Source organism: Rossellomorea sp. RS05 (genome assembly GCF_039822645.1).
Lineage (GTDB): Bacteria > Bacillota > Bacilli > Bacillales > Bacillaceae_B > Rossellomorea > Rossellomorea marisflavi_B.
In genome coordinates this window covers 1-50,445 of the sequence record NZ_JBDKWY010000015.1, presented here as the reverse complement: position 1 = coordinate 50,445, position 50,445 = coordinate 1, and the positions used below count along the sequence as shown (strand labels likewise).

General features: G+C 49.7%; 47 protein-coding genes, 2 tRNA genes, 1 rRNA gene, 1 pseudogene and 2 riboswitches. Of the genes and pseudogenes, 44 read left to right on the top strand and 7 right to left on the bottom strand.

Going from position 1 to position 50,445, the window contains the following annotated elements; genetic code table 11:
• A complete protein-coding gene (locus tag ABJ225_RS21745; RefSeq protein WP_243567400.1) occupies nucleotides 1–720 on the bottom strand; it encodes an autoinducer binding domain-containing protein in 720 nt (239 codons plus the stop codon).
• Here ABJ225_RS21745 and rrf point away from each other — a divergent pair.
• The 7 genes from rrf to tsaD all read left to right on the top strand — a co-directional run bounded on the left by rrf (nucleotide 710) and on the right by tsaD (nucleotide 4,008).
• Nucleotides 710–826: ribosomal RNA gene (gene rrf / locus ABJ225_RS21740) — 5S ribosomal RNA — on the top strand. The two genes, ABJ225_RS21745 and rrf, sit on opposite strands and share 11 nt — an antisense overlap.
• A 53-nt stretch (nucleotides 827–879) precedes the next feature.
• Nucleotides 880–953, top strand: a tRNA-Met gene (locus tag ABJ225_RS21735).
• Nucleotides 954–1,073: 120 nt separating this feature from the next.
• Nucleotides 1,074–1,150: transfer RNA gene (locus ABJ225_RS21730), tRNA-Asp, on the top strand.
• Nucleotides 1,151–1,391: 241 nt separating this feature from the next.
• Nucleotides 1,392–1,847 (top strand): tRNA (adenosine(37)-N6)-threonylcarbamoyltransferase complex ATPase subunit type 1 TsaE, encoded by a 456-nt coding sequence (gene tsaE / locus ABJ225_RS21725; RefSeq protein ID WP_056541944.1) that lies wholly within the window; start codon nucleotides 1,392–1,394, stop codon nucleotides 1,845–1,847.
• On the top strand, nucleotides 1,844–2,545 hold the full coding sequence (tsaB, locus tag ABJ225_RS21720) for a tRNA (adenosine(37)-N6)-threonylcarbamoyltransferase complex dimerization subunit type 1 TsaB (RefSeq protein ID WP_347321582.1): 702 nt from the start codon (nucleotides 1,844–1,846) through the stop codon (nucleotides 2,543–2,545). The genes tsaE and tsaB overlap by 4 nt, the downstream gene beginning before the upstream one ends.
• A 27-nt stretch (nucleotides 2,546–2,572) precedes the next feature.
• Complete coding sequence (gene rimI, locus ABJ225_RS21715; protein WP_238283461.1) at nucleotides 2,573–2,995, top strand: ribosomal protein S18-alanine N-acetyltransferase; 423 nt, start codon at nucleotides 2,573–2,575, stop codon at nucleotides 2,993–2,995.
• Nucleotides 2,992–4,008, top strand: coding sequence for a tRNA (adenosine(37)-N6)-threonylcarbamoyltransferase complex transferase subunit TsaD (gene tsaD, locus ABJ225_RS21710; protein WP_347321581.1), 1,017 nt, complete (start codon nucleotides 2,992–2,994; stop codon nucleotides 4,006–4,008). Before rimI ends, tsaD begins: the two co-directional genes overlap by 4 nt.
• A 355-nt stretch (nucleotides 4,009–4,363) precedes the next feature.
• Here tsaD and ABJ225_RS21705 read toward each other — a convergent pair whose 3' ends face one another.
• A complete protein-coding gene (locus ABJ225_RS21705; RefSeq protein WP_347321580.1) occupies nucleotides 4,364–6,295 on the bottom strand; it encodes an ABC-F family ATP-binding cassette domain-containing protein in 1,932 nt (643 codons plus the stop codon).
• A 208-nt stretch (nucleotides 6,296–6,503) separates the two neighbouring features.
• Here ABJ225_RS21705 and ABJ225_RS21700 point away from each other — a divergent pair, with 208 nt between their 5' ends.
• From ABJ225_RS21700 to tatC, 3 genes are read left to right on the top strand one after another with little or no spacing between them, the layout of a single operon-like run.
• Nucleotides 6,504–7,181, top strand: a complete 678-nt coding sequence (locus ABJ225_RS21700; RefSeq protein ID WP_056541929.1) for a redox-sensing transcriptional repressor Rex — start codon at nucleotides 6,504–6,506, stop codon at nucleotides 7,179–7,181.
• Nucleotides 7,182–7,235: 54 nt separating this feature from the next.
• Nucleotides 7,236–7,406, top strand: coding sequence for a twin-arginine translocase TatA/TatE family subunit (locus ABJ225_RS21695; protein WP_048007689.1), 171 nt, complete (start codon nucleotides 7,236–7,238; stop codon nucleotides 7,404–7,406).
• Nucleotides 7,407–7,431: 25 nt separating this feature from the next.
• A complete protein-coding gene (tatC, locus tag ABJ225_RS21690; RefSeq protein WP_056541926.1) occupies nucleotides 7,432–8,214 on the top strand; it encodes a twin-arginine translocase subunit TatC in 783 nt (260 codons plus the stop codon).
• Nucleotides 8,215–8,282: 68 nt separating this feature from the next.
• Here tatC and ABJ225_RS21685 read toward each other — a convergent pair whose 3' ends face one another.
• Nucleotides 8,283–8,489, bottom strand: a complete 207-nt coding sequence (locus tag ABJ225_RS21685) for a YdiK family protein (protein ID WP_048007687.1) — start codon at nucleotides 8,487–8,489, stop codon at nucleotides 8,283–8,285.
• Nucleotides 8,489–9,232: a CPBP family intramembrane glutamic endopeptidase gene (locus ABJ225_RS21680; RefSeq protein ID WP_347321579.1), complete on the bottom strand. Its 744-nt coding sequence runs from the start codon at nucleotides 9,230–9,232 to the stop codon at nucleotides 8,489–8,491. Before ABJ225_RS21680 ends, ABJ225_RS21685 begins: the two co-directional genes overlap by 1 nt.
• A 283-nt stretch (nucleotides 9,233–9,515) precedes the next feature.
• Here ABJ225_RS21680 and groES point away from each other — a divergent pair, with 283 nt between their 5' ends.
• Together groES and groL are read left to right on the top strand one after the other, a co-directional pair.
• Nucleotides 9,516–9,803, top strand: coding sequence for a co-chaperone GroES (gene groES, locus ABJ225_RS21675; RefSeq protein ID WP_048007685.1), 288 nt, complete (start codon nucleotides 9,516–9,518; stop codon nucleotides 9,801–9,803).
• A gap of 61 nt (nucleotides 9,804–9,864) precedes the next feature.
• The gene (gene groL / locus ABJ225_RS21670; RefSeq protein ID WP_290031632.1) at nucleotides 9,865–11,499 is read left to right on the top strand and encodes a chaperonin GroEL; all 1,635 of its coding nucleotides are present in this window, start codon (nucleotides 9,865–9,867) and stop codon (nucleotides 11,497–11,499) included.
• 323 nt (nucleotides 11,500–11,822) lie between these two features.
• Here groL and ABJ225_RS21665 read toward each other — a convergent pair whose 3' ends face one another.
• The gene (locus tag ABJ225_RS21665; protein WP_347321578.1) at nucleotides 11,823–12,200 is read right to left on the bottom strand and encodes a PH domain-containing protein; all 378 of its coding nucleotides are present in this window, start codon (nucleotides 12,198–12,200) and stop codon (nucleotides 11,823–11,825) included.
• Nucleotides 12,201–12,672: 472 nt separating this feature from the next.
• On the opposite strand from ABJ225_RS21665, the gene ABJ225_RS21660 reads away from it, so the two are divergent.
• The 16 genes from ABJ225_RS21660 (at nucleotide 12,673) to ABJ225_RS21585 (ending at nucleotide 26,828) form a co-directional block, all read left to right on the top strand.
• Complete coding sequence (locus tag ABJ225_RS21660; RefSeq protein WP_309518151.1) at nucleotides 12,673–13,635, top strand: ROK family glucokinase; 963 nt, start codon at nucleotides 12,673–12,675, stop codon at nucleotides 13,633–13,635.
• Between the two features lie 228 nt (nucleotides 13,636–13,863).
• On the top strand, nucleotides 13,864–15,354 hold the full coding sequence (locus ABJ225_RS21655) for a BglG family transcription antiterminator (RefSeq protein WP_347321577.1): 1,491 nt from the start codon (nucleotides 13,864–13,866) through the stop codon (nucleotides 15,352–15,354).
• Nucleotides 15,344–15,790, top strand: coding sequence for a PTS sugar transporter subunit IIA (locus ABJ225_RS21650; RefSeq protein ID WP_347321576.1), 447 nt, complete (start codon nucleotides 15,344–15,346; stop codon nucleotides 15,788–15,790). The genes ABJ225_RS21655 and ABJ225_RS21650 overlap by 11 nt, the downstream gene beginning before the upstream one ends.
• On the top strand, nucleotides 15,787–16,104 hold the full coding sequence (locus ABJ225_RS21645) for a PTS fructose transporter subunit IIB (protein ID WP_218247844.1): 318 nt from the start codon (nucleotides 15,787–15,789) through the stop codon (nucleotides 16,102–16,104). The genes ABJ225_RS21650 and ABJ225_RS21645 overlap by 4 nt, the downstream gene beginning before the upstream one ends.
• Before the next feature lie 16 nt (nucleotides 16,105–16,120).
• Nucleotides 16,121–16,573, top strand: coding sequence for a PTS sugar transporter subunit IIA (locus ABJ225_RS21640; protein WP_218247843.1), 453 nt, complete (start codon nucleotides 16,121–16,123; stop codon nucleotides 16,571–16,573).
• Nucleotides 16,574–16,671: 98 nt separating this feature from the next.
• Nucleotides 16,672–17,763, top strand: a complete 1,092-nt coding sequence (locus ABJ225_RS21635) for a PTS fructose transporter subunit IIC (protein ID WP_347321575.1) — start codon at nucleotides 16,672–16,674, stop codon at nucleotides 17,761–17,763.
• 26 nt (nucleotides 17,764–17,789) lie between these two features.
• On the top strand, nucleotides 17,790–18,479 hold the full coding sequence (alsE, locus tag ABJ225_RS21630) for a D-allulose 6-phosphate 3-epimerase (RefSeq protein WP_347321574.1): 690 nt from the start codon (nucleotides 17,790–17,792) through the stop codon (nucleotides 18,477–18,479).
• Between the two features lie 67 nt (nucleotides 18,480–18,546).
• The gene (tkt, locus tag ABJ225_RS21625) at nucleotides 18,547–20,556 is read left to right on the top strand and encodes a transketolase (protein ID WP_347321573.1); all 2,010 of its coding nucleotides are present in this window, start codon (nucleotides 18,547–18,549) and stop codon (nucleotides 20,554–20,556) included.
• A gap of 150 nt (nucleotides 20,557–20,706) precedes the next feature.
• Nucleotides 20,707–21,039, top strand: coding sequence for a hypothetical protein (locus tag ABJ225_RS21620; protein ID WP_347321572.1), 333 nt, complete (start codon nucleotides 20,707–20,709; stop codon nucleotides 21,037–21,039).
• An 87-nt stretch (nucleotides 21,040–21,126) separates the two neighbouring features.
• Nucleotides 21,127–22,065, top strand: a complete 939-nt coding sequence (locus ABJ225_RS21615) for an ABC transporter permease subunit (RefSeq protein ID WP_347321571.1) — start codon at nucleotides 21,127–21,129, stop codon at nucleotides 22,063–22,065.
• The gene (locus tag ABJ225_RS21610; RefSeq protein ID WP_347321570.1) at nucleotides 21,987–22,910 is read left to right on the top strand and encodes an ABC transporter permease; all 924 of its coding nucleotides are present in this window, start codon (nucleotides 21,987–21,989) and stop codon (nucleotides 22,908–22,910) included. The genes ABJ225_RS21615 and ABJ225_RS21610 overlap by 79 nt, the downstream gene beginning before the upstream one ends.
• Before the next feature lie 31 nt (nucleotides 22,911–22,941).
• Complete coding sequence (gene rpiA / locus ABJ225_RS21605) at nucleotides 22,942–23,607, top strand: ribose 5-phosphate isomerase A (RefSeq protein WP_347321569.1); 666 nt, start codon at nucleotides 22,942–22,944, stop codon at nucleotides 23,605–23,607.
• 133 nt (nucleotides 23,608–23,740) lie between these two features.
• Nucleotides 23,741–24,181, top strand: coding sequence for a cell wall hydrolase (locus ABJ225_RS21600; protein WP_347321568.1), 441 nt, complete (start codon nucleotides 23,741–23,743; stop codon nucleotides 24,179–24,181).
• A gap of 154 nt (nucleotides 24,182–24,335) precedes the next feature.
• Nucleotides 24,336–25,208, top strand: a complete 873-nt coding sequence (locus ABJ225_RS21595) for a YitT family protein (RefSeq protein ID WP_347321567.1) — start codon at nucleotides 24,336–24,338, stop codon at nucleotides 25,206–25,208.
• A 106-nt stretch (nucleotides 25,209–25,314) separates the two neighbouring features.
• Nucleotides 25,315–26,286 (top strand): Gfo/Idh/MocA family protein, encoded by a 972-nt coding sequence (locus tag ABJ225_RS21590; RefSeq protein WP_347321566.1) that lies wholly within the window; start codon nucleotides 25,315–25,317, stop codon nucleotides 26,284–26,286.
• Nucleotides 26,283–26,828, top strand: coding sequence for a GNAT family N-acetyltransferase (locus tag ABJ225_RS21585; protein ID WP_347321565.1), 546 nt, complete (start codon nucleotides 26,283–26,285; stop codon nucleotides 26,826–26,828). The genes ABJ225_RS21590 and ABJ225_RS21585 overlap by 4 nt, the downstream gene beginning before the upstream one ends.
• A 118-nt stretch (nucleotides 26,829–26,946) precedes the next feature.
• Here the strand turns inward: ABJ225_RS21585 and ABJ225_RS21580 are convergent, their stop codons facing one another.
• Complete coding sequence (locus ABJ225_RS21580) at nucleotides 26,947–27,921, bottom strand: Gfo/Idh/MocA family protein (RefSeq protein WP_218247852.1); 975 nt, start codon at nucleotides 27,919–27,921, stop codon at nucleotides 26,947–26,949.
• A 159-nt stretch (nucleotides 27,922–28,080) separates the two neighbouring features.
• On the opposite strand from ABJ225_RS21580, the gene ABJ225_RS21575 reads away from it, so the two are divergent.
• The 9 genes and pseudogenes from ABJ225_RS21575 (at nucleotide 28,081) to nadE (ending at nucleotide 37,557) form a co-directional block, all read left to right on the top strand.
• Nucleotides 28,081–28,842: a class I SAM-dependent methyltransferase gene (locus tag ABJ225_RS21575; protein WP_347321564.1), complete on the top strand. Its 762-nt coding sequence runs from the start codon at nucleotides 28,081–28,083 to the stop codon at nucleotides 28,840–28,842.
• 170 nt (nucleotides 28,843–29,012) lie between these two features.
• Entirely contained in the window at nucleotides 29,013–31,352 is a 2,340-nt protein-coding gene (locus ABJ225_RS21570) for a bifunctional diguanylate cyclase/phosphodiesterase (RefSeq protein ID WP_347321563.1), read from the top strand.
• Nucleotides 31,353–31,366: 14 nt separating this feature from the next.
• Nucleotides 31,367–31,741 (top strand): annotated as a pseudogene (locus tag ABJ225_RS22435) (PAS domain-containing protein); the annotation flags it as partial.
• 99 nt (nucleotides 31,742–31,840) lie between these two features.
• Nucleotides 31,841–32,275, top strand: coding sequence for a methyl-accepting chemotaxis protein (locus ABJ225_RS22430; protein ID WP_258523272.1), 435 nt, complete (start codon nucleotides 31,841–31,843; stop codon nucleotides 32,273–32,275).
• A gap of 125 nt (nucleotides 32,276–32,400) precedes the next feature.
• The gene (locus ABJ225_RS21560; RefSeq protein ID WP_156450728.1) at nucleotides 32,401–32,550 is read left to right on the top strand and encodes a hypothetical protein; all 150 of its coding nucleotides are present in this window, start codon (nucleotides 32,401–32,403) and stop codon (nucleotides 32,548–32,550) included.
• 54 nt (nucleotides 32,551–32,604) lie between these two features.
• Nucleotides 32,605–33,798, top strand: a complete 1,194-nt coding sequence (locus tag ABJ225_RS21555; protein WP_218247829.1) for an alanyl-tRNA editing protein — start codon at nucleotides 32,605–32,607, stop codon at nucleotides 33,796–33,798.
• 501 nt (nucleotides 33,799–34,299) lie between these two features.
• Nucleotides 34,300–34,950 (top strand): Yip1 family protein, encoded by a 651-nt coding sequence (locus ABJ225_RS21550; protein ID WP_218247827.1) that lies wholly within the window; start codon nucleotides 34,300–34,302, stop codon nucleotides 34,948–34,950.
• Nucleotides 34,951–35,185: 235 nt separating this feature from the next.
• Complete coding sequence (locus ABJ225_RS21545) at nucleotides 35,186–36,658, top strand: nicotinate phosphoribosyltransferase (RefSeq protein WP_056541853.1); 1,473 nt, start codon at nucleotides 35,186–35,188, stop codon at nucleotides 36,656–36,658.
• A 71-nt stretch (nucleotides 36,659–36,729) separates the two neighbouring features.
• Nucleotides 36,730–37,557, top strand: a complete 828-nt coding sequence (gene nadE, locus ABJ225_RS21540) for an ammonia-dependent NAD(+) synthetase (protein WP_148986215.1) — start codon at nucleotides 36,730–36,732, stop codon at nucleotides 37,555–37,557.
• A 39-nt stretch (nucleotides 37,558–37,596) separates the two neighbouring features.
• On the opposite strand, the gene ABJ225_RS21535 is transcribed toward nadE, so the two are convergent.
• A complete protein-coding gene (locus ABJ225_RS21535; protein WP_347321562.1) occupies nucleotides 37,597–38,559 on the bottom strand; it encodes a quinone oxidoreductase family protein in 963 nt (320 codons plus the stop codon).
• Between the two features lie 343 nt (nucleotides 38,560–38,902).
• Here ABJ225_RS21535 and ABJ225_RS21530 point away from each other — a divergent pair, with 343 nt between their 5' ends.
• From ABJ225_RS21530 to ptsG, 7 genes are all read left to right on the top strand, one after another.
• Nucleotides 38,903–39,859, top strand: a complete 957-nt coding sequence (locus ABJ225_RS21530) for an AAA family ATPase (protein ID WP_218247825.1) — start codon at nucleotides 38,903–38,905, stop codon at nucleotides 39,857–39,859.
• Nucleotides 39,860–39,865: 6 nt separating this feature from the next.
• Nucleotides 39,866–41,071 (top strand): DUF58 domain-containing protein, encoded by a 1,206-nt coding sequence (locus tag ABJ225_RS21525; RefSeq protein ID WP_347321561.1) that lies wholly within the window; start codon nucleotides 39,866–39,868, stop codon nucleotides 41,069–41,071.
• The gene (locus tag ABJ225_RS21520) at nucleotides 41,068–43,269 is read left to right on the top strand and encodes a transglutaminaseTgpA domain-containing protein (protein ID WP_347321560.1); all 2,202 of its coding nucleotides are present in this window, start codon (nucleotides 41,068–41,070) and stop codon (nucleotides 43,267–43,269) included. The genes ABJ225_RS21525 and ABJ225_RS21520 overlap by 4 nt, the downstream gene beginning before the upstream one ends.
• A 39-nt stretch (nucleotides 43,270–43,308) precedes the next feature.
• A riboswitch (purine riboswitch) is annotated at nucleotides 43,309–43,410 on the top strand.
• A gap of 143 nt (nucleotides 43,411–43,553) precedes the next feature.
• On the top strand, nucleotides 43,554–45,107 hold the full coding sequence (guaA, locus tag ABJ225_RS21515; RefSeq protein ID WP_347321559.1) for a glutamine-hydrolyzing GMP synthase: 1,554 nt from the start codon (nucleotides 43,554–43,556) through the stop codon (nucleotides 45,105–45,107).
• 135 nt (nucleotides 45,108–45,242) lie between these two features.
• Nucleotides 45,243–45,344, top strand: a riboswitch (purine riboswitch).
• A gap of 107 nt (nucleotides 45,345–45,451) precedes the next feature.
• Nucleotides 45,452–46,786 (top strand): NCS2 family permease, encoded by a 1,335-nt coding sequence (locus ABJ225_RS21510; protein ID WP_218247822.1) that lies wholly within the window; start codon nucleotides 45,452–45,454, stop codon nucleotides 46,784–46,786.
• Nucleotides 46,787–46,968: 182 nt separating this feature from the next.
• The gene (glcT, locus tag ABJ225_RS21505; RefSeq protein WP_347321558.1) at nucleotides 46,969–47,811 is read left to right on the top strand and encodes a glucose PTS transporter transcription antiterminator GlcT; all 843 of its coding nucleotides are present in this window, start codon (nucleotides 46,969–46,971) and stop codon (nucleotides 47,809–47,811) included.
• A gap of 176 nt (nucleotides 47,812–47,987) precedes the next feature.
• Nucleotides 47,988–50,060, top strand: a complete 2,073-nt coding sequence (gene ptsG / locus ABJ225_RS21500; RefSeq protein ID WP_056541826.1) for a glucose-specific PTS transporter subunit IIBC — start codon at nucleotides 47,988–47,990, stop codon at nucleotides 50,058–50,060.
• Nucleotides 50,061–50,445: the final 385 nt, after the last annotated feature.

The following is a 50,445-nucleotide window of genomic DNA, read 5'->3' as shown; positions in this document are numbered from 1 at the left end:
TCAGAACATATCGATGAGCCCCGCCGAGACCGCCTTGACGACCGCCTGCACCTTGTTGGTCGCGCCAAGCTTCACGAGGACGTTGTTGACGTGAAAAGTCACCGTCCGCTCCGCGATGCCGAGGATCTGACCGATCTCGCATGCCGTCTTGCCTTCGGCGGTCCAGCACAGCACTTCGCGTTCCCGCGCCGTCAGCACGACGCTTGCCGCTGGCGCGAGCTTCGGCACCATGAAGCCGCTCATCAGCGAATGTGACAGGTTCGCGAGCCAGTGGGTCTGCAGCGTGAGCATGTCGATTTCGGCAGGCGTGAGGCGATCCGCATGGCGCGCGATGCTCAGCAGGCCGAACGCGCCGCGCGCGGCCCAGCTCGACTGCGCGATGCCGACCGACAACCCGGCCTCGCGCGCATCTTCCCACAACGGGCATGGCGCGACCTCGTCGACGTCCGGCCAGACGATCATGTTGGTGGTGAGCGCACCGTCGCGGACCGTCGAATCGATCTTGATGTAGTCCTGCGCCTGATAGTGCGCCATCCAGCCGTCCGGATAGGTGTCGAAGATCGCGACGGCCGATTTCGACACGGGCAGCGGCACCCGGATTCCGTAACAGCAGTATTCGAAGCCCAGGCGCTTCGAATACGCGGCGATCCGCTGGAAGAGCTGCTGCTCGTTCTCCGCGGCGCTGAATTGATGGTAGGCGTCCTGCCAGCGCAGCTCCATTGGCGAAGAGGTCACACCCGTTCCCATGCCGAACACGGAAGTTAAGCTCTTCAGCGCCGATGGTAGTTGGGGGATCTCCCCCTGTGAGAGTAGGACGTCGCCAGGCAGTTATTTTTATGCATAACCTTTAAATAGGCTGCATATACTTATTATTATCGTCGCGGGGTGGAGCAGTTCGGTAGCTCGTCGGGCTCATAACCCGAAGGTCGCAGGTTCAAATCCTGTCCCCGCAATACCATTTTGATCTTAAATGATCTGAATGTGAATTTTCGCTAACGCGAAATATTAATGATAGCTATTTTGCTATCGCAAAGCAATGATGTTCTTTATTTTCGCTAACGCGAAAAAAAGTTGGTCCGGTAGTTCAGTTGGTTAGAATGCCTGCCTGTCACGCAGGAGGTCGCGGGTTCGAGTCCCGTCCGGACCGCCATTTTGTTTTTTAAAACGAATGCAGATTCGTTTTTTTATTTTGAATCCTTCTAAGTAGACCGCAGTTGCATAGCTGCGGTTTTTGTATTTTATCGGGACAAACAGGTAGAAATATGAGGGAACTCGGCGCGTTGGCTTTACTCGATACGCCCAAAAAGGGTACACTACATATAGAAGATATCCCTTAGGTATTGCAGATCCTAAGGTTTTTTTATACTTATACAGATGGTAAGGAGATCATTATGAGTGAGTTTGAATATATCAGCAGCAATCCTGAAGAAACGGGTGCTTTTTCCAAGAGGCTTGCGGGTCTGTTGGCTCCCGGGGATGTCCTGACCCTTGAGGGGGATCTTGGAGCCGGAAAGACGACGTTTACAAAGGGGTTGGCCCTAGGTCTTGGCATCAAGCGGACGGTCAACAGTCCTACCTTCACGATCATCAAGGAATACAAGGGGAATCTGCCCCTTTATCATATGGATGTGTATCGACTGGATGATTCGTTTGAGGACCTTGGATTTGACGAGTATTTTGAAGGTGAAGGGGTCACGGTCGTGGAATGGGCTCATCTGATAGAAGATCAGCTGCCGGGAGAGCGGTTGGCCATCGGCATTTATCGTACCGGTGATACGGAAAGAAGAATTGTGCTGGAGCCGGTGGGAGATCGGTACCGCAAGCTTTGTGAGGAGATAATGGCATGAAGATTTTAGCGATAGATACATCAAACTTCCCGTTGGGGGTCGCACTGATTGATGAGAATAAGGTGATCGGTGAATATATGACCAATGTGAAGCGGAATCATTCCCTGAAGGCGATGCCTGCCGTGGAGCAGCTCCTGAAGGACTGCGATACGGACGTCAAGGAGTTGACGAAGATCGTCGTGGCGAATGGACCCGGGTCTTATACGGGCGTCAGGATCGGGGTCACGCTTGCGAAGACGCTTGCCTGGTCCCTCGATATTCCCCTCGTGCCTGTATCAAGCCTGGCTGTACTTGCTTCATCGGGACGCTACTTCAACGGGTATCTTTCCCCGATCTTTGATGCGAGGCGTGGACAGGTCTACACGGGACTTTACCGTTTCTGGGATGGGAAGCTTGAGAATGTACTTGAGGACCGGAATGTGATGCTCACGGATTGGGTGGAGGAACTCAAGAGCTATGAGGGAGAGATCCTGTTCGTCGGGAATGATACAGGGATCCATGCAGAAACAATACAGGAAGCTCTTGGGGAAAAGGCAGTTCTGGCACCGTTTGTGAGCCATAACCCGAGACCGTCTGAGCTTGCCTATCTCGGGATGGGCATGGAAGAATCGACGGCCCATGAGGTGCTGCCAAACTATATCCGTATGGCGGAAGCCGAAGTGAAATGGCTCGAAGCCCAGAAATCTAACGAAGAATAGGACTTGTGCATAATGGAGATACGATTTATGACAGTCGATGACGTGGATGCCGTCATGGAAATTGAAGAACAATCCTTCACCGTTCCGTGGAGTCGGGAAGCGTTCATAAGTGAAATGGAAGAGAACCATCTGTCCATGTATATCGTCATTGAAGATGAAAGTGGGATTGCGGGCTACTGTGGCGTATGGATGGTCGTGGATGAAGCGCATATCACGAATGTGGCCGTCCTTCCCTCTCACCGTGGTAAGGGGTACGGAGAGCTTCTCATGCGCAAGATCATGGAGATGGCCATAGAGTCGGGTGCCAGGGTCATGACCCTCGAGGCCCGGGTGAGCAATGTGCCGGCACAGAGCCTGTATAGGAAACTCGGATTCCAAAACGGCGGGATCCGGAAACGATATTATTCTGATAATCAAGAGGATGCTTTAGTAATGTGGGTGAATTTATGATGAAAGATACGTTCGTATTAGGAATTGAAACCAGCTGTGATGAAACGGCCGTTTCCATCGTGAAAAATGGGACGGAAATCGTCAGTAATGTTGTCTCATCTCAGATTGAAAGCCATAAGCGCTTCGGTGGTGTCGTACCGGAGATTGCGTCGCGGCATCATGTGGAGCAGGTGACGTTTGTCCTCCAGGAAGCCCTCGATCAAGCAGAGATGACGATGGAAGACGTCGACTGCATCGCGGTGACGGAAGGACCGGGACTTGTAGGAGCGCTGTTGATTGGCGTCAATGCAGCCAAGGCCCTTGCATTTGCGCATAACAAACCGTTGGTCGGTGTCCATCATATTGCCGGACATATCTATGCCAACCGCCTTATTCATGAAATGACGTTCCCCCTCCTATCCCTGGTAGTATCGGGAGGGCATACGGAGCTTGTCCTCATGAAGGGGCACGGTGAATTCCAAGTGATCGGGGAGACGCGTGATGACGCAGCCGGGGAGGCATATGATAAAGTGGCCCGTACGCTAGGGCTCCCGTACCCTGGTGGTCCCCATATCGACCGTCTGGCCCACGAAGGGGAGCCGGTCATCGACCTCCCAAGGGCGTGGCTTGAGGAAGGATCCTATGATTTCAGCTTCAGCGGCTTGAAGTCGTCCGTGATCAACACTCTCCATAATGCAAAGCAGAAGGGGAATGAGATCAAGCCGGAGGATCTCGCAGCAAGCTTCCAGGCAAGCGTCATTGATGTACTCGTGACGAAGGCGAAAAGGGCTGTGGAAGAATACGGTGTGGGACAACTTCTTCTGGCAGGTGGAGTTGCGGCCAATAAAGGGCTACGCGAGACGTTGGAGACCACGTTTGAAAGCCATGCGTGTGAGCTCATCGTCCCTCCCCTGTCCCTGTGTACGGATAATGCGGCCATGATTGCCGCTGCAGGAACCATCCTGTTTGAACAAGGCAAGCGTGGCGGACTGGATATGAACGCAAATCCCGGATTGGATCTGGAACAGTTTTAATAAGATTACACCTCGAATGGAATCGTCCGTTCGAGGTTTTTTATTGGGAACGTACGTTTTATCAACAGTCTGTGGATAATTTGGGGATAAGTAGTGCGTAAGATGTGAATGGATTGTGAAAAACAGATGGGGATATGTAGAATTTGGAATGTGGATAAATCAACCGATAATTGTGGATATTGTGGAAAACGGTTGTGGATATAGAAATGACGAGGGTGGAAATGTGGATAATCATGTGGATGAATAGTGGAGGGTTTTTTCTGAAAGAAGCACTTCCTTATACTTTACCCGTTTATACCATCTCACTAACCAAAGAAGCGGTTCAAGGTCTTTTCGACCTTGAACCGCTTCTGTTTTACTCTTCCACTAATTCTTCCAGCTCCGTCCACTCTTCCAAAAGGACATCCATTTCTTCTTTGGCAATGGTCAGTTCGTCATTCAAGGTCTGAACCCGTTCGTGATCCTGGAAAATATCCGGATCGCACAGGAGGGTTTCTTTTTCTTCGATGGACCCTTCCAGTACGGTCATCTTCTCTTCGATCTCTTCAATGCGCCGTTTTCGTTGACGCTCAAGCTTTTTAGCTTCTTTATCAATCTTATGCGACTGCTTTTGCTGCGTAGCCTTGACCGGTTCTGCATTCGTCTGTTCCAGGGCGGCGAGCTCTTCCTGCTCCGCAAGTTTATGGAGATAGTAGTCGTAATCCCCGAGGTATTCGGTGGATCCGCCTGTGGATAGCTCGATCACCTTGGTGGCGATGCGGTTGATGAAGTAGCGGTCATGGGATACGAACAGGATCGTGCCCGGGTAGTCGATAAGGGCATTCTCGAGCACCTCTTTGCTATCTAGGTCGAGATGGTTCGTCGGCTCATCGAGGATGAGGACGTTGCCTTTTTCCATCATCATCTTGGAGAGGGCGAGGCGGGCCTTTTCCCCTCCGCTCAAGGTGTTGACGGGCTTGAGGACGTCTTCACCCGTGAAGAGGAAGTTCCCGAGGACGGTCCTGATTTCTTTTTCATTCCTCATCGGGTATTCATCCCACAGTTCATTGAGGACCGATTTGTTGGACGAAAGGTCCGCTTGCTGCTGATCATAATAAGAGATGGATACATTGGATCCGAATTTGAAGTCCCCACTCAGTGCCTGCAACTTGTTCACCAAGGTCTTGAGGAGGGTCGACTTACCGATCCCGTTCGGTCCGACGAGGGCGATGCTGTCCCCTTTTTTGATAGAGAAGTCGATATGGGAAGCGATGGCTTCCCCGTCATCATACCCGATGGTAAGGTCATTGATGTGAAGGACGTCATTCCCGCTCGGGCGATCGATCTGGAAGGCGAAGGAGGCAGACTTTTCGTCACCCTGTGGCCTGTCCATAAGTTCCATGCGCTCAAGTTTCTTTCGCCTGCTCTGGGCCATCTTTGTGGTGGAGGCACGGGCGATATTGCGCTGGACGAAGTCTTCGAGCTTTGCGACCTCCTGCTGCTGGCGCTCATAGAGCTTGAGATCCTTCTCGTAATCCAGCGCCTTCTGTTCGAGGTATTTGCTGTAGTTCCCCACAAACTTCTTGCTCCGGTTCCGGGAAATCTCATACACCTGGTTCACGACGCTATCCAAGAAGTAGCGGTCATGGGAAACGATGAGTACGGCACCCGGATAGCCTTGAAGATACCCTTCGAGCCAGGAAAGCGTCTCGATGTCCAGATGGTTCGTCGGCTCATCGAGGATGAGGATATCAGGCTTGGTCAGGAGGAGCTTCGCAAGGGCGAGGCGCGTCTTCTGACCGCCGGAAAGGGTGGAAATCTTCGTCCCGTGGTCGAAGGAAGCGAAATTCAATCCGTGGAGGACGGAGCGGATATCGGCTTCATACTGATAGCCACCGGACTCCTTGAAGGTGACTTGAAGTTCGTCGTATTCCTTCAGTACCCGCTGATAGCGGTCTTCATCTTCATAGACGGACGGATCCGCCATCTCTGCTTCCAACCTCCTAAGCTGCTTTTCCTGTTGGAGGAGGTGTTCGAATACCGTCAGCATCTCGCCCCAAATGGAAAGCTCCGACTCGAGGCCTGTATTCTGGGCCAGGTAGCCGATGCTCACACCCTTTGGCTTCGTGATCTCTCCGGAGTCATGGGACAGCTGGCCTGCGATGATCTTCAGGAGGGTCGATTTGCCGGCACCGTTGCGGCCGACGAGGGCGACCCGGTCCTTGGTTTGGATCTCCAATTTGATATTGGTCAATATATTATCTGCGCCAAAATTTTTGGTCAGCTGATTCACTTGTAATAGAATCATGTCGGTTCACCTCTGTTTCATTAGTGCTAGTGTACCGTATTTCCCAGGTGGACGGCAATAAAAGGGGAGGAACTATGACTATTAATCTGGATACAAATAGGATAGAATAGAGTGTATGATGGAAAATAGATAAAAGATATACCTTCTTTTTGGAAGCGCTGACAGACCAGGAAGAAGAGGGTTTATAAGATGTGGGGGAATACAAGAGATGAATCAGGAAACAACGAAAATTCCACAGGCAACGGCCAAGCGCCTTCCGCTATACTACCGCTTCATCAAGAATCTGTATGCTTCAGGTAAGCAGCGGGTATCGTCGAAGGAGTTAAGCGAAGCCGTGAAAGTGGATTCCGCGACCATCCGGAGGGATTTCTCCTATTTTGGAGCGTTAGGGAAGAAGGGCTATGGGTATAATGTGAATTATCTCCTATCATTTTTCAGGGAAACGCTTGACCAGGATGAACTGACGAAGGTCGTATTGATCGGCGTGGGGAATCTCGGAACGGCTTTTCTTCATTACAATTTCATAAAGAATAACAATACAAAGATCGAAATGGCCTTCGAGGTGGATGAAACGAAGGTGGGGACGGAAATCAGCGATGTGCCCGTCCACCATATGGATGAGCTGGAGGAGAAGCTGAAGGGGATGGATATCGAAGTCGCGATCCTGACCGTGCCGGCCTCATCTGCTCAAAATATCACAGATCGCCTTGTGTCTTCGAAGATCAAGGGGATCCTGAACTTCACACCTGCACGCCTGACGGTTCCTGATCATATCAGGGTCCATCACATCGATCTGGCTGTGGAACTTCAGTCACTTGTCTACTTCCTCAAGCATTACTCAGGGGAAGACACGGAAATGTCACAAGATGGAATCGTAACGGAATAGAAAATTCTGACCATTTGCGTTATGATAGAAGCATATAAGGGGAGGTGTCTCATTATGGTAGGTCCTGGAAGTATGGTGCTGATTGCAGTGGTGGCCCTTTTGATTTTTGGCCCGAAAAAATTACCGGAGCTTGGCAAAGCAGCCGGCAATACACTACGTGAATTCAAGAACGCAACCAAAGGCTTAGCGGATGATGAAGACGATAAGAACAAAAGTGCCAAGTAAAGCCAAGTAAAGTAGGATGTGCGCCATGAGTCAAACTCAAAAGGATATGACAGTCTTTGAACATATAGGAGAATTGCAGAAACGACTCATGTTTGTAGTCGTTTTCTTCTTGTTAGCCGTTGTGGCAAGCTTCTTCCTTGCCGAACCGCTCATCAAGTACCTGCAGCATGCGGATGAAGCAAAAGAAATGACGATGAATGCCTTCCGCGTGACGGATCCACTCAAGATCTATATGGAAATGATCATGTTCATCGCGGCGGTCATGACGTCACCGGTTATCCTCTATCAAGTATGGTCATTCATATCCCCCGGTCTCTATGAGAAGGAGCGGAAGGTGACCCTGAGCTACATACCAGTGTCCGTCCTGCTGTTCCTAGGTGGACTGGCATTTTCCTACTTCATTCTGTTCCCGTATGTTGTATCGTTCATGATGCGGCTATCAGGAGATCTCGATATCCAGCAGGTGATCGGGATCAATGAGTACTTCCAATTCCTCTTCCAGATCACCCTTCCATTCGGTCTGCTGTTCCAGCTGCCAGTGGTGATGCTGTTCCTGACGAGGCTCGGGATCATCACGCCGATGATGATGGCGAAGGCAAGGAAAGTCGCCTACTTCATCCTCCTTGTGATCGCCGCCCTCATCACGCCGCCGGACATCGTCTCCCATATGATGGTGACCCTGCCGATGTTGGTCCTTTATGAAATCAGCATCGCGATTTCACGGATCGGCTACAAGAAATACCTTGAGGCCGAGCAGCAGATGGAAATCGAACGCGTGGAAGAAGAGTTGAAACAGCGCAAAGGATAAAGAAAACCGGATCCACCCGATCTTCATGGAAACGAAGTCGGATGGATCCGGTTTTTGTTTTAAGCGGCTTATTTCTTCTGGTTCAGCTGCTGCTTGATCCTGAAGTGGAGCAGGACCATGCGGATGCCCGAACCAAAGTCCAGCGTGGCAAGGAAGATCAGCATATAGGTGAAAAATCCCCAGCCTGTATCCCGGACCGTATGGATGGCAAAATAGGTGAACAGCACCCCAAGAAGAATGTAAATCACGCCGGAGAACAGGGGTGATCGTCTCATTATAGGAAACCTCCAATAAATCCTTGTATTTTTTCAGCTTCATTCATGATCTTTTCGATTTCATCCCGGTAGACGGTCTGCATGATGACCACCATCGTATTCATGGCCACATGGGCGCAAATCGGTACGAGGATCCGTTTCGTTCGTACATATAGGAAGGCAAACGTGAAGCCCATGGCAGAGTACAGGATCACATGTACCGGCTCGAAGTGGGCAAGGGCGAAAATCACGGAGCTGATCAATGCGGCGAAGAAAAAGTTCATTCGCTGATAGAGTGCCCCAAAAATGATCTTCCTGAACACGATTTCTTCCAGGATCGGCCCGATGATGGCAACGACGATCATGGCAAGGGGAACATTGTCCACGATGCCCATGATGTTCTGTGTGTTTTCAGAACCGGCCTGGATGCCGAGGAGGGTCTCGATCTGGATGGCGATGGCTTGTGCGAAGAACGCCATGAAGATCCCGACGACGGCCCAGACGATGGAAATCCCGGCGCCTGCAGGGGCAGAGCGCTCGAGCTTAAGTTTCGATGGTGAGCTTTTTCTCAGGATGAGCAGGACGATGATCAAGGTCACGGCAAAGCTGAAGATCAGCCAGGAACCGACGGCCACCTGCTGCATGTATTCTTTCGTCTGTCCAAACACTTCTGTGCCGGCCTTATAAAACAGGAGCGGTCCAACCGCACCGGCGAGCTGCATGACAATATAGGCGATCAAAATGTATCCATAATGTTTATTCAACGTTTTATCTCCTTTTAAGCAAGCCTTAGGCCTGACAGGACAGACCCTTGTACAATTCTACTAATAAATGCGGAACTGTTCAAATCTCACGGTCATGGGAATATTGCCGGGAATCGCCACATAGGATAGTGAGGTGTGAAAAAAGGGGGAAAATGACGAAAAAATTTTTAAGCAGGACTCTTGCAAAATGAAAACGAATTATTTAATATAATAACTGTGTTAGCACTCATGTTAAGCGAGTGCTAAAAAACCAATCTACATATTTTCAAGGAGGTTGTTTCACTTGTTAAAACCACTAGGTGATCGCGTCGTAATCGAGCTAGTCGAAACAGAAGAAAAGACAGCAAGCGGTATCGTACTCCCGGATTCTGCTAAGGAAAAACCGCAAGAAGGTAAGATTGTCGCTGTAGGTACAGGTCGCGTTCTTGACAACGGTGAGCGCGTCGCTCTTGAAGTGTCTGTAGGCGATCGAATCATCTTCAGTAAATACTCTGGTACAGAAGTGAAATACCAAGGCACAGAATATCTCATCCTTCGTGACAACGATATCCTTGCCATCGTAGGCGAATAATTAATCGAATCAACACATATACGCACCAACCATGAATTGATATTAAAGGAGGACGTTTGAAATGGCTAAAGAAATTAAATTCAGCGAAGAAGCACGCCGTTCCATGCTTCGCGGGGTAGACCAATTAGCAAACGCAGTAAAAGTAACACTTGGACCAAAAGGTCGCAATGTTGTACTTGAGAAGAAATTCGGTTCTCCACTCATCACCAATGATGGTGTAACCATTGCGAAAGAAATCGAGCTTGAAGATGCATTCGAAAACATGGGTGCGAAGCTTGTAGCGGAAGTCGCAAGCAAAACAAACGAAATCGCCGGTGACGGTACGACGACTGCAACGGTCCTAGCGCAAGCGATGATCCGTGAAGGTCTTAAAAACGTAACAGCAGGAGCAAACCCTGTCGGCGTACGTAAAGGGATCGAGAAGGCTGTCCAAGGGGCTGTCGAAGAGCTGAAAGCCATCTCTAAACCAATCGAAGGCAAAGAATCCATCGCACAAGTTGCAGCGATCTCTGCAGCGGACGAAGAAGTCGGCCAATTGATTGCTGAAGCTATGGAGCGCGTAGGCAACGACGGTGTCATCACGATCGAAGAATCTAAAGGATTCACAACTGAGCTTGACGTTGTGGAGGGTATGCAGTTCGACCGTGGATATGCATCTCCATACATGGTGACAGACTCAGACAAAATGGAAGCGGTCCTTGATAATCCGTACATCCTGATCACGGACAAAAAGATCGGCAACATCCAGGAAGTCCTTCCTGTCCTTGAGCAAGTCGTACAACAAGGCAAACCACTATTGATGGTAGCGGAAGATGTTGAAGGCGAAGCCCTTGCAACACTGGTTGTGAACAAACTTCGCGGTACATTCAACGCAGTGGCTGTCAAAGCACCTGGATTCGGTGACCGTCGTAAAGCGATGCTTGAAGACCTTGCCGTATTGACTGGTGGAGAAGTGATCACAGAAGACCTTGGTCTTGACCTGAAATCTGCCAACATCACACAGCTCGGCCGTGCAGTGAAAGTCGTTGTCACAAAAGAAAACACAACGGTTGTCGAAGGTTCTGGAGATCCAGAAAAGATCGCAGCCCGCGTAAACCAAATCCGTGCTCAATTAGAAGAATCTACTTCTGAATTCGATAAAGAAAAACTACAAGAACGCCTAGCGAAGCTTGCTGGTGGAGTAGCTGTCGTGAAAGTCGGAGCTGCTACTGAAACCGAGCTCAAAGAGCGCAAACTACGCATCGAAGACGCATTGAACTCGACACGTGCGGCAGTCGAAGAAGGAATCGTATCCGGTGGTGGTACGGCTCTAGTGAACGTCTACAACAAAGTCGCTTCCATCGAAGCAGACAGCGATGTAGCTACTGGAATCAACATCGTCCTTCGCGCACTCGAAGAACCAATCCGTCAAATCGCACACAACGCCGGCCTTGAAGGCTCCATCATCGTGGAACGCCTCAAGAAAGAAGAAGTGGGCGTAGGCTTCAACGCCGCAACAGGCGAATGGGTCAACATGATCGAACAAGGAATCGTCGACCCAACCAAAGTAACACGTTCTGCCCTCCAAAACGCAGCATCTGTAGCAGCTATGTTCTTGACTACAGAAGCAGTCGTTGCTGACATCCCAGAAGAAGGCGGCGGTATGCCGGATATGTCTGGAATGGGCGGTATGGGTGGAATGGGCGGCATGATGTAATCTGCCTTTCAACACCTTAATAAATAAGGGTTTGTTGGTAAGGTGAGAGTGGTATGCTCTTATCTTGCTAGCATTTCCTCTCTTTATTAGAGGCTTCTCAAATTTATGAGAAGCCTCTTTTTCTTGGGTTACTTATAGGTATACGTTTATCTTTGTAATGTCATCGCGGTGGACTAGCTGCTCCATAATGTACAGTAATTCAACCTGAGCATCTGCTAACATGGATATATGAGTAAGTTTGAGGGAATCTAGTGAGAGGATATGAGGTTTAAAGCGTAAAAAAGAATAGCCCTAATCCTAGGGCTATTAAAGATCCAATCAACTTAAAGGCACATGTGTACTAATATTTTCTGGATATCATAGATACATTTATCTTTTTTGAACTGTTTAGAAATAGCTGGCTGTTGTGCACCAGAAATCCAAATCTTTAGTTCAGCATCCAGATCAAAGGTACCTGCTGTTTCGATGCTAAAGTGTGAAATGCTTTTATAAGGAACAGAATGATAGTCTACTTTTTTACCAGTGAGTCCTTGCTTATCAACCATAAGGAGCCTTTTGTCGGTAAAGACAATAAGATCTCTTACCAATTTAAAAGCAGATTCAACTTCTTCATTGTCTGCTAATATAGTGTTGAGCTCCTCTTTAACCTCTTCCTTATTTACATTTGAAGCATTACCCATTAATCCACTCATTAAACCCATACATGTTCCTCCTAAATAGTGAGATTAAATCATACATGAAATTAATTGAGGATAAAAAAAGTCCCTGATTCAACTATACTGGAAGCTAAAGTAAAAGGCTACCCAACTTGCTTTCCCTCATTTATCAATCTCTTGAAGGTTAAATCTCCGAAGAAAAAATAATCGTAAAGGAGAAATTCCTGATTGGTAGTGGGCGAAGTGATAAACCACGAGTAGGGGCTTTTAATTATAAATAAAGAAATTAATCTAGAGAGAAGATGTTGATTCCACAACCAAATGTTTCAAATAGTTGATACCAAACCCCAAACAAAATATACTTAACTAAGAGCTATCTTGTCTGATAATATGAAAGCATTTTCATAAACAGGCATACGCGTTTATACAACTAAAAAGAACGGAATTGACTTCAAGGATTCCCGTCATTCGACATGGGTGAATCCACTCGTTCAAATGTTCACAAAAGGAAGGGAAAATGATGAAAAAACTATTGGGAATCGATTTAGGTGGAACCACCGTTAAATTTGCTATTATGACCGAAGATGGTGAGATTCAACAGAAGTGGAGCATTGGGACGGATATCCGGAACGATGGGAAGCAGATTGTGCCACAGATCATTGAGTCGATTAATCACCATTTGGAATTATACGGGTTGAGCGCTGATACATTCTTGGGGATCGGCATGGGCTCTCCTGGGACGGTTGATCGGGAAAATGGGACGGTCATCGGAGCGTATAATTTGAATTGGAGTACCCTGATACCGGTTAGACAGATGATCGAAGCGGGTACGGGGATTCCTCTTTATATCGACAATGATGCGAACGTTGCAGCATTGGGCGAAGGTTGGAAAGGTGCCGGTGAAAACGGCAAGGATGTCGTGTTCGTGACCCTCGGTACAGGTGTCGGCGGTGGCATCATTGCAGAAGAGAATCTTCTTCACGGAAACGTGGGGGCTGCAGGGGAGATCGGTCATATGATCGTTGAGCCTGAAGGGTACCTTTGTACGTGTGGGAATCATGGCTGCTTGGAAACCGTGGCAAGTGCGACAGGTGTCGTCCGTCTCGCCAGGGATCTGTCTGAGGAATACGCTGGTGATTCCGAATTAAAGGAATTGATTGATGACGGACAGGAATTGACGGCCAAGACCATTTTTGATCAGGCAAAAGCCGGTGATCCCCTCGCAGTGATCGTAGCGGATAAATTCTTCTTCTATCTTGGACTTGCATGTGCCAACATCGGGAATCTGCTCAACCCTGAGACCATTGTCATCGGCGGCGGAGTTTCGGCAGCGGGAGACATGCTCTTGGAAGGGGTAGAGAAATACTTCCAGCAGTTCGCATTCCCGTCCATCCGGACAAGCACGAAGTTGAAACTGGCTCAGCTTGGAAATGACGCAGGTGTGATTGGTGCAGGTTCATTGGTGACTCGGCAAAAATAACATCGTCCGTTCAGGCTGAAGTCCAGTAAGATCGGACGAAGAAGCATAAAACATGGAACCTCTTCGCTCGTTGAGCGAAGAGGTTTTTTCTATATATTGGGGGAGTCTTTTTACGACTGAATTCATAGATTGAAAGTTCGTATCTAAAAAAGTGACCGTTGCAACGGTCACTTTTCAGAGAATCATTGGCCGTTGTATGCGTTACCATAAAAACAAGGAGGTAAGGAGATGAGTTCAAAAGTCAGTTATGAACAAGATCTATTACGCTATCTTTCAAAAAAGCAGGAGTATGTAACATCGAAGGATCTCCTTGAAATACTGAATGTTTCACAGAAGACCGTTTATCGGTTGATTAATAAAATCAATGCAGAATGCGATGGGGAACCACTGATTGTGTCCGAGCGGGGGAGAGGCTACCGGCTGGATTACGAGAAGTTCATAGCGTATCAGAAGCATCTGGCGAATCCGAAGCAAGGACAGCTCACTCCTCAGGAGAGACGGAAACGGATCATGGGAGAGTTATTATTATCGTCGCCCACTCCGATCAATGTGTATCACTTGTTCAGCCATTACTATGTAGGCGAATCGGTTACCTTCCATGATGAGCAGATGATGAGCGAAGAGCTGAAGAAGTATCATCTGGTCCTGGAGCGGAAGAGGCGGACATTGGCGATCCTGGGGGAAGAGGTCAATATCCGGAAGGCCCTTAAAGACACCATCGAGATCTTCAACACCATCGACCTGGATGATCTGAAGAGGAACCAGGAGCTTCAATTCAATCAGTATGACGTGTTATTCATATTGGATCAGCTGAGGAAGATTGAAGAGGACCTGGAGATCACGATTCCTTATCCGTATAATGTGAACATTTTCTCTCACTTGTATATCTTACTGAGCCGCTCACGCAAGGTTTCAACCCGGATGTTCTCCGGAACCATTTCAGAAGAAGAAATGGATACGATGATGAACGACTTTTTGTATCCGTTTGCAAAGAAGACGATCGAGAACATCGAGAAGTACTTGCATACGCCTTTGCCGGACAGTGAAATCTACTTCCTCTATCAGTATCTTGTGTCATCCCGCATGCAGGGGTCGCTATCCATCACGTCCACGTTTTCATCAGAGGTAATGGACGTGACGAATGCCTATATTGATCATATGAGTAGCATAGTGGGCATCGAGTTTGATCACAAGGCCATGTTCATCGATCTTGCCAATCATATCAAGCCCATGCTGAATCGTCTGGCGCATAAAATCCGGGTGCAGAACAATCTATTGAGTCAGATTGAGAGTACGTATGAAGAAGTCTTCACCGGGGTGAAAAAAGTGTCCCGCATGGTGAGTGAAGCGTTCAAGCTACCGGTCATCAATGACGATGAGATCGGCTTCATCACCCTGTATTTTGCCAAGGCCCTTGAAACGGGTCAGCATCATCGACCGCTGAAAACCTTGATCATGTGCACGACGGGGATCGGGACATCCGAGCTGTTGAAGGCGAAGGTGGCGAAGAAGTTTCCTGAACTCGAGATCGTCGATGTGATTGCATCACGCAATATCCGGATGATTCAGGAGAACTATGCCGATGCCGATCTGATCTTGAGTACGGTTCAGATCACCGAAGAAGTACCGATCCCGTCCTTACTGGTCAGCGCCATGTTTACAGCCGATGATCAGAAACGACTGCAGGCAAAGATCGAGGTGATCCAGCGTGGCCACTAACTCACTCTATCAGGTTCATTTCCGGTCTGTGTTGGCATCACGGGAAGCAGTCTACTCCTTTTGTGCCGATCACGCATCGACCGATTCGTCCACCCAGCAGCATCTTCTCCAGGCCTTCCATGACCGGGAGAAGGTGGGCAGTACCCAGATTGCAGAGGACGTCGTCATGCCCCATATCGAGAGTAGCCAACTGGACAAGAGTCAGATTATCGTCATCCGTCCGGCTGAACCGATTCGATGGGGAGCAGGAATCGAAAAAATCCATTTAGTGATCGTGCTCTTATTGAAACAAAATGAAAGCGCTACGATAAAAAGAGAGCTCATCCGCTTCACACGCACCCTGGCAGATGAAGACAATCTCAACGAAATTCTTAAGACAGAAGAAGAAGTAGCATTCACCAACAAAATCATACCGAATAGGGAGGAATCACAATGAAAATCGTAGGAGTAGCAGCATGCACAGTCGGAATCGCACATACATACATCGCCCAGGAAAAGCTGGAGAACGCAGGGAAGAAAGCCGGTCATGAGATCCAGATCGAAACGCAGGGAACCATCGGGATCGAAAATGCCCTGACTCAAAACCAGGTTGATGAAGCGGACATCGTCATCTTGGCATCTGATGTGAAAATTGCCGGACGCGAGCGCTTTGAAGGGAAACGTATCATCCAGGTGACAACGGAAATCGCCGTGAAGTCACCGAATAAACTCATCCAAAAAGCGGTAGAGGTTGTCAGCCAGCAGAACTAAACAGGGGGCGAGCATAATGGAAGTAAAGGACATTGTTGATTTGAATACGATTCACACAAACATCCGGGCCACGAATAAGGAAGAGGCCATTCAAGAACTGGCCGAAACGTTGCTGGCTAATGGATATATTACGGATACGGAAGATTTCCTGAAGGATATCTATGCAAGGGAAGCGATGGGGCAGACAGGCATCGGGAATTATATCGCGATTCCTCATGGGAAGAGTGACTCGGTCAAGAAGATCGGGGTGGCGATCGGGATCACCCAAGATGAAATCGAGTGGGAGACCCTCGACGGGAAGGGCGTCAAAGGCATCATTCTCTTCGCAGTCGGCAATGACAACGACGGGGCACAAACTCACTTGAAACTGTTATCGCTGTTTGCGAGGAAACTCGGGAATGACGAGGTCATCGAAAAGATGCTGCAGTCTGAAAATGCCGAGGACGTAAAAGAGGCGCTGTGCGGCTAAAGAGGGCATACATCTGAAGCTTTACTGATAGGTTGGCTATTTTTTAGTTGCTGAGATTAAATGTCAAAATCGACGATTTGATCGTAGGAGGAAGAAAGATGAGTAAACTAAAACAATTAAATCTGAAGGGTCACCTGTTGACGGCGATTTCCTATCTGATTCCGATCGTGTGTGGAGCGGGCTTCCTGATTGCGATCGGTATGGGATTCGGAGGCACGGCACAAGGGTCCCTCGTACAAGGTGAATTCTCTATCTGGGACGCGCTTGCGACCATGGGTGGCGCAGGGCTGGGGCTTCTGCCCGTCGTCATTGCCACGGGAATCTCGTATTCGATTGCCGGTAAGCCGGGGATTGCGCCGGGTTTCATCATCGGGTTGACAGCTAATGCCATCGGCGCAGGCTTTATCGGAGGAATTCTTGGCGGCTTCTTATCCGGATTTTTAGCAGTAGCACTGATCAAATATATTAATGTTCCGAAGTGGGCGAAAGGGCTCATGCCTACGCTGATTGTTCCGTTCTTCACATCCATCATCGGCGGACTGATCATGGTGTATGTGATCGGAATCCCGATTGCTGCGCTCACGTCACTCCTCACCACCGCCCTTAACAGTCTCGGCACTTCTTCATTATTGGTATTCGGGGGTGTGGTTGGACTCTTGAGCGGTGTTGATTTCGGCGGACCGATCAATAAGACCGTCTTTGCCTTTGTACTTACGATGCAGGCAGAGGGGATCAACGGACCGATCACGGCGCTTCAACTGGTCAATACGGCTACGCCGATCGGATTTGGACTTTCCTTCTTCATTGCGAAATTGTTCGGCAAGAACATCTACACCCGTTCAGAAGTGGAAACGTTGAAATCGGCTGTGCCCATGGGTGTCATCAACATTGTCGAAGGTGTCATCCCGATCGTCATGAACGACATCGTCCGCTGTGTGACGGCTGTCGCAATCGGGGGTGCTGCCGGAGGAGCGGTCACCATGGTCCTCGGGGCCGATGCAACGGTACCGTTCGGCGGTGTACTGATGCTTCCGACCATGTCCCAGCCGTGGACAGGAGCGGTAGCCATTCTCGTCAACGTATTGCTAACGGGCGTTGCCCTGGCACTGCTTAAGAAGAATGTAAAAGAAGGTGAACAGATCGAAGTGGAGGAAGAAGACATCGATCTCGACGATATTAAAATCATTTGATTCATAGTGAAGTGGAGGAAATATAAATGAAAAAAGTAGAATTTTCCCCATCGCTCATGACGATGGACCTGGATCAATTTAAAGAGCAGATCACATTCCTCAATGACCATGTGGGCTCGTATCACATCGACATCATGGACGGGCACTATGTCCCTAATATCACGTTATCTCCGTGGTTCATCCAGGAGGTGCGCAAGATCAGCAACCTTCCATTGTCAGCGCATCTCATGGTGACCAATCCAAGTTTTTGGGTGCAGCAGCTGGTCGATCTGAAATGCGAGTGGATCTGCATGCACGCAGAAGTCCTCGATGGGCTTGCCTTCCGCCTGATTGACCAGATCCAGAATGCGGGACTGAAAGCAGGCGTTGTCCTAAACCCGGAGACGCCGATCGACACGGTCTTCCCTTATATCGATCTCGTGGATAAGATCACCATCATGACCGTCGACCCCGGTTTCGCGGGTCAGCGTTTCATCGACAGCACCCTCGATAAGATCGTGGCATTAAGGGAACTGAGGGAAGAGAAGGGTTATCGCTATGTGATCGAAATGGATGGCTCTTCAAGCAGGAAGACCTTCAAGAAGATCGATGCGGCCGGGCCGGATGTTTACATTGTCGGCCGGAGCGGATTATTCGGACTGAGCGAAGATATCGAAACATCATGGAAAACGATGTGCCAGGATTATGAAGATATGACGCAGAAGGTCCTATCATAATGTGTGGGGGTTGGGATCATTCTCAACCCTTTCATTATGCGAAAAAGAGATAAAGGAGCGAACGAATATGACACTTCAAACGAAGCAGACAATCGATACATTGGCGATCAATACAATCAGGACATTGGCCATCGACGCCATCGAACAGGCGAACTCCGGGCATCCGGGAATCGCCATGGGAGCAGCCCCTATGGCCTACACTCTATGGGCAAAGGAGGTGGAAATGAACCCTGCCAATCCCGACTGGATTAACCGGGACCGTTTCATTTTATCGGCAGGACACGGATCGGCCCTCCTGTATAGCATGCTTCACCTATTCGGCTACGGGCTGACCATGGACGAGCTGAAGAACTTCCGTCAGTGGGGAAGCAAGACACCGGGGCATCCCGAATTCGGTCATACCGTGGGGGTGGAAGCGACCACCGGCCCACTCGGACAGGGAATCGCCATGGCCGTCGGAATGGCGATGGCAGAGAGACATCTTGCCGACACCTATAATCAGGAAGACTATGACGTGATCAATCATTATACTTACAGCCTATGCGGCGATGGAGACCTGATGGAAGGCGTGTCGGCTGAAGCTGCTTCCCTGGCAGGACATCTGAAGCTTGGACGGCTCGTCGTCCTCTACGATTCGAATGACATCTCTTTGGACGGAGACCTGAATCGATCATTCTCTGAAAGTGTGGAAGACCGCTTCAAGTCATATGGATGGCATGTGGTGCGGGTGGAAGATGGCAATGACGTAGATGCCATCCAGGCAGCCATCCGAGAGGCAAAGGCGGAAACGGACCGTCCTACATTGATCGAGGTGAAAACGACCATCGGCTTCGGATCCCCGAATAAAGCCGGATCTTCTGCGAGTCATGGGGCGCCCCTGGGGGAGGAAGAAGTGAAGCAAACGAAGGCAGCCTATCAATGGGAAGCCGACGCACCATTCTTTGTACCGGAAGAAGTGGAGAAGCATTTCGCCGGGATGATGGAAGCTGGCAAAGCAAAAGAGGCCGCCTGGAACGAGCGGTTTGAAGCGTACAAGGCAGCATATCCGGAGCTTGCCTCTCAGTTGGAGCGTGTGGTGAAAGGCGAGCTTCCCGACGATTGGAAGGAAGCCATCCCTCCCTTTGAGGCCGGTTCGAAGATTGCTACCCGTTCCTCTTCAGGGGCCATTTTGAATGCTGCGGCGTCGTCTATTCCTGAACTCATCGGAGGATCTGCCGACCTGGCAGGATCGAATAAGACCCTGATCTCATCAGAGAAGAACTTCGCCCTGGATGGGTATGCGGCCCGAAACATCTGGTTCGGCGTACGGGAATTTGCCATGGGGGCAGCTCTGAACGGGATGGCCCTTCACGGAGGCGTGAAGGTCTTCGGGGCCACGTTCTTCGTCTTCTCCGATTACCTGCGTCCGGCCATCCGCTTGGCTGCGCTCATGAAGCTGCCGGTGACGTACGTGTTCACACATGATAGCATTGCTGTCGGTGAAGACGGTCCCACCCACCAGCCCGTGGAGCAACTGGCGGCATTGCGGGCCATGCCGGGAATCTCGGTCATCAGACCCGCCGATGCGAAGGAGACTGCCGCTGCCTGGCGCTTGGCCCTCGAAAGCCAGGATCATCCGACGGCACTCGTACTGACCCGTCAGGATCTCCCGACTCTTGACCTTGATCAGGAACTAGTGGATGAAGGGGTGAGCAAGGGGGCTTATGTCGTCTCGCCGGCTCAATTGGAAGCGGTAGGCCTGCTCCTCGCAACCGGATCGGAAGTATCACTCGCCATCAACGCACAGCAAGCATTGGCAGACAAAGGCATCCACGTCTCCGTCGTCAGCATGCCGAGCTGGGATCGCTTCGAGCGTCAATCCGCAGCGTATAGGGAGAGCGTGCTACCAAGCCATCTGACAGCACGTCTTGGAATCGAACTCGGTTCTTCATTCGGCTGGAGGGAATACACCGGTCAAAAAGGTAAGACGGTAACCGTTGATGAATTCGGAGCATCGGGCCCTGCGGACCGCTTGCTTGAGGAATATGGATTTACGGTTGAGAATATTGTAGAGACGTTTAGGGTACTTTTGAAATAGTTTAATAGATGAAACCCACCTGGAAAGGGAGCTCCAGGTGGGTTGTTATTTAACCAAACGTTTCCTTAAACAAATAATGGGGATGAAGTGAATCATCTACTAAAATATGAGAAAATAACCCCAAACCCATTCAAGAAAGGACGATGCCCAATGACTGAACCAGTCTACATCCGAGAAGGCTTCGCAAATATGTTGAAAGGCAAGGAAGGGGTGGGAGGCAAGCTTTACCTCGATGAGAACATGCTCCATCATAAGCCCCACGCCATCAATATTCAACGTGAAGAGACGGCCGTACTTCTAAAGGAAGTTGCATCGGTGGAGCGCGTACGCAATAGACTGCTTGGCATCCCCTTGCTGAACAATGGTTTGAAGGTGACCCTTCAGAGCGGTCTTGAGGTACAGTATGTGGTGAATAAGGGAGGTCAGTGGGTAGAGGATGTGGAGCGGGCGGTTGCCGAGGCGAAGAAGTCGGGCGTGGTATAACGCCTAACTTTTTTCTGTTCACAAGAGTTTTGTTGTGTATGATAGAATAGACAACAAGAAAATTATGGAATTATCAAAGGGGTGCCCATGGCTAAACACCTATCATCTAAACTATTCAATCTCCTACTCTCCCTCTTCGGCATCATCCTCATGGGATCGATCCCGGCCCTGTTTGATCAGATGAACCTCTCTTTTTCAGGATACATACAGTCCATTCGAGGGGTGATTCTGATGCTTGTCGGATTGAAGCCTGCAGTCTATGGAGGCATGGCTGGCTTAGAAAAGCCAATCTTCCCACAAGTATTTGTTCATCTGGGGGAGTCGGGATTGATTTTGTTCCTTTCTCTTTTGTCCGCATTGGCGGTGGCTTTGTTCATCGTGTTCGTTTATTTCTTGCTTCCGAGATGGAGCCAGGCTGGGATTGCGTTCGGCCTCCGGGTGCTGGACGGGATTCCCGATATCCTCTTCATGATTGGGACGCAGCTACTGGTGATCTATGTGTTCAAGGCGACGGGGATTGCCATGGCAAATGTAGCGACGGTTCAGGGGGAACGGGCAGTTCTTTTGCCGGTGGTCAGCCTCGCGATTCCCACGATGCTCATGTTCTTGAAACTGCTGATCCTTCGATACGGTCAGGAGGTAGAAAAGGATTATGTGGTACTGGCAAGGGCGAAGGGAGTTTCTCCTTCTGCGATCCTGAATCATCATGTGCTCAGGAATGTGGTGGTAAGCACAGTGTATTACATAAGGCATCATCTTTGGTTCATCCTTTCAAACTTGTATCTGGTGGAAGTGCTGTTCAACGTTCCGGGCATTTCCTGGTTCATCAAGGATTATCCCACGACGGAGGTTTTCACAGTGGCACTGCTTCTGATTTACGTGCCCATCTATCTTTTATTTCACCTATTTGAATGGACGATTCCGGGAGAATGGAGGCATGGAGGAGGATGTGGAAGAAGTGGAGGAGGGACGGGGGTGCCATCCTATCGGGGGTATTCCTCGTGTTGCTTGTTCTCGCGAGTATAGGCAATACCTTTTGGAACGATGGTGACGTGGGACAGACTGTCTTGATGAAGGCGGAGGACGGGACCATTTCGGCTCCTCCATTCCCTCCATCGAAGGATTTTTTATTAGGGACGGATGAGAAGGGGTATGACCTTCTCGGGCGGGCCATAGAGGGAGCGAAGTGGAGCATCGGTATCACGATATTGATTGCGTTTTTGAGGACATTCTTCGCTTTCTGGATCGGCATGGTCGTGACGTATGTTCCGAGCTGGTTGTATGCGAGGCTTGAGGCGTTATTCGATAGTTTTTCCATATTGCCCCTCACGATGGTGGCGTTTGTTATTTTGGAGTCTGTTCTCTTGGTATCTAGCGGTACGACTCCTGCCCCTTTTTATAAGCGGGCCGGTTTTGAGGTGCTGATCCTGGTCATACTCGTCCTGCCGCCCCTTTCCTTTTATATGGCGAAGGAGACGAAACGCATCAAGGAGAGGGAGTTCATGGACGCGGCCAGGGTGTTGGGCGGATCGGAGAGGCATCAGATATGGCGCCATATCATACCGCATCTCCTTCCAGTATCGGGGGTGATGTTCATCCAGCAGTTCGTCCAGACGCTGATCATCTTCCTTCATCTGGGGGTGCTTGGCCTCTTCTTTGGAGGGACCATGGTATTCATGGGTCCGAATGGCCCCGAGATTGAATCGATCAGCCAGGAATGGTCGGGGTTGATTGGAGCGAACTTCCGATATATCGTGTCCCATCCGTGGATCCCGCTTGCGCCGATTGGATTTTACACCGTGACGATTATAGCCGCCCAAACACTGCTGAAACGGATCGAAGGCAAGACGGGAAAGCGGTCTTCACTGTAGAATAGAAACGTAATGGAAAGGAATGGACATCATGGACATCAAAAGAAAATGCGCCAAAGCAGCCCTGAACTACATAGAAAACGGCACAGTGATCGGACTTGGTGGAGGCAGCACCATCGCTCACCTCATCCAGTTCATCAAGGAAGATCAGCTCGACATCAAGGTGGTCACGCCTTCCTGGCAAACGAAGCGGAAATGTGAGGAAGCGGGCTTGGCGGTCATTCCCCTGTCGGAAGTCTCCGCAGTGGATGTAGCCTTTGATGGATGCGATCAAGTGGACGAACATCTCCATGCCCTGAAGAGCGGTGGAGGCATTCATACCGATGAAAAATTGGTGGCAAGGATGGCTGAGGAGTATATCCTTCTGGTTGACGAGTCCAAAGTGGTGAAGGGACTAACGTACGAGCATCCCGTGGTCCTTGAGGTGATCCCGCAGGCTCTAGCCTTTGTCACGCACCAGCTCTCAGATGCAGAGAGGGTGGAAATCCGCATGAGCCGTGATAAGGATGGTCCCGTCATGACAGAACACGGGAATCTGCTTTTGGATGTGTACGTGCAGGGAAATCAGGATAGTGAGAGGTTGGAGGATCGGTTGAAAGGAATGCCCGGTGTGCTCGATGTTTCCCTTTTCACATCCGTCGTGACAAAGGCATTGGTGGCGGGTGAGTCCGGTATACGCGAAATGACAAAGCGTTAAGCGGCTAGAAACTTATGAGGCCAATGGGTTCTGCAGGAATAGCGGCAGTCCTTCCCAAAAATCCCCGCACCATTCTTCAATCATAGTGACAACAACCCATGTTTCTTTCATACACTATCTTGAGGTGAAGAATATGCCAAGAGTAAAGTATAAGGATTCAGATGTGGCCCTCATGGCAAGAATGATGCGGGCAGAAGCCGAAGGGGAAGGGAAGCAGGGCATGCTGTACGTGGGCAATGTAATCGTGAACCGCGCCGTGGCTGAGTGTCTTGATTTTAAGGATGTACGGACGATTCAACAAGTCATCTACCAGGTGCAGGGTGGCAACTATTCCTTCGAGGCCGTGCAGAAGGGGAATCTGTTTTATAGCCGGGCAAGGTCGGTGGAAAAGCGGCTAGCGAAGCAGAATCTGGATTACTGGCGGCAGCAACCTGGGAAGTACGCCCTCTGGTATTTCAACCCGTACGCCCCGTGTCCCCCGACGTGGTATGATCAGCCGTTGGCCGGACAATTTAAGAACCATTGCTACTATGAACCGAAAGCCAACACATGCGCCAGCGTGTATCGAGGATGACACATAGAGAACTTCCTGACTGGCAGGAGGTTCTTTTTTGTATAAACGACCGGTCGATGAGCCTAAACTGAAAGGGAAGACCTATCCTTATTAATGCACAGCAAAAGTATGTTAAACTTTAGGAAGTAAATTTTTTAGAATGAGGTATTTCAGCATGAATAAAGTGAAAAAGAAGAACCGCAGCAAGTTGTTTTTACTGATCAGGGGGCTGATGGTGGTCCTCGGCGGATTCATTGCCGCCTACGGTCTTGAGACCGTTTTGATCCCGAATAACGTGTCCGATGGAGGCGTCACGGGGATCAGCATCGTCCTTTCCCAGCTAGGCAATATGCCACTTGGGGTTCTGATCGCCATCATCAACATTCCGTTTGTCTGGTTGGGCTATAAGCAGATCGGGAAGAGTTTTGCCATTTTCTCTATCATCGGGATTGCATCGCTTGCGATTGGGACAAGTCTCATGCACCACATTCCGGCCATCATCGATGGTGACACACTGCTCGTCACGGTCGTAGGGGGGATCATCCTCGGTTTCGGAATGGGGCTTGCGCTCCGTAACGGTGGAGCCCTGGATGGAATTGACATGCTTGCCGTCCTCCTGTCGCGCAAGCTGCCGTTCGGTACGAGTGATTTCATTCTGTTCCTGAACTTATTCGTCTTCATCTTCGTCTCAACGGTATTCGGTCTGCAGGGAGCAATCCTGTCAGCGATTGCCTACTTTATCGCGTCAAAAGTGATCCATATCGTCGAAGAGGGGCTCAGCGGCTCCAAGACGTTCAAGATCATTTCGTCTGAACCGAAGCTCATGGTCGAAACCATCCGCGACCGGCTCGGACGAAGTGCTACGTATAAGGAAGCGTACGGTGGCTACTCTCATGAGAAATTCATGGAAATCACCTGCGTGATCAACCGACTGGAAGAAAGCAAGCTGAAGGAAATCATCACCGATATCGATCCTTCTGCATTCGTGACCATCTATGATGTCGCGGAAGTAAAGGGCGGTAACTTCAGGAAAAACGATATTCACTAAACCTAAGACCCCTCCCGGTTTTGTACCGGGAGGGGCTTTTGCGTATTCTTCGACTGCAACGGGGGAAAGGGGTATACTGATAGGAAAAAGAAGGGGGTTTCCACCTATGATAAAACCGAATTGGGGTATCCTTGGCCCTGGAGGCATAGCATCAAGCTTCGCAAAAGCGATCCGGGAAGTGAACGGGAACATCGCCGGTGTATGGGCGAGAAAAGTGGAAAAGGCAAAGGCGTTTGCAGAAGAGCACGGCGTCGAGAACGTGTTTGAAAACGTGGAAAGCATGCTTGCGGATGACGGCATCGACATCGTATACGTCGCCACACCTCATAGTGTCCACTATACATATATCATGAACGCACTGAAGCACGGGAAGCATGTGCTCTGTGAGAAAGCGATCACCATGAACGGTAGGCAGCTGAAGGAGATCACAGACCTTGCCGCTGAGAAAGGACTGGTGGTGGCGGAAGCTATGACGATCTATCATATGCCGCTCTATCAAAAGCTGCGTGAAATCGTTGACGCCGGGAAAATCGGAAAAGTGAATATGGTCAACGTCACATTCGGTAGCTGCAAAGAAAATGACCCGACCAACCGCTTCTTCAATCCGGATCTTGCCGGGGGAGGCATGCTCGATATCGGGACCTATGCCCTTTCCTTCACCCGTTTCTTCCTATCCAGTCAGCCGACTGAGGTGCTGACGACGGTGAAGAAGCATGACACCGGTGTGGATGAGCAGTCGGGCATCGTGCTGAAGAATGAAGACGATGAGATGGCTGTCGTGAGCCTGGCCATGCGAGCGAAGATGCCGAAGCGCGGCATTGTCGCAGGTGATCTTGGATATATCACCGTGGACGAATTCCCGAGGGCAGATCGTGCGACGATCACCTATACGAAGGACGGGTCCGTCGAGACGATCGAAGCGGGGGAAGAAGGCAAGGCGCTTCAGTATGAAGTCCAAGCGATGAATGAACTCGTTGTGACCAAAGGTGAGAACTGGACGCTGCCTTTGTCTGAACAAGTCATGGAGCTGATGGATGAGGCCCGCAGGCAGTGGGGGCTCACCTACGACTTCGAGTGAGCGCTACACGCGGCATCGTCATCAGAACACCTGAGCCAATAGATCGTGAGGCACTTCACGGCTTCTTCCGTCTGGTCATCGAGGACACCTATCAAAAAGAAGGCATCGATCACCTGGTGGATGATCTAGAAGAGGAAATCCGCTACAAGAAGTCCCTCCTTCAAAGGCAGGGAACGGAGCGTTTTTTCCTAGTGGCGGAAAAGGACTCACAGATCATCGGTACCATTGAATACGGACCGGCCAGTAAACTGATCATGACCCTGACCAATGGTGCCTATGGGGGTATCCCTGAAGTCGGGACGGTGTTTGTGCACCCGGATCATCAAAGGATAGGTGTCGGCTCCCTGGTGGTGAATGCCATGCTTCTGATCCTTCTTGGGAGAGGTGTAGAAGTATTTTGCCTCGATAGCGGGTATACCCGTGCCCAGGCAGTGTGGAAGAAACGATTCGGTGAACCGGATCATCGATTCACCGATCACTGGGGCGAAGGCATGGATCATTTGATCTGGAAGCGGTCCGTTCGAGATCAAATAGTATTTTAAGAGACTGAGAGAACTCTCATGGTTTGAGTTTAGTATTATAGATATTCAGGCATAATATCAATGAGAAGGATGAAATAAGGACGGTCCGGCTTCCACAATGGAAACCGGACCGTCTTTTTTAATCCGCGGCAAAAACAATGCCGGCGGATTTTCGTGCTTGTTCAACAATATCAAGGACGGTGCAGCTGTAATCAAGGAGATCGTAGCAACGATCATAGTCTTCCTTCTCATAGATGTCACGGAATGCCTTCAACTCGTAGTAGAGTTTATTCGAATTTGTCTGTTCGTTCAGGACCACTTCTTCATCGGCGGTCTTGACGGTGATCGCCTCGCAGCTTGAACCATTTTTCACCTCGATATAGCCTTTTTCACCCTGGATGAGGCAGAAGTTCGGGCTTTCCGTATCCTTGGCCCCGACGGCTTCCCCGATAAAGCCAGGGTATTTCATCAGGACGACTCCCGATGTGTCGATGCCATTTGCATGGGTATTGGCCATATAATGGACGGCATCGGGTTTCCCGAACAGGTTCATGATGAAGTGGATATTGTAGACATTGATGTCCACCAGGGCACCGCCCGAGAAGGCCGGATTGAAGATATTCGGTGTTTCGCCTGCGAGGAATTTATCGTACCGGCTTGAATATTGACTGTAATTGGCCTGAATGAAGCGGATCGGTCCGATCTTCCCGATGTTTTGGCGGATCAGTTCGTAGTTCGGCAGATGGATGGTGGTGATCGCTTCAAAGAGCATGAGGCGCTTTTCTTTTGCCAGCGCCCTTAATTTCTCGAGCTCCCTGGCCGTCGATGTAAACGGCTTTTCGCAGATAACGTGTTTTCCTTTATGTAGGGCTGTCCTCACATGCTCGAAATGGAGACTGTTAGGGGAAGCCACGTAAATGAAGTCTGCGTCGGCTTCATCAAGCATCCGGTTGAGATCTGTATAAATGGATGGGCCGCCAAATTTGTCTGCCAGGGGGCGTGCACTCGATTCTGCGCGGGAATACATGGCGGTGCATTGGGCACCCTCCACGTCGTCGACGGCAGAGAGGAACCTTTCGACGATGAATCCTGTTCCGATTGTAGCGATCTTCATATCGCTCACCTCATCTTTCTTATTTGTCCTCCCCATTATAATGGACTCCCCCTGGGATGTCATATCATCAAGGCCTCCAGAAGAAATATCCCTACGCGGCAGGAGAGCGGAGAAATTCGTCGAAATCTGTCTATAAACGAATGGAAGGATGACGACGATATGAGTGGTAACAAGTGGAATGCAACGCATTATGATGACAAAATCGGGTTTGTTTCCTTATATGGCAAGGGCCTGATCGATATACTCGATCCGAAGGAAGGGGAGGAGATCCTTGACCTTGGGTGCGGAACCGGTGATTTGACGCAAGAGATTGGGGAATTCGGTGCAGTCGTAAGGGGGATTGACTATTCGGAGGACATGATCCTGCGCGCCCGGGAGAAGTATCCGACCATCTCCTTTGATGTGGGGGATGCTGCAAACTTTCATACTCCACAACCAGTGGATGCCGTATTCTCCAACGCCGCCCTTCACTGGGTACGGGATGCAGACGGTGTGGTCTCTTCTGTTGCCCGTGCTTTACGCCCCGGGGGAAGATTTGTCGCTGAGTTTGGCGGGAGTCGAAACGTCGGGACGATCATCGCAGGAGTGGAAGAGGAACTGACTGCTCGTGGAATCGATGCCACATCAAGGAATCCGTGGTACTTCCCGACCGTCGGTGACTACAGTACCCTCTTAGAGCATCATGGTTTCAGGGTATCGTTCATTCATCACTATGAGAGGCCGACCCCCCTGTCAGATGGAGAAAAGGGTCTGGATCATTGGCTTGACGGTTTTGCAGACGACTTCTTTCCGGAGTTTGAGGGGGAGGAAAAGGCCGGGGTATATAAAGGGATCAAGGAGAGAGTGCGGCCTTCCCTTTTCAAGGACGGGGAATGGGTGGCGGATTATTGGCGGATCCGTGTAGTTGCTGTGAAAGAGTGATCAGATTTACGGGAGGGGTGATGAGGTCAGCTCATCTCCCTTTCTTTGCAAAATAATAGATTTGTCCTCCGTAATCTTCAGCTATACAGGGAAGGTCCATCCCATTATAATAGAGTGACTAAAGTCTCAATTTTCCAGTAGAGGAAGATGTGACTAAAATGAGGTGCACTGTGAAATTGGTTGTACATATTACGAATAACTATGATTTATTTCTTGTCTTTTTGTCCTATATCATTGCGTTGATCGCAGCGTTTGCTTCTATAGAATTATCGAATCGAGTGAGGCAGACCGTGGGAAGGGCAAAGCTTGTCTGGTTGATGACGGCCGGAGGCGTCCTCGGGCTCGGGATCTGGTCCATGCACTTCATCGGCATGCTCGCCTTCCATCTATCGAGTACGATGTATTACGATGTCAGCCTTGTCTTCCTGTCCATTGTCGCTTCCGTGGCAGGATGCTCGGCTGGGTTCTGGATGGTTTCATCATCAGCGCCGAAGAAAAGGCATCTGGTCTATGGGGCTGTCCTCATGGGAACTGGTATCGCATCCATGCACTATGTCGGCATGGCGGCCATCCGCCCGATGATGATCAGCTATGATCCACTGTTAGTGAGCCTCTCATTGGGAATTGCGTATTCGTCAGCGTTCGCTGCCCTGTGGCTCGGGTTCTATTCGTCTTTTGCCAAAGAAGGGATGGGCTTCAGAGTGAAGCTCGCTTTCTCCTTGTTCATGGGAGTCGCCATCACAGGTCTTCACTATACGGGGATGACGGCTGCACATTTTCATCCTCATGAAGGACATGAAGGAGCAGGCACGGTGGATGTGACTTTCCTGACGTGGGGAGTCTTCATCAGTACCCTTTTGATTTTCATCTTCACCTTCTTCTCCATTGCCATCGACCGCTTTGTCAGGAAGAAATCGATCCTGCAGACGATGATGTTCGATTCGGCGGAAGACGGGATCGCCATCTCCGATAAATCAGGCAGGATCTATCATGCCAACGCGGCGCTCCTTTCCATGTTTCCTGAAGCAAACGGTCAGACTGTTCCAGATGTGTTCGTGGAAGGGACGATGGAAGACAATCGCTTGACCCTCCCAATAGACACCAAACAAGGAGAACGGATTCTGGAGGTGTCGAAGCACCGCATCCGGGGCGAGGGACTTGAGCACTCCATCTGGTTCACAAGGGATATTACGGAGAAGCGAAAGTCGGAAGAAGTCATCCAGTTCATGGCCTATCATGATCCCCTGACGGAACTCCCGAACCGTTACAAACTCGAGAAGCTCCTCGATGAGTGGATTGCGGATGGTGACGGGGTGTGCTGCATCTTCATCGACCTTGATCGCCTGAAGTTCACCAACGATACCCTCGGGCATCAGGCAGGCGATGTGCTGTTGAAAGAGGTGACGAAAAGGCTTAAGGACGCGCTTCCGGAGGATTGTGTGCTCACTCGTCAGGGTGGGGATGAGTTTGTAGTCGTTTCGACCTGTGCCGATAGGGGTAGAGTGAAGAACCTGGCCAACGAGTGTGTCCGTGCCATGAACGAGCCATTCTCGATCAATGGATCCAATGTGCGGGTGACCATCAGCGCAGGAATCGCCCATTATCCCGAAGACGCGCGTAACGGGTCGGAGCTCCTGAGCTATGCGGATCTTGCCATGTATGAGTCCAAGAAGAACGGTAAGAACTGCGTCACGGAATTCAATGGAGAAATCAGACAGAAGCTCGAAAGGACGATGCTCCTCGAGCAGGGATTCGAGCATGCATTCGAGCAGGAAGAATTCTACGTCCTCTATCAGCCCAAAGTGAACGTGAAATCCGGAACCCTTGAAGGGGTGGAGGCGCTCATGCGCTGGACCCATCCTGGGGTCGGTCCTGTCTCCCCCGTGGAATTCATCCCGATCATGGAAGAAAAGGGGATGATCCACTCTGTGGGCAGGTGGGTGCTGAAGGAAGCATGCCTGCAGTGGGTAAGATGGATAGTGGAAGGGAAGGAGCCCATCGTGATGGGCGTCAACATTTCCCCCCTCCAGTTCTCGAGGGAGGACTTCATCCCTTCCGTTCAGGAAGTACTCGATGAAACGGGGATGGATCCGAATTATCTGGAGCTTGAACTGACCGAATCCTCAGCCATGAAATGCGAAGCGGATGTCATCGTCATCCTTGATCGACTCAGGGAAATGGGGATCAAGATCTCCCTGGACGATTTCGGAACAGGCTATTCATCGTTCCGGTATTTGAAGGCACTGCCCGTCGAGATTCTGAAGATTGACCGTTCCTTCCTGGAAGACTTTGAAGGGAACGAAGAGCAGGAAGCCATCGTCCGGTCCATGATCACCCTCGGACACAACCTGAATATGAGGGTACTGGTGGAGGGTGTGGAGGATGCCTATCAGATGGACTGGCTCAAGCGGGAAGGCTGCGACTTGATCCAGGGATTTTATTTAAGCAGACCGGATACGGCTGAGGCGATTTCCGCGCGCTGGATGAACATGGCGGCCGTATCAAACTAAAGGGGAAATGAAAGATGACCATACAGGTGGATCGAATATCAAATGACTTGATTGTACAATCAATGAAAGAAAATATGGCCCTGATCCAATTTGGGATCGACCGGAGAGTCACCTATGTCAATGACCTGTTCGCCGGTAGCGTCGGGTATCGAGCCGACGATATGGTGGGGATGCATCATAAGGAACTCTGCTTCCCGTCATTCGCCAACAGCGGTGGATATGAAACCTTTTGGAAGAGGCTCCTGTCGGGGCGTAGCTTCCAGGACAAGATTGAACGGAAGGATGCCATGGGCAATGCAATCTGGCTCGAGGCGACCTACATGCCCATCTTTGATGAGGACTCCCGCAGGGTCATCGGCATCTTGAAGGTGGCGACCAATATCACCGACCGCCAGAGGGCGATATCTTCCTTGACGGATGATTTGAAGGGACTGGCAGAGGACCTTCATGAGCAGGCGAAAGGCGGCATCGACCGAGGGAATGAGCTCATGGGGATCATTGACCGGATGACCAAGGTATCGGAAGAAAATTCGGAAACCCTCCAAGGGCTTCAGAAACAGGCCGATGATATCAAAGGCATTGTCCAGACCGTGCGGGAAATCGCCGCCCAGACGAATCTCCTTGCCCTGAACGCCGCCATCGAAGCTGCAAGGGCAGGCGAGCATGGCAGGGGCTTCGACGTCGTGGCGAAAGAAGTGAGGAAACTATCGGAGCGGGTGGAGAAATCCATCGTCGAAATCCGTGATAACATCGAAGGCATCACCGTAGAAGTAAAGAAGATCACCTCCGGTACCGATACCGCCCAGCATGATATCAAGGAAAGCCAGACGATGATCAAGCACACCGTCCACGATTTCTCCGGCCTGACGATGGCCTCCACCAAGCTGGAAGAGCATGCAAAAAGATTCCAGGACATCATATGAGTTTCACAGCCATCCTCCGGGATGGTTTTTTTGTGCGCACTGGGAAATGAGAGAGTTCCTACGTTTATCCCAGTCTTGAATAGGTAATAAGTAATGTACAAATCAAACAGCGAGCAGGTGAGCGCATGGATTATCAGAAGCTGCCCTTACGAGAGCTGGTGGAGCGGATCATAGCGGGGGATGAACGGGCGGTGCAGGAATTCGAAAGAAGATGGGAGATTCCATGGGATCAGTTGGGCAGCGTACCGATCCACCTCAAAAATCCTCGGAAGTGATGTCTCCTCTGTGGTAAAGTAGACAGATAAGAACGCAGAGGAAGAGGGAATATCATGACCGTCAAACGCTATTACGAAGATGCGTACCGCAGCACATTCACCACCACGATCAACGAACTAGCTCAGGATGAAAAAGGACGCTGGTACGCCATTCTTGAAGAAACGTGCTTCTATCCGACAGGTGGAGGTCAGCCTCATGATACGGGGATGCTCGGGGGAAGCAGGGTCCTGGAAGTAGAAAATGTGAACGGAGAGATCCGTCACTACCTGGATGCCCCCCTTGAGGAGGGCGTCACCATCACCGGGAATATCGACTGGGAGAGGCGCTTCGACCATATGCAGCAGCATGCGGGGCAGCATATCCTGTCTGCCAGCTTCATAGAATCTCTAGGCTATGAAACCATCAGTTTTCATCTTGGTCAGGAGACCCTCACCATCGATCTTGACATCCCCGATTTGACCAAGGAAGAGGCAGATCGAGCGGAAGCCCTTGCCAATCAGGTGATCAGGGAAGCGAGACCCATCGATACAAAGTGGGTAACAGAAGGCGAGCTGGGAGATTATCCAATCAGGAAGCAGCCCGACGTGGACGGACCGATCCGCCTCGTCATCATCTCGGACTTCGATTATAACGGATGTGGCGGCACTCACCCTGCATCCACAAGCGAAGTGGGAGGGATCAAGATTCTCGATTGGGAAAAGCATAAATCCCATACCCGTCTTCGGTTCATCTGTGGAGACAGGATCCGCACCCATCTTCAAGCGAAGCACGATCTCCTGAAAGACCTGACCGGGATCATCCAGGCACCGGAAGAGGGCATGAAAGATGCCGTGCTGCGGATGATTGACAAGCAAAAGGATACCGAGAAGGAACTGGAAGGTGTAAAAGCCGAATACCTGAAGCTTGAGGCGGATGTTTTGGTCAATAGCATACGGGAGATAGCGGGACACCGCCTGCTTTCCAAGGTGTATGACGAGCGTCCGATCAAGGAGCTCCAGGGCCTCGCCCAACAGATCACAGCCCGGAACGAAGATGTGGTCGTCTTGTTTGCCGTGAAGAACGGAGCCAAGCTTCAGCTTGTCGGGGCAAGAGGGAAGGCATCGACAGCCGCCCTCAAGGAATCGGTACGACCGGTATTCGACCTGATCAACGGAAAAGGCGGAGGAAAGGATGCATTCGTCCAAGGCGGTGGTGAAGCGATCATCAGCAAGGAAGAGCTTATGGAAGAGTGGATTCGACAGCTATAAAGCGAGCCTGCAGGTATGTCCTGCAGGCTTTTTATTATAAATAGTCCCAACGGCCTACAAGAAAATTCAATGTCGCTATATGATGGGAAGTATTTTGATAAATCCATATTTATGGAGAGGATTTATCTTAATCTAGTTCTATTGGATCTGATCCGAGGACCTATTTGAGAGGGGATGGTAGAGGGATGAATAGTTCTATACTTCCAGACAAAATTCGACAAGGTTCTGCGAGGGATTGACGGAGGTGGATCTTGATGATATGGATAATAAAGGGAAAAATGGGCATGGGCGGATTGAAGTATCTTCATCCCTTTATTTTTAATTGTAAGATGATTGAAGAAATAGAAAAATGGGTAAATGGAAATCTGTTGAGATAATTACAGTATATGGTTATTTTTGTGATTGGAGTCTCGGCAGTGTTATGAATGGCTTAGATTTATTATTTCCGATGCCCTAAGCCTTTTCAGCGTCATAAACCCAATACAGAAAGGAAACAACACGATGCAAACTACAGTAGACCCACAACAACCAATGCAAGAAACAAAGCCAGTGAATCCATGGCTCACCATTTGGACAAAGCCGAGAAAGACGATCCGCTATATTCTTAATCATAAGTTTCTCGGTTTTGCCTTTTTACTTTCTATCTTGGCTGGAATCGGCAATACGCTTGATCAAGCATCGTCTAGAGATGTCCTTGATAATATGGATCTTGGTTTACCTTTATTCCTTCTTGGGGCGGTGATTTTCGGAGCCATCACCGGTATTATTGGGTGGTTCCTGACCTCCCTGGTTGCGTGGGGGGTAGGAAAGATTTTCAAAGGGACGGCCACCTACAAGGAAATGCTCCTGGCTACAGCATGGGCGAACATTCCAATAGTCATCGCGCTTGTTCTTTGGGTGCCGGATTTGATGGTCATGGGCGAAGGCGCATTTCAATCTGATTATGTGGTCGGTTCTTTCATAGGAGCGGTATACATCTTTTTCTCGGTATTCGTTCAAATTGTCCTTGCGGGCTGGTACTTCTTTATCTTAATTAAAGCTGTTTCTGAAGCTCACCGGTTCTCATCATGGCTTGGCCTCTGCACGCTCTTGATTCCGGGTGCCTTGCTGACTATTTTATTAATTCCACTTCTCTTGTTGGCTATGTTTTAATGGATTCATTTACGCCCCGGCCCCTCCAAGAGGGACCGGGGTGTTCTTTTACTATTAAGCGTGGGCTAGGAAGAGGAGTGTTGAAACGTCGATGTAAGCCTTTCTAGTAACCTTCGTAGGGTTTTAGACCCTGTCAGAAAGGGAAATATGAGGAAAATGAGTTTTTCTATTCGGCTTTTGTCGATTTATTGGTTAAAATAGAAAGGATGGCAACAACTCAAAGGAGAGAAATTTCATGACGATGCAGTATGCAGATGACAGTTTGGCTTTACATACAGACTTGTATCAAATCAATATGACGAAGGCTTATTGGGACGATAATTTTCATAATCGAAAGGCTGTTTTTGAAGTCTTCTTTCGAAAACTGCCTTTTGGCAATGGATATGCGGTCTTCGCGGGACTTGAGAGAATCATTGAGTTCGTGAAGAAATTCCAGTTTTCGGATAGCGATATCGACTATTTGAGGGAGCTTGGGTATGAAGAGGAATTCCTTCAGTACTTGAAGGAGATGCGATTCACGGGGACGATCCGTTCCATGGAGGAAGGGGAGCTTTCCTTTGGGAATGTGCCGCTTCTTCGCGTGGAGGCACCGCTTGGTCAGGCGCAGCTTTTGGAAACCGCGCTTCTTAATATCGTGAACTATCAGACCTTGATCGCTACGAAGGCAAACCGGATCAAGCAGGTGGTCCAGGATGAGGTGGTCATGGAGTTCGGCACACGTCGTGCCCATGAGCTCGATGCCGCCATCTGGGGGACACGTGCCGCCTACATCGGTGGTTTTGATGCGACGAGCAATGTACGGGCCGGGAAGATCTTCGGCATGCCGGTTTCTGGTACACACGCCCATGCCATGGTACAGGCTTACCGCGATGAGTACACAGCTTTCCACAAATATGCAGAAAGCCATAAGGACTGTGTATTCCTTGTGGATACGTATGACACCCTCCGTTCTGGTGTTCCAACGGCCATCAAAGTGGCGAAGGAGCTCGGCGATAAGATCAATTTCAAAGGGATCCGCCTCGACAGCGGAGACATGGCGTACCAGTCCAAGAAGGCGCGCAAGATGCTCGATGATGCGGGATTCCCGGAAACGAAGATCATTGCGTCGAACGACCTCGATGAGTATACCATCATGAACCTGAAGGCACAGGGGGCCCTGATCGACGTATGGGGGATCGGCACGAAGCTGATCACGGCTTATGACCAGCCTGCCCTCGGTGCAGTCTACAAGCTCGTGTCCATTGAAGGGGAAGACGGCAACATGCAGGATACCATCAAGATCTCGAGCAATGCGGAGAAGGTATCGACGCCTGGTAAGAAACGCGTGTACCGGATCATCAACTCGATCAATCACAAGTCTGAAGGGGAGTACATCGCCCTTGAGCACGAGAAGCCTCAGGAAGAAGAGCGCCTGAAGATGTTCCACCCTGTGCACACGTACATCAGCAAGTTCGTCACGAACTTCGAGGCGCGGGAGCTTCATGTGGATGTATTCAAGGATGGGAAGCTTGTGTATGAAACACCATCCCTCGACAGGATCCGTACCTTTGTGAATGAAAATCTGGAATTGCTGTGGGATGAATACAAGCGTGCCATGAATCCGGAAGGGTACCCGGTCGATCTCAGTGATGAATGCTGGTCCAATAAGATGGAACTCATCCATGAAGTCAAAGCGTCGGTCAAAGAAAAATCAGTTGATATCAAGTAAGTTTCGTTGTTTGCGGGCATCATAAAAAGGTATACTTATGATGTAATAAAACCTAACATGGAGTGTGAATGATGGATTCTCTTCAAAAACAAATCGTAGAAGAAATGATGGTTTCACCGGAGATTGATCCCAAGGAAGAAATTCGACGCAGTGTCGATTTCATGAAATCGTATCTTAAGAAGAACTCGTTCCTCAAGAGTCTCGTTCTTGGCATTTCGGGAGGTCAGGATTCCACTCTCCTCGGGAAGCTCGCTTCGATTGCCATCACGGAACTGAACGAAGAAGCCGGTTCGAAGGAATATGCGTTTTACGCCATCCGTCTGCCATATGGGGAGCAGGGCGACGCCCAGGATGCCATTGATGCCGTGAAGTTCATCGACCCGACGGATTCCTTGACCGTCAATATTAAAGCGGCCGTGGACGCAAGTGTCCATACCCTGAAGGAAAGCGGCATCGAAATGTCGGATTTCGTGAAAGGGAATGAAAAGGCCCGTGAGCGCATGAAGGTTCAATTCGCTGTCGCTGCCGTGAAGAAAGGTGTCGTCCTCGGTACGGATCATTCTGCCGAAGCAGTGACTGGATTCTATACGAAGTTCGGGGACGGGGCTGCAGATCTTGTACCGCTATTCCGTTTGAATAAACGTCAAGGTCGCAAGCTTCTTGAAGAGCTCGGATGTCCGGAACATCTCTATACGAAGAAGCCGACTGCAGATCTTGAGGAAGATCGCCCGGCTCTTGCTGATGAAGAAGCGCTTGGCGTCACCTATGAACAGCTGGATGACTATCTTGAAGGAAAAGAAGTTCCGGCTGATGCAAAGAAGGCAATTGAGTCCCACTACTTGAAGACTCAACATAAACGCCATCTGCCGATCACTGTATTCGATGATTTTTGGAAATAAGGAAAAAGCCGGTCCAGACGAATCTGGATCGGCTTTTTTTTATGGCAACAGCAAGATCTTCCCAGTGCTTTTGCGGCTTTCAAGGTATTCATGGGCTTTCCTGCCTTCACTCAAATGGAAGGTCGTCGGTTCCGATAGAGTGATGGAGCCCTCTGTGATCCATTGGAACAATTCGGCGGAACGTTTCACCCTTTCTTCATGTGAGGTGAGGACATTCCAAAGGTCACCACCCGTCAATGTTTTGGACGTATCCATGAGCATGCGGGGATCGACCGGCTCCGGATCGCCGCCTGCCATCCCGAAGAACACGACGGTTCCCCCTGTGCGTGTGGCCTGGAAGCTGTCGCTCAGTGTGGATCCGACGGATTCATAGGCAACATCAACACCTGCAGGATAGACTTCCCTGACCTTTGCGGCCCAAACCTCATCGTAGAGGAAGACGTGATCTGCGCCGATTGCTTTGGCCACTTCTGCCTTCTCTTTGGTTGATGTCAGGCCGATCACATGTCCGCCTAGGGACTTGATAATCTGTACGAGCAATTGACCGACACCACCCGAGGCTGCGTGAACCAGGGCGTGGTCACCATCTTTGATGGAGTAGCTGTCCTTGGTCAAATAGTGTGCAGTCAGTCCTTGTAGAAGGAGGGAAGCGGCCGTTTCAAAAGAGATAGCTTCTGGTACAGGGATGACTTTATCATGTGGAACGGCTACAAGCTCGGCGTTTGCATAGGGAACGTCGGCAAAAGCAATCCGGTCTCCGATGTTCGCGCCCTTTACATCCTCCCCGACCTTCTCGACGATGCCTGCCCCTTCATAGCCCAAGATGTAAGGGGGGTTCCCTGATAGATGGTAGTTTCCTTTTCTCCGGTACACATCCGCGAAGTTGAGGCCGACAGCCTTCATCCGCACAAGTACCTCATTGCTGGCTAGAGTCGGTTCCGGAATATCTTGATACGACAGGACTTCCGGGCCTCCGAATCGTTCGAATACAAGTGCTTTCATAGGAATTACCTCATTTTTAAAAGATTGGCGCAGGTGATCAGCGCCGGTTTTATCATTATAATCCTTTTCCTCCTAACGACAAACTCGCAAAATCAGGAAGAAAATTTTAGTAGAATCTGCTCTCTGCCTCCCCGGTAATAAACAATTAATGGTAATATGGTTGAATAGTATGAGCTGGAAGTTCCCTTATAAACGGGAAACGTTCAGAAGGGTTTTCTGGATTTTAATCGAAAGTAAGTAGTAAGAAGTTAAACAAACGTTTGAACAAGACAGGGGCCTTGCGATAGAGAGTATAAAAAGCAGGCTACGCGTATTGAAATAAGATAGGGAAGGGGATAGTCAGATGGCAGAGCAATCATTGAATCCCAAAGTGGAAGGGATTATACAAAATATTGAGAAGGTCATGATCGGAAAACGTGAAGTGGCCGAGCTGAGCGTGGTGTCCCTGCTTGCAGGGGGACATGTGCTTCTCGAGGATGTACCGGGTGTAGGTAAGACCATGATGGTGAAGGCACTGGCTAAGTCGGTGGGGGCGAACTTCAAGAGGATCCAGTTCACGCCTGACCTCCTGCCTTCCGATGTCATCGGGGTGTCGATCTACAATCCTAGAGAAATGGAGTTCACATTCAGACCGGGTCCGATCATGGGGAATATCATTTTGGCAGATGAAATCAACCGGACATCACCTAAAACCCAGTCGGCACTCCTTGAGGGGATGGAAGAGAGCAGCGTGACCATCGACGGGATGACAAGGAAGCTCGATAAACCATTCTTTGTCATGGCAACGCAGAACCCGATCGAATATGAAGGGACCTATCCCCTGCCGGAAGCCCAGCTGGACCGATTCCTTCTGAAAATGAAAATGGGCTATCCTGAACCGGAAGAAGAGATGGAGGTCCTCAACCGGGCACAAAAGAATCCTCCGATTGAAGATCTGGTACCGGCCATAACCCTTGCGGAACTGATCCGGCTTCAGGAGGAAGTGAAAGATATATTCGTTGACGATACGATCAAGAAATACATTGTCGATATTGCTCATAGGACGAGGATTCATGCCAACGTCTATCTCGGAGCGAGCCCCCGTGGGTCCATCGCCCTCATGAAAGCCTGTCAGGCATACGCCTTCCTTAGGGGGCGGAGTTATGTGGTTCCGGATGATGTTCAGTTTTTGGCACCGTTCGTTTTCTCGCATCGGATCATCATGAAATCTGAAGCGAAGTATGAGGGGGTCACCCCGGAAGATGTTGTAGAAAGGGTCATCGCCAGGATGCCTGTCCCTGTTCAAAGGCTTGTGAGATAGATGAGGATGAAGCAACTGTTTCACACACTGTGGAAGATTGTTTTACTCCTGCTTTTCCTGGCAGCGTCCTTTTCCTTTGCCATGTTTCAGGGAGGGTTCGTCAGCTGGTTCCTTTTCTACAGCTTCCTCCCATTTGCCGCCTATTCCATCATCGTATTCTTTTACCCCCTCCGTTTATTCAGTGTGGAGCGCACATTTGAATCCAATGAGCTGAAGGCAGGGGATGAACTGAAGGTCACCATGACCATCAGGAGATCGGTGCCGTTTCCACTCTATTATGTGGTGATGGAGGACCAGGGCTCTGAGCTACTGGCTTCACCCCTCGGCTGGAAGAAGAAGACCGTTGTCCACCCTGGCTGGAGGCGTGCAGTCTCTTATACGTATACGATTGACCACCTCCCAAGGGGAGAGCATACCTTCTCCGCCCTGAGGGTGAAAACCGGTGATTTCTTCGGCATCTTCGAAAAAGAAGCGCTTATCCCCTGTGAAGATACGCTCCTCGTTTACCCCGGAGTGATCGACGTTCCGTATCGCTCCCTTGAAAACCGCTACGACCAGGGGATGACGAGCTCCAATGTGAAAATCCAGAAGGATACGACGATGGCGACGGGTGTAAGGGGGTATCAGCCGGGGGACCGCTTTTCCTGGATCCACTGGAAATCCTTTGCCCGCACGAATGAGCTGATGACGAAGGAGTTCGAGGAGCGTCAATCCCATGACGTCCTCGTCGTCCTCGATCGCGAGGAATCAGTGGCCTTTGAACCGATGGTGATCTTCACCGCCTCCATTCTTTACTCCATTTCCCGCAAAGGGGCACAGGTCGGTCTGTTATCCCACGGTGAGGAGCGCACATTCTTTCCCATCAGGGGCGGGGAGGGACCTCAAAGTCAGATGCAGCATCATTTGGCGAAGGTCATGCCCGACAGTCCCGAACGGCTGGAACGCATGCTGAAGGGCGACCGTCTTCACAACGCTCAATCGGCTGCTGTCATCTTTGTTACATCCACCATTTCGAAAGAAAAAATCCTGGCAATCAACGAGTATGTGAAACAAAGCGGCTCGATTCTCCTCTTCCTGATCAAAAGGGAAGGGGAGGCCGTCTCCCAGGAAGACAGGTCGCTCACTGCCTTTGCATCGTCACGGGGCGTGTCCATGAGGATCTTATATGAACCGGAGTTTTCTTCGGCCTTTGCGGAGGTGAAGAGAGCATGAAGAATCAAACGCATCACCTGATCAATATCATCATTTACGGGTTGGGGTTCCTCCTTTTATGGGAATGGCTGCGACCCGTCGGGGCCATTACCGATACAGGGAGCGTAACGGCATTCGTCCTCTTCATCGCCATGGCATTCATTCTGTCGTACTTTCGGGTTCACTTCTTGATCTCGGGGGCGGTGAAACTGATTTATATGATCGTCGCATTGAAGATCTGGTACTTTCCCGGCTCCATTCTCGACCTGCCATGGGTACAGGAGATGTTCGGGGAGATCGGATACAACACGGGCATGATGTTCGGTCGCAAATGGGGAAGCCTGACCTATATGTATCAAAGCCTGTTGTTTTTCATCCTTCTCTGGCTTATGACCTATCTGCTTCATTACTGGCTCATGGTGAGAAGGAGCATCCTGCTGTTTTACTTCATGACCATTACCTACATCTGCGTCATTGATACGTATACAGAGTATGACGGGAAGATGTCGATCCTCCGGGCGGTGATCATCGGCTTCATCCTTATGGGGATGCTTGCCCTTGAACGTCTCGTGAAACGGGAGGGGCTCGCTTTATTCCGGATCAATCGCAGGAAATGGATGGTGCCCCTCGTCACCCTCCTTGGATGCAGTTCTGTCCTTGCACTCGCTGCACCGAAGGCCGCTCCGATCTGGCCTGATCCGATCCCGTATCTGGAGTCGCTCTCTGCGAACGGCACGGGAATCGGCGGCGGGGGCAACAGCAAGGCGGGATATGATCCCGACGACAGCCGACTCGGCGGTCCGTTCGAAGCAGATCCGTCCGTCGTCTTCACGGCAGAAGTGACGGATGAACACTACTGGAAAATCGAAACGAAGGATTTCTACACGGGGAAAGGCTGGGAGCAGTCACGTCCTGATGATGAAGGGGAAGAAATGAACTTCCAGGCGGATGAGCTTGTACCGATTTCAGATGATGCAAACCGCAACAAGGAAGAAGAACCCAAAACCGAGAAGGTCATGATGGCTTCCACCTATTCGCACATCCTCTATCCTTATGGGCTTGAGAAGATCATTCTGGACTGGAACGGCTACTTTTCATTAAATCCCGTCAGTGAAAAGATCACCAGTCGGGAGGGGAATGGTGCTGACATAGAGCTTAATCAGTACCAGGTATCATACCATCCGGCCTCTTATTCCCTGAAGAAAATGAAGGGGACAGTGGATGGAGACATTGGTTCCGAAGGCTTCCTCGAGCGATACACCCAGCTCCCGGAAAATCTGCCAGAACGGGTATCCCTGCTCTCTGAGGAGATCACCAAGGATAAAGACAACTGGTACGATAAAGTAAAAGCGATCGAGCAGTACTTCCGGGAGAACGGCTTCGTCTATGATCAGCAGGATGTGGCAGTCCCCGGGGCCGAACAGGATTACGTCGATCAGTTCCTGTTTGAAACCCAGAAGGGATACTGTGACAACTTCTCTACGTCCATGGTGGCCATGACTCGCTCACTCGGCATCCCTGCAAGATGGGTTAAGGGCTATACGGAAGGCACATTCAGCAAACAGGTCGATAAGGACTATCAGCTATTTGAAGTCACGAACGATAATGCCCATTCCTGGGTGGAAGTGTTCTTCCCTGGTGTAGGGTGGGTGCCGTTCGAACCTACGGTCGGCTTCAGCAACAATGTCCGCTACGCCTATGATCTCCAACTTGATGATTCAGAAGGCGAGGAGACTCCTGTAGAGGATAAAGAAGAAACGCCTGCACCCGAGAGCCAGCAGCAACAGCAGCAGCCGGACTTGGCAAATGAAGATTCCAGCAGTGTCGACGGGGCACAATCCTTTCTCCAGGAGCATACGGGTAAATTTTTCTTCGGGCTGATTGCGATCCTCCTCCTGATCGGAGTTGGATACTACTTGAGAAGAAGATGGCTTCCGTATCTCTACATCTGGTATTACAGGACCCAGAAGTCGGAATCGGCTTTTCCGAAGGCTTATCTTGCCCTTGTGAAACAGCTGGACAGGCATGGGGTGAAAATGGAGGATGGTCAAACCCTCAGAAGTTATTCCCACTATGTGGATACCCATTTCGGTACGTATGAAATGACGAGCCTGACCAATAATTATGAGCGCCTGCTCTACGGCCGGGACCTCTCGACAGAGGAGTGGGTCAAGCTAAGGGAATTGTGGGAAAATTTAATTAAAAAGACAACCGGTTGACCGTCTTGCAAACAAAGTATAAAATGATGACAAAATCATAATAAGTTCGTTAGCATCCTTCGTATATCCTCGATAATACGGTTCGAAAGTATCTACCCGGTCACCTTAAATGACTGGACTATGAAGGCAGAGTTCTATTTTGGATATTTTTGCACCCAAAAACTAGAATCCTGCCTTTTTTTAAAGGCGGAGTCTAGTTTTTTTGCTTTCATGGAACGCTAACGGATGACGGAGGAGCATGCTTCATCCGGGCTCGATCGATAACTACTAATGAGGTGAACTGAATGCTTGGTAAAGAAGAATTGCACAATCAGGAAATGATCGTCGTACTCGACTTTGGAAGTCAGTACAACCAGTTGATTACAAGAAGGATCCGTGAGTTCGGTGTATACAGCGAACTACATCCCCATACAATCACAGTCGAAGAAATCAAGGAAATCAATCCGACGGGGATCATCTTCTCTGGCGGTCCGAACAGCGTATACGGTGATGGTGCCCTTCGCTGTGACGAGCGCATTTTCGACCTTGATATTCCGATCCTTGGCATCTGCTACGGCATGCAGCTCATGACGATGCACTTCGGCGGAAAAGTAGAAAGGGCCAAGCACCGTGAATACGGGAAAGCAGCCATCCAGATCGAACAACCATCCAAGCTGTTTGCCGACCTTGAGGACGAGCAGGTTGTATGGATGAGTCACGGCGACCTAGTTGTCGAAGCGCCGGAAGGGTTCGTAGTGAATGCCATCAACCCATCCTGCCCGATTGCTTCCATCAGCAATGAAGAGAAGAATCTTTATGCCGTTCAATTCCACCCGGAAGTAAGACACTCCGTACACGGAAACGAAATGCTCAAGAACTTCGTCTTCGGTGTATGTGGGTGCAAAGGCGACTGGTCCATGGAAAACTTCATCGAGATGGAGATCGAGAAGATCCGTCAGACGGTAGGGGACAAGAAAGTCCTTTGTGCCCTCAGTGGCGGGGTCGATTCATCCGTTGTCGCAGTTCTGATCCATAAGGCGATCGGTGATCAATTGACATGTATCTTCGTTGACCACGGCCTTCTTCGTAAAGGGGAAGCAGACAGCGTCATGAAGACATTCGCTGATGGGTTCGATATGAACGTCATCAAAGTGGATGCGAAGAATCGTTTCTTGGATAAACTGAAAGGTGTCTCCGATCCGGAACAAAAACGTAAAATCATCGGGAATGAATTCATCTATGTATTCGACGATGAGGCGACAAAACTAGAAGGGATTGAATTCCTTGCGCAAGGAACGCTGTACACAGATATCATCGAAAGTGGGACAGCCACTGCGCAAACGATCAAATCACATCACAACGTCGGTGGACTACCGGAAGATATGCAGTTCACCCTGATCGAACCGATGAACACCCTCTTTAAAGATGAAGTGCGCGCACTTGGAACGGAGCTTGGTATTCCAGATGAAATCGTATGGCGTCAGCCGTTCCCTGGACCAGGTCTTGGAATTCGCGTCCTCGGTGAGATTTCTAACCAAAAGCTTGAAATCGTCCGCGAATCAGACTACATCCTCCGCGATGAAGTAAAGAAAGCCGGACTTGAACGTGATATCTGGCAGTACTTCACGGTTCTTCCTGATATCCGCAGTGTCGGTGTCATGGGGGATGCTAGAACTTACGATTACACAATTGGAATCCGTGCCGTGACATCCATCGATGGGATGACATCGGACTGGGCTAGAATCCCTTGGGATGTATTGGAGAAGATCTCCACGCGGATCGTCAATGAGGTCGATCACATCAACCGCGTCGTGTATGACATCACGAGCAAGCCACCAGCCACGATTGAGTGGGAATAAGAAACGGAAAAACCCCTGCCTAGGCAGGGGTTTTGTCATTGATTGCGAACGTTATTTAAAAAATAGCGTTTAATGTTCGTATTTTCCGTTGACGCATGGCAGATCAACTGGTACAATAGTACTGTAATCATCATTATATTAAAAAAACTATTACGTCGTATAATTTCGGGAATAAGGCCCGAGCGTTTCTACCAAGCTACCGTAAATGGCTTGACTACGAGGTGATTGATGGGTGCCGTTCTGTCGGGCCCATCCGTTATCTATATAGTCAAAAGCCCTGAATCGGTCGATTCAGGGCTTTTGATGTCGAAATGTCATACGACGGCTCTATAGGAGGAGTCCGAGTGAAGAATTATTTCCAGTTTGACCAGTTAGGAACGAATTATAAGAGGGAGTTCCTTGGCGGATTGACTACATTCCTGTCCATGGCCTACATCCTTATCGTCAATCCGTTGACGCTGACGCTTCAATCAGTGCCAGATTTGCCGGACGCACTGCGAATGGATCAGGGGGCAGTCTTCGTTGCGACGGCTCTAGCCGCTGCAGTCGGATCCCTCGTCATGGGACTCCTGGCCAAGTACCCCATAGCCCTTGCCCCGGGCATGGGATTGAACGCATTTTTTGCCTACAGTGTCGTGTTGACCATGGGGATCCCTTGGCAAACGGCCCTTACAGGGGTCTTGTTCTCGGGACTGATTTTCATGGCGCTCACTATGTCTGGAATTCGTGAAACAATCATCAACTCCATTCCTGCCGAGCTGAAGCTTGCAGTAGGAGCAGGAATCGGATTGTTCATCACATTCGTCGGTTTCCAAAATTCCGGTATCATCGTCAAGGATGACGCGGTTCTTGTAGGGTTTGGTAATCTGGCAAGCGGTCCGACACTTCTTGCAGTATTCGGTCTTATCGTAACCGTCATTCTTATGACCAGAGGCGTAAACGGAGCGATCTTCATCGGGATGGTCGTCACAGCAATCGTCGGTATGATCGTCGGCTTGATTGATAAACCTGACGCTATCGTGAGCGCTGCCCCTAGCCTGGAGCCGACATTCGGAGCGGCTCTTGGTCCGATCTTCAATGATCCGGGAACGTTATTCACGCTTCAAATGCTCACCGTCATCCTGACCTTCCTGTTCGTTGATTTCTTTGATACGGCCGGGACACTTCTGGCTGTTGCCAATCAGGCTGGACTGACAAAAGACAATAAACTCCCGCGTGCGGGTAAAGCATTATTCGCAGACTCATGTGCAACCGTCGTCGGAGCGATTCTCGGAACATCCACAACGACTTCTTATATCGAGTCTTCTGCAGGGGTAGCAGCAGGAGCAAGAACCGGGTTCGCCTCGGTTGTCACAGGTCTCCTGTTTGTTCTCTCGATTTTCTTCTTCCCGCTTCTCGGGGTCATCACCGCGCCAGTGACGGCACCGGCCCTCATCATTGTGGGCGTACTCATGGTATCTGCCATCGGGGATATCGACTGGAAGAAGTTCGAAATTGCTGTACCGGCATTCCTGACGATCATCGCCATGCCGCTGACTTACAGTATTGCTACAGGGATCGCCATCGGCTTCGTCTTCTATCCAATCACCATGATCGTGAAAGGACGCGCGAAGGAGATTCACCCGATCATGTACCTTCTGTTCGTCATCTTCATCCTGTACTTCATTTTCTTGGCGTAATGCCCGGCACCGATCCTGAAAAGGGTCGGTGTTTTTATGATCAGAAATGAATGCGCATCCATGAAAGGGCGGGTTTCCCACTGCTGGGAGAAAAAGTTGCAGACAGAGGAATTGAAAAAACTAGCAGGTTTCGTTAGAATCAGGGAACGAGCAACAGGCGGAAATGATGGGGAGAAATGACGATGTCTATCTTGAACGTGAAAAAAGTACTGAATAATAATGTGTTGATCGCCGACCATGCCGCATACGGGGAAGTGGTCCTGATCGGCAAAGGGATTGGGTTCAACCGGAAAAAGGGGGATCCCATACAGAATGACATTGCCGAGAAGATGTTCGTACTGAAGGGGGAAAAGGAGCAGGAGCAATATAAGAATCTCCTTCCTTTCCTGAATGACGACATGTCGAGTATCATCATTTCGGCCATTGAACTGATAAGGGAGAGGACCAATTCCTTCCTGAATGAGCATATCCATATTGCTCTCACCGACCATATCCTTTTTGCCATCAACCGCCTTATGAGAGGCATGGAGATCCGCAATCCCTTCCTTGTGGAGACGAGGACGCTTTACCCGTTCGAATATGAAGTTGCCAGGGAAGTAGTCGAACTGATCAATGACCACACGGAAGTGAACCTGCCTGAAGGGGAGATCGGCTTCATTGCCCTTCATATCCACAGTGCGATGATGAATAAAGATCTATCAGAAATCAATCAGCATTCTCAGTTGATTGCACGGTTGACCGGTATGATCGAGCAGCAGCTCGAAGTGAACATCGATAGGGACAGCATTGATTACGTGAGGCTCGTCCGCCACATCCGTTACACAATGGAAAGGGTTTTAAAAGGTGAACGGGTAGAAGAGCCAGAAAAGATTGCAAACCTATTGAAAGAAGAATATCCTCTCTGCTATAATCTATCTTGGAAGCTGATCAAGATGATGCAGCAAACATTGAAGAAACCAGTATATGATGCAGAAGCGGTCTATCTGACCATGCACCTGCAGCGTATTCAAAGTAAAGTGAAATAGTCATTTATCTCTTACGTGTAACTGATTCGATCAGGCATGAGTGAAGAAGATAATTGAAACGCCTATTTAGGGGTAGTATATCCCTATGCGTTTCAGTGTCCTCTTTCCTCATGCCTTTTTTGTTTGCATCCATCATCTCGTTCATTCTAAAAACTAACTAAATGGAGGAACCTTTTATGTTTAAAAAGGCTTTCGGGGTTTTACAAAAAGTCGGTAAAGCATTGATGCTTCCGGTCGCAATCCTACCGGCTGCAGGTCTCTTGCTTGCTTTTGGTAACGCTCTCCAAAACCCGACACTTTTAGATATCGCGCCATTCTTGAGTAATGGTGGAGTTGAAACCGTTGCCGGCGTCATGGAAAAAGCAGGGGGAATCATCTTTGATAACCTGCCGCTTCTATTTGCTGTCGGTGTTGCCATAGGACTCGCGGGAGGGGACGGGGTAGCAGGTCTTGCCGCTATCGTCGGATTCCTGATCATGAACGCGACCATGGGAACAGTGGAAGGACTTCAAATCAAAGACGTGACCGGAGACAATGTCGACCCGGCCAATGCCTTGGTCCTTGGAATCCCGACTCTGCAAACCGGGGTCTTCGGGGGGATCATCGTCGGGATCATAGCCGCCACGATGTACAATCGATTCTTTAAAATCGAGCTCCCGTCCTACCTCGGATTCTTCGCAGGTAAACGTTTCGTTCCGATTGCCACCGCCGTATCATCCGTTATCCTCGGATTGATCATGCTGGTGGTATGGCCACCGGTACAAGATGGACTCAATTCATTCTCGAACTTCATGCTTGGTGAAAACCGCGCATTCGCCGCTTTCATCTTCGGTGTGATCGAGCGTGCACTCATTCCATTCGGGCTTCACCATATCTTCTATTCACCATTCTGGTTCGAATTCGGATCTTACACTTCTGCAGCGGGAGATGTAGTCCGTGGGGATCAGGCTATCTTCATGAAGCAGATCCAAGATGGCGTACAGGATCTTACTGCCGGTACTTTCATGACTGGTAAATTCCCGTTCATGATGTTCGGTCTTCCGGCTGCGGCTCTTGCCATCTATCACGAAGCGCGCCCAGAGCGTAAAGCGGTAGTTGCCGGTATCATGGGTTCTGCTGCCTTGACATCTTTCTTGACAGGGATCACAGAACCACTCGAATTCTCATTCTTATTCGTAGCACCTGTCTTGTTCGGTATCCATACGATCTTTGCCGGACTTTCCTTCCTGACCATGCACCTATTGAATGTAAAAGTCGGGATGACATTCTCGGGCGGATTGATCGATTATGTTCTATTCGGTCTTCTTAACCCGCAAACCAACGCATGGATCATCATTCCGGTTGGATTGGTCTTTGCACTGATCTACTACTTCGGTTTCCGGTTTGCCATCAGGAAGTTCAATCTCATGACACCAGGTCGTGAAGAAGTTACAGATGAAGATGATGCACCTGCTGGAACAGCAGAAGAGCTTCCGTTCAACATCCTGGAAGCAATGGGTGGACAAGAGAATATCTCTCACCTTGACGCTTGTATCACACGTCTTCGCGTACAAGTAAATGATGTGAAGCAAGTCGATAAGAACAGATTGAAAAAACTCGGTGCATCTGGTGTGCTTGAGGTAGGTAACAATATTCAAGCGATCTATGGACCGAAATCAGACGGCATCAAATCCCAGATGCAAGATATCATCAGTGGGAAAACGCCACGTAAAGTTAAAATCGATACAGATAAAGAAGTGGAACAGCAGGTGGAAGAAGTGAACCCTGAAGCGCTCCGCACGTCTGACGAAGAGCGTGCCGAACGATTCGTCGCACCAATCACGGGTGAACTGAAGGACATCACTGAAGTTCCGGATCAGGTATTCTCAGGTAAGATGATGGGTGACGGCTTCGCAATCCTTCCGGAAGAAGGAATGATCGTATCACCAGTGGACGGTAAAATCGTCAATGTCTTCCCGACAAAGCACGCCCTTGGAATTGAATCAAAAGGCGGCCGCGAGATCCTCATTCACGTTGGGATCGATACGGTTAAACTTCAAGGTGAAGGATTCGAATCCCTCGTGAAAGAAGGGGACCAGGTAGAAGCCGGTCAGCCACTGTTGAAAGTGGACCTCGATTTCATCAAGGCAAACGCACCTTCCATCATCACACCGATCGTCTTCACCAATCTGAAGGAAGGTCAGCAAGTGACCTTGAAATCCCCAGGTAAAGTGAATCGCAATGATGAGGACATCATCGGAATCGATTGATCTATATATAGAAGGAAAGGCCTTCCCTTGCACACGGGGAAGGCCTTTTTATATGGATGAAACAAGGGAATCTAGCAATGAAATGATAGAATTGAAATTAATTCTATTAAAAGTATTGACGGGTGCCGATAACCTTGATATACTTTAAAAACCGTCGCAGGAAGACAGCGAATAAATACATTCGAGCGTGACACTCGAAAAAACAATTCGAAAAAGTGTTGACAAACACTTGGTCAACCTGGTATGATGGTTAAGTTGCTCCAAACGAGCGACAAACATTTGAACCTTGAAAACTGAACAAAACAAGACAAACACGTCAACGTTAATTCTAGATTTATTTTTAAAAGAGCTATTCAAACTTTTTATGGAGAGTTTGATCCTGGCT

Excerpts from the sequence above, each read along its gene's own strand:
- ABJ225_RS21745 (WP_243567400.1), bottom strand. The coding sequence starts at position 720 with ATGGAGCTGCGCTGGCAGGACGCCTACCATCAATTCAGCGCCGCGGAG.
- tsaE (WP_056541944.1), top strand. The coding sequence starts at position 1,392 with ATGAGTGAGTTTGAATATATCAGCAGCAATCCTGAAGAAACGGGTGCT.
- tsaB (WP_347321582.1), top strand. The coding sequence starts at position 1,844 with ATGAAGATTTTAGCGATAGATACATCAAACTTCCCGTTGGGGGTCGCA.
- rimI (WP_238283461.1), top strand. The coding sequence starts at position 2,573 with ATGACAGTCGATGACGTGGATGCCGTCATGGAAATTGAAGAACAATCC.
- tsaD (WP_347321581.1), top strand. The coding sequence starts at position 2,992 with ATGATGAAAGATACGTTCGTATTAGGAATTGAAACCAGCTGTGATGAA.
- ABJ225_RS21705 (WP_347321580.1), bottom strand. The coding sequence starts at position 6,295 with ATGATTCTATTACAAGTGAATCAGCTGACCAAAAATTTTGGCGCAGAT.
- ABJ225_RS21700 (WP_056541929.1), top strand. The coding sequence starts at position 6,504 with ATGAATCAGGAAACAACGAAAATTCCACAGGCAACGGCCAAGCGCCTT.
- ABJ225_RS21695 (WP_048007689.1), top strand. The coding sequence starts at position 7,236 with ATGGTAGGTCCTGGAAGTATGGTGCTGATTGCAGTGGTGGCCCTTTTG.
- tatC (WP_056541926.1), top strand. The coding sequence starts at position 7,432 with ATGAGTCAAACTCAAAAGGATATGACAGTCTTTGAACATATAGGAGAA.
- ABJ225_RS21685 (WP_048007687.1), bottom strand. The coding sequence starts at position 8,489 with ATGAGACGATCACCCCTGTTCTCCGGCGTGATTTACATTCTTCTTGGG.
- groL (WP_290031632.1), top strand. The coding sequence starts at position 9,865 with ATGGCTAAAGAAATTAAATTCAGCGAAGAAGCACGCCGTTCCATGCTT.
- ABJ225_RS21665 (WP_347321578.1), bottom strand. The coding sequence starts at position 12,200 with ATGGGTTTAATGAGTGGATTAATGGGTAATGCTTCAAATGTAAATAAG.
- ABJ225_RS21660 (WP_309518151.1), top strand. The coding sequence starts at position 12,673 with ATGATGAAAAAACTATTGGGAATCGATTTAGGTGGAACCACCGTTAAA.
- ABJ225_RS21655 (WP_347321577.1), top strand. The coding sequence starts at position 13,864 with ATGAGTTCAAAAGTCAGTTATGAACAAGATCTATTACGCTATCTTTCA.
- ABJ225_RS21645 (WP_218247844.1), top strand. The coding sequence starts at position 15,787 with ATGAAAATCGTAGGAGTAGCAGCATGCACAGTCGGAATCGCACATACA.
- ABJ225_RS21640 (WP_218247843.1), top strand. The coding sequence starts at position 16,121 with ATGGAAGTAAAGGACATTGTTGATTTGAATACGATTCACACAAACATC.
- ABJ225_RS21635 (WP_347321575.1), top strand. The coding sequence starts at position 16,672 with ATGAGTAAACTAAAACAATTAAATCTGAAGGGTCACCTGTTGACGGCG.
- alsE (WP_347321574.1), top strand. The coding sequence starts at position 17,790 with ATGAAAAAAGTAGAATTTTCCCCATCGCTCATGACGATGGACCTGGAT.
- tkt (WP_347321573.1), top strand. The coding sequence starts at position 18,547 with ATGACACTTCAAACGAAGCAGACAATCGATACATTGGCGATCAATACA.
- ABJ225_RS21620 (WP_347321572.1), top strand. The coding sequence starts at position 20,707 with ATGACTGAACCAGTCTACATCCGAGAAGGCTTCGCAAATATGTTGAAA.
- ABJ225_RS21615 (WP_347321571.1), top strand. The coding sequence starts at position 21,127 with ATGGCTAAACACCTATCATCTAAACTATTCAATCTCCTACTCTCCCTC.
- ABJ225_RS21610 (WP_347321570.1), top strand. The coding sequence starts at position 21,987 with ATGTGGAAGAAGTGGAGGAGGGACGGGGGTGCCATCCTATCGGGGGTA.
- rpiA (WP_347321569.1), top strand. The coding sequence starts at position 22,942 with ATGGACATCAAAAGAAAATGCGCCAAAGCAGCCCTGAACTACATAGAA.
- ABJ225_RS21600 (WP_347321568.1), top strand. The coding sequence starts at position 23,741 with ATGCCAAGAGTAAAGTATAAGGATTCAGATGTGGCCCTCATGGCAAGA.
- ABJ225_RS21595 (WP_347321567.1), top strand. The coding sequence starts at position 24,336 with ATGAATAAAGTGAAAAAGAAGAACCGCAGCAAGTTGTTTTTACTGATC.
- ABJ225_RS21590 (WP_347321566.1), top strand. The coding sequence starts at position 25,315 with ATGATAAAACCGAATTGGGGTATCCTTGGCCCTGGAGGCATAGCATCA.
- ABJ225_RS21580 (WP_218247852.1), bottom strand. The coding sequence starts at position 27,921 with ATGAAGATCGCTACAATCGGAACAGGATTCATCGTCGAAAGGTTCCTC.
- ABJ225_RS21575 (WP_347321564.1), top strand. The coding sequence starts at position 28,081 with ATGAGTGGTAACAAGTGGAATGCAACGCATTATGATGACAAAATCGGG.
- ABJ225_RS22430 (WP_258523272.1), top strand. The coding sequence starts at position 31,841 with ATGGGGATCATTGACCGGATGACCAAGGTATCGGAAGAAAATTCGGAA.
- ABJ225_RS21560 (WP_156450728.1), top strand. The coding sequence starts at position 32,401 with ATGGATTATCAGAAGCTGCCCTTACGAGAGCTGGTGGAGCGGATCATA.
- ABJ225_RS21555 (WP_218247829.1), top strand. The coding sequence starts at position 32,605 with ATGACCGTCAAACGCTATTACGAAGATGCGTACCGCAGCACATTCACC.
- ABJ225_RS21550 (WP_218247827.1), top strand. The coding sequence starts at position 34,300 with ATGCAAACTACAGTAGACCCACAACAACCAATGCAAGAAACAAAGCCA.
- ABJ225_RS21545 (WP_056541853.1), top strand. The coding sequence starts at position 35,186 with ATGACGATGCAGTATGCAGATGACAGTTTGGCTTTACATACAGACTTG.
- nadE (WP_148986215.1), top strand. The coding sequence starts at position 36,730 with ATGGATTCTCTTCAAAAACAAATCGTAGAAGAAATGATGGTTTCACCG.
- ABJ225_RS21535 (WP_347321562.1), bottom strand. The coding sequence starts at position 38,559 with ATGAAAGCACTTGTATTCGAACGATTCGGAGGCCCGGAAGTCCTGTCG.
- ABJ225_RS21530 (WP_218247825.1), top strand. The coding sequence starts at position 38,903 with ATGGCAGAGCAATCATTGAATCCCAAAGTGGAAGGGATTATACAAAAT.
- ABJ225_RS21525 (WP_347321561.1), top strand. The coding sequence starts at position 39,866 with ATGAAGCAACTGTTTCACACACTGTGGAAGATTGTTTTACTCCTGCTT.
- ABJ225_RS21520 (WP_347321560.1), top strand. The coding sequence starts at position 41,068 with ATGAAGAATCAAACGCATCACCTGATCAATATCATCATTTACGGGTTG.
- guaA (WP_347321559.1), top strand. The coding sequence starts at position 43,554 with ATGCTTGGTAAAGAAGAATTGCACAATCAGGAAATGATCGTCGTACTC.
- glcT (WP_347321558.1), top strand. The coding sequence starts at position 46,969 with ATGTCTATCTTGAACGTGAAAAAAGTACTGAATAATAATGTGTTGATC.
- ptsG (WP_056541826.1), top strand. The coding sequence starts at position 47,988 with ATGTTTAAAAAGGCTTTCGGGGTTTTACAAAAAGTCGGTAAAGCATTG.